Source organism: Parafrankia sp. BMG5.11, from assembly GCF_004337455.1.
The window spans coordinates 1-56,556 of the sequence record NZ_SJXI01000016.1 but is presented as its reverse complement, the minus strand read 5'-3'; the positions used below and the strand labels follow the sequence as shown (position 1 = coordinate 56,556).

The window sequence follows — 56,556 nt, the reverse complement described above, 5'->3', positions numbered from 1 at the left end:
CGAGATCATCCGCCGGACATCCTGCGGGGCCGGCGCCGGTTCGTGCGAGGGCCGCCAGGTGAGCGAGAACGGGACGGACTGCCCGGCCGAGACGCTGAACTCCGCGTAGGTGGCCATGTCGTGCCCCTCCATCGGGGCGGTGGTCCACAGCGTCACCGAGTCGGGGCCGGCGATCGCGGCGACCGAGTGCTCGTCGAGCCGGCGCACCCACGGCACGATCGAGCCGTAGTCGAACCGGAAGCGGGTCTCCGACCGGAGCCGGACGGTGCCCTGCAGGCACTCCACCAGCCGCAGGACGACGTGCGCCCCCGCTCGGGGGAACATCGCGTCCACGATCCGGACGGTGCCCGACGCGGTGGTCATGTCGGTCTCGAGCACCAGGGTGTCGCCGCGGTAGCGGCGGCTCACCCCGATCACCGGCTCGACCGGCGCGATCTTCCAGTGGCCGGACTCGTTGTCCCCGAGCAGCGCGGCGAAGCAGGCCGGGGAGTCGAACCGAGGCAGGCACAGCCAGTCGATCGAGCCGTCGCGGGAGACCAGCGCCGCCGAGTGAGTGTCTCCTATCAGCGCGTAATCCTCGATCAGGGATGGCACGTTCTCTCCTAGTTACCAGGGCCGGCTACCGTGCTGTGCCGCACAAGGTCGTTCACCTTACGGACCCGTCCGACGGAATACGTTGAGGGTCCCGGTGTACGCCGCTCCGTGGCGCCCGCCGGACCAGATTTCGTGCCCCGCTGTGACAGGAATCGCCTGATGACGACGTCCGCCCCCCCGCACTGGATCCGCCAGACGATCGGGTACCTGACCGATCCGCGGCGCCGAGCGGCGGTGGTCCTGGGCGGGCTGGCGACGGTCGGGCTGATCGTGTTCGGCGTGTACGCGGTGATCGACGGCCCGCCGCCCAAGGTCGAGGCGGTGGTGTACTTCGACCCCGCCGCGACGGCCGCGGAGAAGGACGCGGTCCGCGCCGCCTGTCCCACCGTCGGGGGAGCGCGCCAGGAGCCGCCCGACACGAACAACCTCGCGACCAGCCGGGCCTACCCGCTGCGCTACGACATCTCGCAGGCCTCCTCGGCTGACAGGGCGGCGATTTACAAGTGCGTGCAGGGCCAGCCGAAGGTGATCGGCATCAGCGAGTTCACGCAGGGCCAGTAGCCCGCTGCCGGCTCGGCTCGGCGGGCGCGGAGTTCACGCCGTGCTCGGGCTTCCCGCCGTGCTGGAACTCCCCGTCCTGCTCGAGCTTCTTGGCGTGCTCGCGCTGCTCGATCAGCTCGGCCGGTGTCGGCAGCCCGGCCTCGCGGGCCTGCCGGGCCTGCCAGAGGCTCACGAACATCGTCGAGAGCACCACCAGCCCGGAGAAGATCAGGCTGCCGCCCGACCACGGCGACGACGCGGGCAGCGTGTCGACGACGATCCAGACGATGCCGGCGGCGATCATCCCGATGCCGAACACGACGGTGAACGCCGTCGACCACGCGTTGGCGGCGGCCTGGTCGGCCAGGTCGGCGGCCTTCTGCCGGGCCTGCTCGAAGCGGTGCCGGGCCCACTCGTACTCCAGGCTCAGGATGAAGAACCCGAGCGCGACCACCAGGAAACCGGGGCCGGGCAGCGCGAGCATCGCCACGCCGAGGCCGAGCACCGCCAGCCCCAGGATCGTGAGGGCGACTCGCCGGGCCAGCCGTGCGCTTCGATTGAGCACGATGCCGTCTTCCCGGCCCGCAACCGGGCCTGCGTCGTGGGCCCGCGGAGCGGGGCCTGTCTCGGAGCCTGTCCGGGCGCCTGCTCCTGCGCGTGGCACGGTGCCGCCGGCGGCCCACGTCCTCCGCACGTGCAACGGCCCGCTGTGTGAACGGCGTTCCCGCTGACTGCCGCGCGAACCCGCCGCCCGTTTTCGGACGGCCCGTCCGGGCGGTGCCGGGGCACGCTGTCGGGGCGCGCCGCCTGGGCACGCCGCCGGACGGCGGGACACCGGGTTCCGACCACATCCACCCGCAGCTTGCGTCCACCTGCAGTTTGCGCCACCTTGTGGCCCCACGGGTGGCACAAAGGCTGTCGACATCACGTCACCGGTCCGGCCGGGGCGGACCGGGGCGGACCGGGGCGGGGCGGGCCGTGCCGTGCCGGTTCTGCGGGTATGCCGGGTGCCCGGATCGGACGGACCGGGGCCGATCGGTCCCCGGCGGGTTACTGTGACGATCGGAAGCGGGACCGGCGGCGGGCCCGGCGGGCGGCGGGGGCGCGTCAGCGCCCGACCGGGTGTCCCGGGCCCGGTCGGCGTCCTCCCGGAACGACGCGTCAGTGCTGACGGAGGCTCAGGAAGAAGTGGACGTCGAGGAGACCCCGCTGCCCGGGATCGGGCTGCGGCACGACTTCAGTACCCGCTCGGGCCGCCGGCTCGGCGTGGTGAGCCGCCACGACGGACGTCGTGACCTGGTCATCTACGATGCGGAGGATCCGGACGCATCCCGCGAGTCGATAACACTCACCCCGGAGGAGGGGGACGTGCTCTCCGAGCTGCTCGGCGCTCCGCACATCGTGGAGAAGCTCGCCGACCTCTCGCGCGCGTTCGCCGGGCTGGTCGGCGAGCAACTCGAGATAACCGCGGGTTCCCCGTACGCGGACCGCACGCTCGGTGACACCCAGGCCCGCACCCGCACGGGCGCGTCCATCGTCGCCGTCGTCCGCGACCACGAGGTCCTCGCCTCGCCGCGGCCGGACTTCCAGTTCCACCCCGGGGACATCGTGGTCGTCGTCGGCACCCCGGAGAACACCGCGGCCGTCGCCCAGCTCCTGCGCACGGGCTGACGGAGAACGGGCGACCGACGACACGTGCACGACACGGCGACGACCTTCCTCGAGCTGGGTGCCGTCCTGTTCGTCCTGGGGGTGCTAGGCCACTTTGCGTTGCGGGTCGGTATCTCACCGATCCCGCTGTACCTCATCGGTGGTCTCGCCTTCGGGCACGGCGGTGTCCTGCCACTGGGCGCCAGCGAGGACTTCATCGAGATCGGCGCCGAGATCGGTGTCATCCTCCTGCTGCTGACACTCGGCCTGGAGTACACCGCCGAGGAGCTCCTGCACGGCCTGCGAAGACAGGCCCCAGCCGGGGTGCTCGACCTGACGCTCAACGCCGCCCCCGGCGTGGCGGCCGCGTTCCTGCTCGGCTGGGGGCCGCTGGCGGCGGTGGTCATGGGCGGCGTCACCGCGATCTCCTCGTCCGGGATCATCGCCAAGGTCCTGGGGGATCTGGGCCGCATCGGTAACCGGGAGACCCCGGTCGTGCTGTCGGTGCTCGTGCTCGAGGACCTCGCGATGGCCGTCTACCTGCCGGTGGTCACCGCGTTGCTGGCCCATCACACCGTCGCCCGGGGCTCGCTGACAGTCGGGGTGGCGCTGGGTGCGCTCGTCGCCGTCCTGTACGTCGCGCTGCGGCACAGCGACAAGGTCACCCTGCTCGTCTTCAGCCCGACCGCGGACCGCAACGACGAGGTCCTGCTGCTGCGGTCGCTGGGGCTGACCCTGCTCGTCGCCGGCGTCGCCCAGCGCATGCAGGTCTCCGCCGCGGTCGGCGCGTTCCTGGTCGGCATCGCGCTGTCCGGGCCGGTCGCGGAGAGCGCGCACGAGGTGCTGACGCCGCTGCGCGACCTGTTCGCCGCCGTGTTCTTCGTGTTCTTCGGCCTGCAGACCGATCCGGTCGAGATCCCGCCCGTGTTGCTCGCCGCGTCCCTGCTCGCGCTCGCCGGCGTGGCGACGAAGATCGTGACCGGATGGTGGGCCGCGCGGCGCGCGGGCATCGCGACGATGGGCCGCTACCGCGCCGGCGCCGCGCTGGTCGCCCGCGGCGAGTTCTCGATCGTCATCGCCGGGCTGGCGGTCGCCGCCGGAGTGAACCCGCAGCTCGGGCCGCTGGCCGCGTGCTACGTCCTGCTGATGGCGGTACTCGGCCCGCTGGCGGCGCGGTTCGTCGAACCGGTCGTGCGAACGATCCGCCGCTGGTCACAGGCCCGCAGGCCACCGGATCCCGCCACCGCGCGCGGCGCGTGACCGCCTTGCCGCGGGCCGTGTGACCCGCGGCTGGGCGCCGGCGCGCGAATCTCGGCCGGGCTGGCGGGATTCACCCGACGATGTTTGGCAGGATGACGCTCCATGAGTGGACTTCTCGAAGGCAAGCGCGTTCTCGTCACCGGCGTCCTGACCGAGGCGTCCATCGCGTTCAGTGTTGCTCGCATCGCCCAGGAGCAGGGTGCCTCCGTGGTGCTCACCGGGTTTGGCCGCGGCCTGTCCCTCACCCGCCGGATCGCGCGCCGCCTACCCACCGAGCCGCCGGTCGTCGAGCTCGACGTGACTGACGAGGAGCATCTCGCCGAGCTCTCCGCGAAGGTCCTCGAGCACGTCGACGGCCTCGACGGGGTGATGCACGCGATCGGGTTCGCGCCGGAATCGGTGCTGGGCGGCAAGCCGTTCGTCGAGGCGGCCTGGTCGGAGGTCGGTACCGCGCTTCAGGTCTCCACCTGGTCGCTCGCGTCCCTGACCCGCGCGACCATGCCGCTGTTCGGCGAGCGCGCCAGCATCGTCGGCCTGGACTTCGACGCCTCGGTCGCCTGGCCGTCCTACGACTGGATGGGGGTCGCCAAGGCCGGGCTCGCCTCCGCCGCCCGCTACCTGGCCCGGGACCTCGGCCCCAGCGGAGTGCGGGTGAACCTGGTCGCCGCCGGCCCGCTGCGCACGATGGCGGCCAAGAGCATCCCCGGGTTCAGCAAGTTCGAGGAGGTCTGGGGCACCCGGGCACCGCTCGGCTGGGACATCGCGGACACCACGCCCGCGGCGCGCGCCTGCGTCGCCCTCCTCTCGGACTGGTTCCCCGCGACGACGGGCGAGATCGTGCATGTCGACGGCGGCTTCCACGCGGTCGGCGCCTGACCTCCGGGACGGCGCCCCACGCAGCCCTGGCCGGCCCCTGAAACCACAGCCCGGCCGCGGGGCCGTGAAACCGCGGCCCGGCGGTGGGGCATCGGAATTCCATCAGTTCAGTTATCTCTTCACTGCCTCGCCTCCTCGCCCTTTTGTGGCGGTCTCGCCGTTTCCGGAGCGGATTCGGGGTCTGGGGCTCCGGAAAGGACGAGGAGCCGAGGAAAGGGCGAGGAGGGGCGAGGGTCAGCGGGCGGCGTGGCGGGTGGCGGCGGAGGCGGTGCCCAGCCAGGTGTGCGGGTTGCCCTCCCAGCACCAGCCCAGCTTCGGTGCCCGGCCCGAGATCCACATCGCCGGCACGCGGCGGTCGCCCCGGCGTGATCCGGACAGCATGAAACAGTTGTTCTTCTCCAGCGCCTCGGGGAAGTGGGTGACCACCGCGATCCCCTCGTGGATCGTCAGCGGCGAGCGCCCGCGCTCGAGGATCGGTGGCAGCGCGTCCGCGGGCCGGATGCCGCGGAACTCCTCCCCGCGCTCGACGTCGGTGAGCAGGTACACACCCGCGTGGGGCACGTTCAGCTCCGGCAGCGGCCGGTAGGGCGCGAGGCCCTCCTCTCCGTGGTTGCGGTCGACGGTCCCGGTGTCGGCGCGCCCGGCGAGCGTGAGCAGCGGCACGATCTCCTCCGCCCGGACGAGCTCCCCCGACACAACCAGGACGAAGGGCATCCACGACCGGGTCGCGGGCCGGAACGGGCCGGGCACGGCGGCGTGGGCGACCGTCCGCAGCGGCTCGCAGAGCGCCTCGAAGTCGGCCGGAGACATCCCCGCCAGCTCGGGGTACCCCAACCGCACCAGGCCGGCTACCTGCCTGTTGAACGCCTGGTCGAGTGGATCGGGCCAGCCACCGGTTCCTTCCGTGATCGGGTCGACCTCGTCGGTTCGCACGGCGGTGCTCAACGTCGCGGTGCGGCTCGGCATGCGGCATCCCCTCGGCTTTCGGTGGGTTGGGTGGCGTCGTACGACCCCGTTTCCCGGCACCGGTCCCGGTGCCGGATCTCGGACGTCCCACCCTCAACGCCGAGCGTTCCCAACGGGTTCCGAGCGCTGTCGGGACGGGCTGGCCGGGTCGAGCCAGTCGATCCGGGTGTCTCACCCGACGGCTGACGCGTCCCGGCCCGGCAGGCGGCGGCTCAGTACGCGGCGGCCTCGTCGATCAGGTCGAGCGCGGCTCCGACGATGGTCGCGGTGTCCACCGGGGCACCCGCGCCGCCGGCGGCGGGACCACCGGGGGAGCGGGGATCGGCCGGCGCGCTCGGGACCTGCGCGGTCTGGCCCGGGGCGGTCGGGATCGGGGCGGCCGAGCCGAGTGTCGTGACGTGCTCGCCGTGCACACCGGCGAGGAAACCCAGCGTCCGCGCGTCGCCGTCGACCACGGTCAGCAGCGGGCCGCGGCGGTTGGGTGGGAAGAGCTCACCGAGGACGGCGTCGTCGCCGTCGGCGAGTCCGCGCCGGGCCTGTAGCGCGTCGAAGAGCAGGTCCGGGGACGTCACGCAGACCACGCCGATCTCCCGGCGCAGCCCGGAGCTCAGCTCGTCGGCGGCCCGCAGCACCTCCGGCATGACGGCGCCCATCCCGACCAGGGTGAGCGGCGCGGACGGCTCGCCCGGGCGCAGCCGGTACCCGCCGGCCAGCACCGCCGCGCGACGCCGCCACCAGCCGGCGGCGTCGCCGGGCAGCCCGGCGAGCCGCTGGTCGACGGGCCGCGCGCTCAGCCGGATCAGGCTGGACGCGCCGTCGACGCGCCCGAGCCGGCGCAGCGCCTCGAGCAGGCACCAGACCAGGTCCTGCGCGAAGGCCGGCTCCCAGCAGGCGATACCCGGGACGCCGATCGCGCCGTGGCGCCACCCGCCCGGGCGCACCGGGTCGACACCGGTGTCCGCGACGGTCAGCAGGGAGCGTCCGTCGGCCGCCCCGCCGGCGGCCCATCCGGGCAGTACCCGGGTGACCGACATCTCGTCGCTCACCCCGATGGGCAGCAGCGGAAGACCCAGCCGGCTCCACGCCACGCCGAGCGAGGCCAGCACCCCACCGAACGCGCCGGCGGACAGGCCGCCGGCCACATGCCGCCCGCCGCCGGAACGAGCCCCCTCCGGCCCCGGCCCCGCAGGGCCTGGTTGTCCCGCCGGCCCTGCGGGGCCCGCCGACCCTGGGAGCCCCGCCGGTTCGGGTGAGCGGGCGGGGCCAGCCGGTTCGGCGGGGCGGGCACCCGCCGGGCGGCCGAGGACGGGGGCGCCCCGGACGGGTTCCGCACCGCCGCGGGCCGCACCGCCGCGGGCGGCCTCGATCCACCCGGTGAGCACCCGGTCGGCGTCGCGGGTCGAGATCGTCACGACGGCCGCCGCGGCCTCCGGGGCGAGCGAGGGCAGGTCCCGCAGGGTGGCACCGAAGGCCTCCTGCGTCGACCACCAGCCGGTCGGCAGGCGGCCGGCGTCGACCGGCACCGCAGGTGCCGCGCCGAGCGACTGCGGGGCGCGGTCGAGGTAGGCCGCCACGTGCCGGGCGAGCCGGCCCGCCGGCAGTGCCACGGGCAGTGCCGCGGACGGCCGCCCCGGCGCCCCGGCCCCAGGCCTCGGCCCCGCCGGCACCAGCGCGGCCGAGGGTGCCCCAGGTAGCAATGCCCCGGGTAGCGGTGCCGTGGTGGGCGGTGGTGCGGTGGGCGGTGGTGCCGGGGCGGTGGGCGGCGCGGCCGGGCGGGCGGGCGCGGGCAGTGGGCCGGTGTAGGCGAACAGGACGGTCGGTCGCCCGGCCTCGACCTCGTCGAACGCGTCGATGATCAGCGCGAGGTCGTGGCCGCCCAGATCGCGCAGCGCATCGTGGATCTGCTCGTCGCTCAGTCCGTCGAGCAGCCGGTCGACACCGGCCCCGGAGGCTCCCGGACCGGCGAGCCGGCGCCGCAGCTCGGTCCCGTCCAGTTGGAGCAGAGCGAGGTACTCGGCGGGCGACATCGCGTCCAGCCGGGCCCGCAGCGCCGCGCCGCCGGGGGCCCGGAACAGGGCGGCGAGCCGGCGGCCGTAGCGCAGGGTCAGCACCTGCCAGCCGGCGGCCTCGAACATCCGCGCCGCCCGGGCCGGCCCGCCGACGCCACCGGGCGGCCCGCCCGGGCCGGGGCCGGCTGGCGTCCCCGGCGCCCCGGAGTCGGTCGGCGCGCCGCCGGTCACCAGGACCACCCAGAACAGCTCGCCCAGGTGGGAGACCCGCTCGTCGGTCACGGCCTCCCAGACCGCGGAGTCGCGCAGCTCCGCGAAATCGATCAGGCAGATCTGGCGGCCGCTCGGGGCACGGTCGAAGCGCTCACCCGCGAAGCGGCTGGCCAGCGCCGACCAGATGGTCCCGTTCGGCCCGACGTTGCCGGCCCCGGTCGCGCGCGGCGGCCGCCGGGTGGACGGCCCCGCCGCCGCGGCGCCGTCCACCCGGTCGAGGGACGGCAAGCGGTCGGGTGGCCGCGGACCGGCGGCGACCGGAAGGCCGGCGGCGACCGGAAACGCGGCGGCGAGCGGAGGGCCGCCGGGCATCGGCGGCTCGTCACCGTCGAGCGCGGACCGCAGGACCTGGTGGACGGCTCCCAGCAGCGGCCCCGCGTGCGGGGTGGCGGAGACCCGGTCGGCGACCCGCAGCGTGTCGAACCACAGCGCCGCGGCGATCGTGGACGCGGCCTCGCACATGGCCCGGTCGGCGGCCGCCCCTCGTGGGCCGCGGGCGCCGGTCGAGACGGCGTGGTCGATGCCTGCCGCCGCGAGCTCGCGCAGCCGGGCTTCCACGGCGGCCAGCGCCGCGAGGTCGAGCACGCCGCCGGGCGGCCCGGGAACGATCTCGCCGAGTCGCGCCGCCTCCTCCGAACCGCCACCGGCGTCTTCCCCGGCGGCACCCGTCGCGCCGCCAGGCCCGCCCATGGCATCGGGCCCGCTCCGGTTACCGTGCCCGGCCGAGTCACCGAGGCTCGTAGCGGCACCGGCCGCGTCGCCGGGACCTGACCCGCCGGGGCGTACCTCGCCGGGGCCGGTGTCGGCGCGGCCGGCGTCGCCGCGGTTGTCACGGCCGTCACGGCCCGACGCGGCGTCGTCGGCGGGCGACTCGGCCGGCATCGCGGGATCGATCGTCAGGTCGTCCCGGCGGCCGTGGCCGTGCGTGTACTCGCCGGCTCGGATGTCCGTCCTGCGCAACCCCCGCCTCCGTCCCATCGCCTCGACGACCTACCTGGAGTCCAGACGTGCGGCCGGGTCGGAATGTTGCGCCAGTTCCTCGACTCGCCGCGTGATGACGTCGTCCGGAGCGTCCACCTCGATGAACTTGACCCTGCCGATCGAGCGGATCAGGGCCACGTCGGACCGGCGGACACCCAGTGCCTGCGCGAGGGCGCGCAGCGCCGCCTCGTTCGCCCGGCCCTCGACCGCCGGTTCCCGTACGCGCACGACCAGCAGCCGGCCGTGGGTCGGGTCGGACGTCGCCGGCCCCACGGCCGTCCGGTCGGCGGCGGGACGCACCCGGATCGCTACGCGCACCCGCCCATCGTCCCCGACGGGCCGGCGGCACGGGGCGGGGAGTGTCCCGGGTGGCATGGGCTCGCGCGACCCGGCGGGCCGCTACGATCCCGGCCATGGTCGAGAACGAAGGTCGAGTCGCACTGGTGACCGGTGGCAACCGTGGGATCGGCGCCGCGTGCGCGGCGGCGCTCGCGGCCTCGGGTGACCGGGTGGCCGTGGCCAGCCGCGGTGGCGAGGCACCCGACGGGATGCTCGGGGTGCGGATGGACGTCACCAGCGCGGACAGCGTCGACAAGGCGTTCAGCGAGGTCGAGGCCGCGCTCGGCCCGGTCGAGATCGTCGTGTCCAACGCCGGCATCGTGCGCGACACGCTGATGCTCATGATGTCGGAGGACTCCTTCCGCGACGTCGTCGACACCAACCTGCTCGGGGCCTACCGGGTGGCGAAGCGCGCGTCGCGCTCGATGATCCGGCGCCGCAACGGTCGGTTGATCTTCATCTCGTCGGTGGTGGGACTCTCCGGCGGTCCGGGGCAGTCGAACTACGCCGCCTCCAAGGCGGGCCTGGTGGGTTTCGCCCGGTCGCTGGCACGCGAGCTCGGCGGCCGTGGGATCACCTCGAACGTGATCGCCCCGGGTCCGATCCGCACGGACATGACGGACGCGCTCACCGACACCCAGCGCGAGTTCCTCGTCGCCGCCACCCCCGCCGGACGGATGGGCGACCCCGCGGAGGTCGCCGCGGCGGTGGTCTTCCTCGCGTCGCAGGGCGCCGCGTATGTGAACGGCGCGGTCATCCCGGTCGACGGTGGCGCCGGCATGGGCCACTGACGGCCCACACCGGCAACCGGCGCGCGTCGGCGGCGCGGCCAGCGGAATGACGCGCCCGGCGCGTGGCGTTGCAGCCCTGAGATGACAGCAGCCGTGAGATGACAGTGACGGACGGTGCCGCCCGCCCGTCGCCGGCCACGGCCCGTGGCGACGCCCCCGGCGGGGAGCGTGCCGCCCGCCCGGGCGGCCCACGGGTCGACGCGGCGGGTGCTGATGGGCCACGGTGGGAGTGGACGGATCGCCGGGCGGGCGGGCGGCCGTCCCCCAGCGCGGCGCGCCGGAGCGCCGCGAGGGCCGGGTGCGCGAGGGCCGGTGGAGGTGGCGCCGTGAGCATGATCAGGGTCGAGTCGCGGGGAGGCCGCGGCTACGCGGTCGAGGTCGCCGAGGAGACCGCGCCCGGGGCGCACGGGCTGGCGTTCTCCTACGCCGTCCGGGTGGACGACGAGGTCGTCGACGCGCTGGGGCTGGATCCGGACGACGACGCGGCGCTGACCGCCCTCGTCCGGGAGTCCTTCGCGTTCCTGCTGGCCCGCGAGCCTGCGGGCGACATCCTGCGCTCGTTCGACCTGTCGACGATCTCGCGGTACTTCCCGACGTACCTCGACGAGATCCGGGGCCGGGTGCCGCGCTGACGGCGCGGACCCGGCTGGCGGACGGGCGCGACGTACGACGTACGACGGGGGCGACGTACACGGAAAGGGGACATGACGGTGCCGACGGACGCCGCCGGCCACGGCCGCGGGATCGACGTGGACGCGCTGCTGCTCGTCTCCTTCGGCGGTCCGGAGGGGCCGGAGGACGTCCTGCCGTTCCTGCGCAACGTGACCCGCGGCCGCGGCGTGCCCGAGGCGCGGCTGGCCGAGGTCGCGGCGCACTACGACCGCTTCGGTGGGCGCAGCCCGATCAACGACCAGAACCGGGCGCTGCTCGCCTCGCTGCGGGAGCGGCTGGCCCCGATGCCCGTGTACTGGGGCAACCGGAACTGGCAGCCGTACCTCGCCGACGCCGTGGCGCGCATGCGGGCCGACGGCGTGCGCCGGGCGGCCTGCTTCGTGACGTCCGCGTTCGCGTCCTACTCGGGGTGCCGGCAGTACCGGGAGGATCTGGCGGCGGCCCTGGAGCAGGTCGGCCCGGGCGCCCCCGACCTGGTGAAGCTGCGGCTGTTCTTCGACCACCCGGGATTCGTCGAGCCGATGGTCGACCACTGCGTGCGGGCGCTCGCGACGCTGCCGGTGGCGGTGCGCGACGAGGCCCGGCTGGTGTTCACCGCCCACGCGCTGCCCCGCTCGCAGGCGGCCGCGAGCGGGCCGGACGGCGGAGCCTACGAGCGCCAGCTCCGCGCGGCCGCCGGTGTGATCGCGCAGCGCGTCGCCGCGTGCGTCGGTACCCGGCACGAGTGGCAGGTCGCCTACTGCAGCCGCAGCGGCCCACCGAGCGTGCCCTGGCTCGAACCGGACGTCAACGACGCCCTGGCGGCGCTCGCGGACGGCGGCGCGCGCGCCGCGGTGATCGTGCCGGTCGGTTTCGTCAGCGACCACATGGAGGTCGTCTACGATCTCGACGTCGAGGCGGTGCGCACCGCCTCGGAACGCGGCCTGGCGGTCGCCCGGGCGGGTACCGTCGGCACGGATCCCCGCTTCGTCGCGATGGTGGCCGATCTGGTCGCCGAGCGCCGTTCCCCCGAGTGGGAGCGGCCCGCGCTGAGCGGCGAGGGGCCGTCGCACGACGTCTGCCCGCTGCACTGCTGTGACCCGGGCGCTCGGCGCCCGGCGGCCGCCGGTGTCCCGGCGGATCTGTGCGCGCACGGCCCGGCACGTTCCGGCGTGACGGCGTCACAGCCGGGCAGGCCGGCGAACGCGGAGCGCTCCCGGCATGGTGAACCGCGCAACGAAGCGACGATACTGGTGGATGAGCGGGCAGGTACGTCGCGGTCCGACTCTCACCCCGCAGGCGAATAAGACGGAGCGATCCGAGACATGCAGCGATTTGTGTTCGACCCGCCGGAGCGGTTCGTGGTCGGGACCGTCGGGCAGCCCGGTGACCGCGTGTTCTTCCTCCAGGCGGCGGCTCGTGGGCAACTCGTCACGGTGGGTCTGGAGAAGACCGAGGTGACGGCGCTCGCCGAAGGGCTGACGGCCCTGCTCGGCCAGGTGGGTCAGACCCAGGGGATCGCGCTGCCGGCCGCCTCCGACGTCGAGGTCGACCTCGCCCCCCTCGACGCCCCGTTCGAGGAGGACTTCCACCTCGGCCAGCTGACGGTGTCGTGGGACGGGCACCGGGTGTTCGTCGAGGCCGCCGGACTCGCCTCGAGCGAGCCGCGGATCACCGACACCGAGAGCGACGTCGACTCGCTGCGCGTCGGCCTCTCGATCGAGCAGACCAAGGCCTTCATCGAACGGGCCCGCAGCATCGTGGCCGCCGGCCGCCCGCCGTGCGTGCTCTGCGGCCGCCCCGACGGCCCGTCCGGCCACTTCTGCCCGCGCCTGAACTGAGCCCGCGCAGGGGCAAGGCCGCCGGGCCCCGTCGGGTACCGGCGATCCCCACCGCCGATGGCCACCTCGGTCTTCGCCCATCACGGCCCGCTCGCCCTTTAGCTTCCTGCTCGCCCTTTCGGGCCGGAATCCGCCGCCATCGACCCCCGAAACGGCGAGGAAGAAACCAAGCGGATCAGTGGCTGGCGTAGGCCGGGTCGAAGGCGTCGTAGGCCGCCTCGTAGGCCCGCCGGACGGCGCCGGACAGGCCCCGCAGGGCCGCGGAGCGGCGGCTGACCTCGGTCGCGGTGACCGCGGCGCCGTCGTCGCGGGCGGCGAGCTCCAGCAGTTCGGCGAGCCGCTCGGCGCGGGCGAGCAGGGCGTGCGCGTTCGGCGGGTAGCCCGGCCCCAGCCCGGGGCCGGGCTCGGGCTCGCCGCGGTCGCGCAGCAGGGCCAGCACCTCCGGCCGGGCGCTGGCGATGTCGAGGTCCACCAGCGCCGCCGTGGTCTGCCTGATCGCGACCGACAGCTCGTGGTCGGCGGCGCGCAGCCCGGCGGGTGGCGGTGGAACCCGGCCGGCCCGCAGCACCCGCCAGTGCACGGACTCCAGGCCGCCCTCGACGGCCGGGCCGTGCACGATCACGGACGGCACGAGGACGAGCGGGGGCGTGGGCCCGATCACCACCAGCGCCTCGCCGGCGGTGAGCGCGTCCCTGTTCACGTCGGGCGGACCCGGCAGGCCGCTCACGTCACCGGGCACCGGGAGCACCAGGCGCATCCGTTCGGCTCCGGCGCGGCGCAGCGCCCCGAGGCCGAGGACCAGAGGTTCGTCACCGACGGTGTGCGGCGCACTGCCGCCCAGCGCCTCGTGAACCTGGGTGATGACGTCGTCGAGGCCGACGAGTCCGGCCAGCCAGGCGTTGCCCCAGCCGGCGAGGACGCCGGAGCGCGGGGAAGCGGGCAGGTCGGCAAGCACATGCCTACCGTAGGGAATTCACCGGCCAAACGCGGTACCGAGTCGCCGGAAACCGTGGTTTCGCGGACGCAAATCACGCCGCGGGGCGTGCGCGCGGCCCAGCAGCCAGGGAATCCCGATCGTGGCGACCCAGCGCAGGTGGTCCGCGGTTCCCGGCGGCGGGGGCACGTGCCGGGGGTCCGGCAGCTCGCCGACAGCCATCCCGGTCTCCCGCAGCTTCTCGGCGAAGGCCCCTGCGATAAGGCGATGTCCGTGCGGTCCCGGGTGCACCAGGTCGACGTCGAAGGTGGAGCGCCGGCGGACGGCCGGGTGCCGGCCGAGGTCCACGACGAGCACCCCGTCGTCGCGCGCGGCGGCGGCGTCGACCGCCGCGTTGAGATGTCCGACCCGCTCGGCGAGCAGCCGCTCGATCGGGCCGGGCAGCGGCAGCAGACCACCCGGATCGGGCAGCCGCGCGGTCAGCACGACAATGCCGTCGGTGCGCAGCCGGCCGATGCTCCACACCATGTCCTGGCGCAGCCGCAGCGGGTCGAAGGTCGGCTTGAAGACGTCGTTCATGCCGGCGACCACGCAGGCCAGCGCGGGCCGCAGCGCCAGGGCCACGGGGAGCTGGCGGACGCGGACGTCCCGGGCGGTCGCGCCCGTGCGGGCCAGGTTCTCGTAGTGGACGAGCCCGGGCGGGGCCAGCGCCGCCGCGAGCAGCGCCGCGAAGCCGCGGCCGGCCAGCGCCCCCGGCCCGCGGTCGCGGCCCATGCTGACTCCGTCGCCCAGGCCGGCGGTGAGGCTGTCGCCGAGCGCGACGAAGCCGAGGGCGCCGTCCGGGCGGACCAGGCGGAGCGGGCGCGTCGGCACGGTGCGCGGGTCGTCGTTCACGGCGGTGTCGTCCACGGCGGCGTCGTGGCGTCAGGCCGCGAGGGGGCCCGAGACCGGACCGGCCGCGGGAGTCGCGTCCACCGCGGGGGACGCGGCGGGCAGGTCGTGGCAGCGCAGGAACCCGTCGATGGTGGCGCTCCACGGGAACCGCTCGGCGCGGGCCCGGGCGGCGTCCCGTCGGCGGTCGGGGTCGATCGACAGCAGGTCGAGAGCGGCGTCGGCGAACGTGAACCCGGTTCCCGCGGCGCTCGTCCCGGCGGCCCCGTCGCCGGCGGGGTCGGCGACGAGCTCCGCGAGCGCGCTCGCGTGGTGGACGACCGGCGCCGTCCCGCTGGCCATCGCCTCCAGTGCGGCCAGGCCGAACGTCTCGATCGGGCCCGGGGCGAAGGCCAGATCGGCGGTCGCGAGCAGGCCGGCGAGGCGCCGCGGGTCGGCGACGAACCCGAGGAAGGCCACCGGCAGGCCCGCGGCGAGGCGTTCCAGGCGGGCGCGGCTGGCTCCGTCACCGGCGATGACGAGGCGTACCGGCACCCGGCGGCGCACCAGCTCGGCCACCGCGGCGAGCGCGATGTCGACCCGCTTCTCCGGGGAGAGCCGGGTCGCCGCGACGATCAGGATCTCCCGGTCCCGGGCGAACGCGCGGCGCAGCGTGCGGTCGTGGTTGGCCGGTTGGAAGCGGTCCAGCTCGACGCCGAGCGGGACCTGGCTCAGGTTCGGCGCGCCGATCCGGACGAACTCGGTGGCCGCCCACCCCGTCGTCGCGACCACGGTGTCGAAGCCCGCGGCGAGCGCCCGGTTCGACCGGTCGGCCGCGGCCCGGACCGGCAGCACCCCGCGCAGCGGAGCGGGCGTCCACAGGCCCAGCAGGCGGTCGAGCCGCTCGTGGCTGACCACGAGCGAGCGGACGCCCTGCCGGCGGGCCCACCGGCCGAGCGGGCGCAGCGTCGCGCGGTCGTGGATCTCGATCCGGTCGGCGCGCTCCCGCTCCATCACCGCGGCCACCCGCCACGGCTCGGCCAGCACCCGGTAGCCGGTGCCGGGCAGCAGCGGCGCGCGCAGGGTGATGATCCGCGCGTGTGCGGTGCGCTCCTCTCCGTCCGCGGCGCCCGGGACGATCTGCACCACCTCGTGGCCGGCCCCCGCGTACCCCGCGGCGAGGTGCCGCAGCGTCGTCCGGATGCCGCCCGACGCCGGCGCGACGAAACTCGCCGCCTGCACGATCCTCATCCTGGCCACCCGTCGGTCGTCGCGGTCGTCGCAGTCGCGGTCGTCGCGGTCGTCACGGCGAGCGCCGGCACCGCGGTCATCGGTGTCATCGCCGTCCACGCGGGGCGCGCGGCCTCCGCCGGTCCGGCGATCCGCGTGCCGCCGGGCCCGCGGCGGGCCCGGGTGAGCCGGGTGGGCAGGCGGTGGCGCCGCCCGGCCGCGGGCTGCGCGGTGCCCAGCACGTCCCGGTAGTGCCCGAGCAGCTCGTCGCCGATGGCGTACCAGTCGCAGCCGGCCACCGAGGCGCGCGCCGCGCTCGCCAGCCGGGCCCGCAGCTCGCCGTCCTCGACCAGCCGGGTGACCTCGCGGCGCAGTGCGTGCGGGTCGCCGGGCGTGTAGTGCAGGCCGGTCCGCTCGTGCTCGATGACGTCGAGCAGCCCCCCGGCCGCCGGCCCCACGACCGCGACCCCGCTGGCCTTCGCCTCCTGCGCCGCCTGGCAGAACGTCTCATGCGTGCCGGTGTGGACGAAGACGTCCAGGCTGGCGACGGCGGCCGACAGGTCGGCGCCGGTGCGGAAGCCCAGGAACGCCGCCCCGGGCAGCGCCCTCGTCAGCGCCGGCCGGCAGGGCCCGTCGCCGACGACGACGAGTCGCGCCCCCGGCAGGTCGGCGATGCCGGCGAGCAGCTCGACGCGCTTCTCCCGGGCGAGCCGTCCCACATACCCGACGAGGACCTCGCCGCGCGGCGCCAGGGCGGCCCGCAGCCGCTCGTCGCGGTGATCGGGGTGGAAGCGCTCGAGGTCGACGCCCCGGCTCCAGCGGGCGACCCGCTGCACGCCCTCGGCGAGCAGGGTGTCCACCGCGTCCCAGGACGGCGCCAGCGTGCGGGCGGCGAGGCGGTGCACGCTGGCCAGCCAGCGCCAGATCGTCCGCTCGGCCGCGGAGAGCCCGTAGCGGGTCGCGAACGCCGCGATGTCGGTCTGGTAGACGGCGATGCTCGGTACGCCCAGCCGGCGCGCGGCGTAGGCGGCCTGGGCGCCCAGGCCGGCCGGGGCGGCAAGGTGGACGATGTCCGGGCGGAACTCGCGCAGCGCCGCGGCCAGCCCCGGCCACGGGGTCGCGAAGCGGAACTCGGGGTAGCCGGGCATCGGCGCTGACGGGCTCCACAGCACCGGGGCCCCGGCGTAGCTGCGCGGGGCGGTCCGGCGGGCGGCCGGAGCCGGCGCCGGGGCGACGACGAGCGCCTCGTGACCGGTGTCGCGCAGATGCTCCAGCACCCGGCACACCGAGTTCGTCACGCCGTCGACCTGGGGTAGAAACGACTCACTGACCACGGCGACTCGCACACGAGCACGGTGGCAGCGACCAGCGCCCAGGCGAGGACCATCATCCGTCCACCGCGTAAACATTCGGACACAGATTGGTGGGGTGGGAACTCTTCCAGGTGTCGGATCTCGCGACGGGGATCGTTGTTCCGTCCGCGCCCGCGTGGGCAGGATGTCGCCAGGAGGGGACGACCGTCCCGCTCCGGATCCTCGGCGATGGGCGTTGAGCGGGCCATGGACGTCGTGAGCGGGCAGTGGGCACTGTGAGCGGGCGATCGGTGTGAGGTGGCGGCGGGCCGAGCCCGTGCTGATCACCTCGGCGGAGGAGGCCCGGCCGGCGGAGATCCGGCGCCGGGAGCAGCGCTACATCCTGACGATGCTGGTCCGGGTGGTCTGCTTCGTGCTGGCCGTCGTCGTGTTCACCGGGTGGCTGCGGCTCGTCGCCGTGGGCCTCGCCATCATCCTTCCGTGGATCGCGGTCGTCATCGCCAACGGCGGCCCGGCGCGCTCGGACCGCCGGCAGGCCGGCTTCGCCCCGAAGACCACCGCGGGCGACGAGCCCCGCGCCCTCGCCGCGGGCGGCCACCGGATCGTCGACGCCGATGTGCTGGACGGTGACCTCGTCGACGGCGGCTTCCAGGACGGCAAGGCCGCCGACGCCGAGGTCGTGGACGCCGAGGTCGTGGACGCCGAGGTTGTCGACGCCGAGGTTGTCGACGGCGAGGTCGTGGACGGCGAGGTTGTCAACGGCCGGATCGTCGACGGTGAGGCCCGGCCGGGCCGCTAGCCTGGCCGGTGTGCTTCCGCTCGCGGGTGTGACCGTCGTCAGCCTGGAGCATGCCGTGGCGCTGCCGTTCGCGACCCGGCACCTGGCCGAGCTGGGCGCCCGGGTGATCAAGGTGGAGCGCCCGGGGCAGGGGGACTTCGCGCGCGACTACGACCGCGCGGTGCGCGGCGGGATGTCGGCCCACTTCTCCTGGCTGAACCGTTCCAAGGAGTCGCTGACCCTCGACCTGAAGGTGCCCCGCGCCCGGGCCGTGCTCGATCGTCTCATCGAGCGCGCCGACGTCGTCGCGCAGAATCTCGGGCCGGGAGCCGCGGCGCGGCTGGGCCTCGACGCGGCCACGCTCGTCGCCCGCCGTCCCGAGCTCGTCGCGGTGGACCTGTCCGGCTACGGCCCGAGTGGCCCCTACCGCGGGCGGAAGGCCTACGACATGCTTGTCCAGGCCGAGGCGGGCCTGATCGCCGTCACCGGCACCCCGGACCATCCCGCCAAGGCCGGGTTCGCCGCCGGTGACGTCGCCGCGGGCAGCTACGTGATCCAGGGTGTGCTCTCCGCGCTGCTGCGCCGGGAGCGGTCGGGCGCCGGCGCCGTGCTGGAGATCGCCATGCTCGACGCCCTCACCGAATGGATGGGCTACCCGGTGCAGACCGTCGAGCACACCGGGGTCGAGCTGGCCCGGTCCGGGATCGGCCACCAGTCGATCGCGCCGTACGAGGCCTTCCGGACGGCGGACGGCGACGACGTGCTCATCGGCGTCCAGAACGACGGAGAGTGGGCGCGGCTCGCCCGGGGCCCGCTGAGCCGCCCCGAACTGGCGGACGACCCCGACTTCGCGACGAACCAGGCCCGGGTGCGGAACCGGGAGCGCACCGACGCCGTGGTCGCCGCTGTCGTCGCCACCCTGGGCACGGCCGAGCTGGAGGCGGGCCTTGCCGCGGCCGGGGTGGCGTACGCCCGGGTGAGCACCGTCGCCGGCGTGCTCGCCCACCCCCAGCTCGCCGCCCGCGGGCGCTGGGTCGAGGTCGGCTCGCCGGTCGGCCCGGTGCGCCAGACCCGGCCGGTGGTCGAGTTCCCCGGGGAGGACGCCCGTCTTGGCCCGGTGCCCGCGCTCGGCGAGCACACCGACCGCATCCTCGGCGAACTCGGCCTCGACCCGACCGAGATCGCCGACCTGCGCGCCGTCGGCGCGATCTGACGCCGGACCCCGGAGCGCGATCTGACGCCGGACCCCGGAGACAGACCCGGGGTGGACGAGAAGCGTGCCCCGCCTCCCGCCGGCGCGCCTTCTGGCACGCTCGGGCGGCATGAGCTGCGTCAGCCTGACGACCGACTACGGCCTGCTGGACGGTTTCGTCGCCGCGTGCCACGGCGTCCTGCTCCGGCTGGCCCCGGGGGTGCCGATCGTGGACGTGACCCACCTCGTGCCGCGCGGGGACGTCCGGCGCGGGGCCGCGGTCCTCGCTTCCACGGTGCGGCATCTGCCGCGTGGGGTCCACGTCGCCGTGGTCGATCCGGGGGTCGGCACCTCCCGGCGGGCGCTCGCCGCGCGCACGCCCGGTGGGTTCGTGGTCGGCCCCGACAACGGGCTGCTCGTGCCCGCCGCAGAGGCCCTGGGCGGGCTGCTGGCGGCGGTGGACCTCACCATGCCCGAGGGCATCCCGGCGACCTTCCACGGCCGGGACGTCTTCGCGCCGGCGGCGGCCGCGCTGGCCACCGGCCGCCCCCTGGACGCGCTGGGCGAGCGGATCGATCCCGCGTCCGTGGTGCGGCTGCCCGAGCCGTTCGCCCGCGTGCTGCGCGGGCCCGCCGGGTCCCGGCTGGAGGCGGATGTCCTGACCGTGGACGGCTTCGGCAACGTGGCACTGGCCGCGGCGGCGGAGCTGCTCACCCAGGCCGGCCTGCGGCCCGGCGACCGGGTCCGGCTGACCGCCGAGCGGGCCCGGCCGTCCGGCGACCGGGTTCCGCCGACCGGCGGGCAGATCCGGCCGTCCGGCGAGCGGCGAGCCGTGGGGGAGCCCGAGCTCGTGCCCGGGCCGGCGGGGCCGGTGGAGCTCGCCGTCGGCGTCACCTTCGGCTCCGTCGAGCCCGGGGAGCTGGTGCTCTACCTGGATTCGGGCGGTCTGGTCGCGGTGGCCCGCCGGGACGGCGACGCGGCGCGCAGCCTGCGGCTGGTACCCGGGGACAGGGTGATCATCACCCCGGCCTGAGCCCGCCGGCTTGACGGCGGAAGCGGAGGCCGGCCGGCTCAGGCGAAGCCGGCCGGCTCAGCGGGAACAGGGCGGCTCAGCAGAAGCCGGGCGTGCCGTACCAGGCGGCGGGGGCCTCCGGGACGTCGTCGCGCCGCACCGTGCCCTCGATCCGCCCGTAGGGACGGTCCGCGGCCAGGTAGACGGTGTTCGGGTTGTCCAGGCCGAACGGTTCCAGGTCGACCAGGAAATGGTGCTTGTTCGGCATCGACATGCGAATCTCGGCGACTTCCGGGAAAGCGGTGAGGACGGCCTCGCCCATCTGGTGCAGGGTCTGCTGCAGCGCGAGGCTGTGCTCGGCCGCGAAGGTCTCGACGAGCGCGCGCGGTATCCCGGCGGCGAGACGCGCGAAGTCGGCGCCGGACATGCCGTCCGCGTCCAGGTAACGCCACCGCGCTGTGACCTCGGTGGCGAGGATTCGATCGGACGTCTCGGCCAGGGTGGTGTACCGGTCGCGCGGGAATCCGTGGAACTCCGAGCCGGTTGACCTGAGAACGACCAGCCCGGCGAGTCCGGACACGGCGTGGACGGCGTCCGCCTCCACCGTGACCACGGTCGTTCGTGTTCCGCGTCCCGACCGGACGAAGGAGTGGTCGTGTTCCCGCCCGTCGACCGTGATCCGTTCCCACTCGTGCTGCTCGATCTCGATCCGCGCCCCGGTGATCCAGTCGGCGGTGGTCGTGAAATGCCGTCCCAGCCGGCTCGCGAACTGTTCGATCTCGCCTACGCCGCCTTCCCGGGCGAAGGCGTACACGACGTTCTTCTGGGTGTCGGTGGTGAGAACGTGGCTGTTGTCGCCGCGGGTGTGGGCGGCGGTGAAGTCGCCGCGCAGCGCGGTGGAGACCGTCAGGTCGGTGATCCGGTGCGCCGGTGTGGACCGGTCCACGTGGACGAGCCGTACCTCGGCCTTGCCGTACTGGTTCGGTCCGAGAACGATGGCCATGAGCACCTTCCGTGATCGAGCGGGGCGGGCCGGGCGGGGCCGTGGCGCACCGGTCGTGGCGCACCGGCCGTGGCGGTGCCACGGCCCGGCCCCGACCGCCGGACGCCCCATTCTGGTGCGACCGCGGGTGCGGTTCGGTTGGGGGACCGTTTCGGCGCCGTTTCCCGATCGGGCGCGGCTGATCTCTCCCGGGTGGGCCCGCCGTCCCGGCGGATGGCAGCCGTGGAGCGCGCGTTCGGGCGCCGGCCGGTGGGCCGGTGCCGGCGTATCCGTCGCATGGCACGAAAGGCTGGCTTCGTTCCGTGATTTTTGTGGCACTTATCGTTGCCATCGCTGTCTGATTACCGACAATGTGGCGGTGAGGGGCTTCCGTGTCGGGCCCGGTGCAGCCTTGGCGCGCAACGTCGGATAAGAGTCGTGCGTCGGATCAACCGGCGTGGGAGGGGTTTATGGCAGCTAGCCGGAGAGTGTCGCTCTCCGCAGTCGAAGTATTGACGAAAAGTAGTTGTCCGGCGAGTGTGGTGGGGTTTTCCCGTGATCGACGGGACGTGGTTCTGGGCTGTGGGTACGGTCCGCTCGTGAGTGGTCGAGCGAGCGCACATTCTGCTTCCAAGGCGTCGCTTTCCGTGGTGACATCGCGTTTCGTCATCCCCGCACTCCGCGCGGTGTCCGCAGGTCACGGCGGCCCGCTGTCCGGCAAGCCACGAACCGGCGCGATGCGTTGCCCCGCCTCACCGGTTCGGTCTTCGGAAGTAGGCCACGCATGTCCCGCTCGATGATGAGCTTGATACGCGCGCCCCGAGGCGCCGTTCCGTCCGGTTCCGGTTCTGATCAGGATCGGGCCTCCGACCGGAGGTGCTCGCCCGCCACCCGCCGTCCGCTGGTCCGGCGCCGGTCGGAGGCCGTGCGGCCCGCCGGGATCATCCGGTCGCGGCTCGCCGCGGCCTCCGGCGTGCTCGCCGCGGCCGTGGTCCTGGCTTCCTGCTCCTCCGGGGGCGGCGGGGGCGCCGGCCCGGCCCAGAACGAGCCACCGCGCCCGGCCGTGCCGACCGTGACGGTGACCCCGGCCGACGGCGCTGCCGGCATCGCGCTCACCGAGTCGATCGTGGTGAAGAGCAACGCGCCGCTGGCGTCGGTGACCGTGGCCCGCGGCGCGAGCCCGACGGAGAAGACCGACCCCGGCACGCTGGAGGGGACCTTCTCCGCCGACCGCCGGACCTGGACGTCCGCGGGTGGGTTGTTCTCCGACACCCGCTACGACATCCAGGCGGCCACCGCGCCGGTCCAGGGGCTGGACGGCACCAGGAACATCACGTCGAGCTTCACCACCGGCGTCCCGGACAAGGCGTTCAAGGTGTCGTGGGAGCCGGTCGCCGGTCAGACCGTCGGGGTCGGCGCCCCGATCAGCCTGACCTTCAGCGCTCCGGTCAAGGACCGCGCGGCGGTGCAGAGCCGCCTGGCGGTGAACGCCGACCCGCCGGTCCTCGGCGCCTGGAACTGGATGTCGGACCGGATGGCCGTGTGGCGCCCGCAGCAGTACTGGGCGCCCGGGACGAAGGTGCACGTGGAGGCCAACCTCGCGGGCTTCGACTCCGGCACCGGCTGGATCGGGGTCAAGGACCGCTCGATGGACTTCGCGATCGGGGCCGCCCAGATCAGCAAGGTCGACGCGGCCACCCACGTGATGCAGGTGTTCCAGAACGACCAGCTCGTGCGGACCATGCCGATCAGCGGTGGCAAGCCCGGGTTCCTGACCATGGAGGGCCCGCACAACGTGCTGGGCAAGGCCCCGATGGTGATCATGGACTCGGCGACGGTCGGCGTGCCGAAGGGCCACCCGGAGTACTACTACGAAGAGGTGCAGTGGGCCGTCCACTACACCAGCGGTGGGCAGTACGTGCACTCCGCTCCGTGGTCAGTGGCGTCGCAGGGCCGGGCGAACGTCTCGCACGGGTGCGTGAACGCCTCCCCGGCGGACGCGCAGTGGTTCTACAACTTCAGTCAGTTCGGCGACATCATCGACATCAGCAACACCGGTCGCCCGGCGGATACCCGGCAGCTCGGCAATGAGTGGTCCGTCCCGTGGGACATCTGGAAGGCGGGCAGCGCGTTGCCCGTTGACCAGCCCGCGGCCAGCGGTGCGCTGGCGGGCGCTGCGCCCGGCGCGGGGCTGCCCGCCGGTCGGACCTGACCGGCAGCCGCTCCCGCACCGAGGGCGGGTGGCCACGGAGGAACGTCTCCGTGGCCACCCGCCCTCGTCGTTCGAGATCTGCCGTCCGTGATTGGCTGGACGGCGCAAGCTGGACGGGGTGACGATGGCGGACGGACCGGAAGTCGAGGCGTGGTGGATCGGACGAACCGGGACAGTCGTGCGGAACGGGAAGCTCCAACGGACCCGGACAGTCACGCGGCCCGCGTGGATGAAGCGGACCGTGCCGGTCTGCCGGAGGAGAACGATCTGACGATTCCGAGCGACGGGGCGGCTCGGAGTGGCGGGGCCGCTACCGCCGGCGGGGTGGCGCGGAGCGACGGGACGGATCGGATGGACCGGGGGGAGCGGGTGGACCGGGAACGTCGCGCGGAGGCGCCGGCGGGCCTGCCGACGCCTCCGGGGACAGGCCGGTTCCGCAACCCGGCGACCGGCCTGCCCAGGCTGTGGGTCGAGGCCGTCGTCCTGGTGGGGCTCTACTACGTCTACACGGCCACCCGTGGCGTGGCGGGCTCGTCGGTCGGCGCCGCGACCGACATGGGCTGGGACATCCTCCGCCTGCAGCAGCACCTGCACCTCGACATCGAGCTCAGCCTCAACCGGTGGCTGCAGAGCATCCCGCCGCTGGCGGTCGCCTCCTGCTACTACTACTCGACCCTGCACTTCGTCGTCACGCCGGCGCTGCTGGTCTGGATGTACCGTCGCCACCCCGGCCGCTACATCCGGGCCCGGTGGGCCCTGGTCTTCACCACCCTGATCTCGCTGTGCGGCTTCTTCCTGTTCCCCACCGCCCCGCCCCGGCTCCTGCCCGGCACCTCGTATGTCGACACGATGTCGCACTTCGAGGGATGGGGATGGTGGAGCGGCGGCGCCAGCGCCGCTCCGAACGGCCTCGAGGGGCTGGCCAACCAGTACGCGGCCATGCCCTCGCTGCACTGCGCGTGGGCGCTGTGGTGCGGCTTCATGCTGGCCCGTTTCGCCCGCACACCCCTCGTTCGAGTGATCGGCTGTCTCTATCCCGCTGCGACCGTGTTCGTCGTGATGGCAACCTCGAACCACTACATCCTGGACGCCGTCGCCGGCTGGGCGGTGCTCGGCGTGAGCACGCTGCTCTCGCTGGCCATCACCGCCCGCGGCCGACGCCGGCCGGCTGAGGCTCCGCCGACTCCCGCTCCGGCCACCGCCGCGGTGCACCGGCCTGCCGTGGCGAAGACGGCGACGGCCGACGTGGCGAAGACGGCGACGGCCGACGTGGCGACCGCCGACAGGGCCGCCGCCGACAGGGCCGCCGGGACCAAGGTGGCCGGGCGCCCGGGCCTGGAGCCTGACGTGGGCCAGGCCTCGGGCTGACCGGGAGCCTGGCTCAAGGCTGGTGGCTGGGGGTCGGTGGCCCGCCGGGCCGCCGGTAGGCCCTGCGGGCGGGTGGCGTTCCGTGGCCGTCCGATCGGTAGTTTTTTCGCCACCTTCCCCCGGTGCGTTCCCGATGTCGGGGATGTGCGAAAGTTGCTTTGCGCTGCGATGATCCGCGTCGCCGGCCGGGTTGCCGGGCGTCTGGCCGGGTCGGCGCCGCGCCCCGGGCGGGCTCCTCGTGATCCTGCTCGGCACGGCTACAGATCATCCCGCACGACAGTCCCGTCCGACAGGCCTGTTCCACCGTCCCGTTCGACATCGAGCACGGAGCATCCATGTCCTCGCCCGCGGTGGCGTTCCCGCGGCGCCCCCGTCTGGTGGCGTTCGCCGTCTCGTTGATCATCGCCTGGCTGCTGCTCGGGCTGGGGGCGCTCTGGCTGCGGCGCGGGCCGATCGAGAATGACCTGACCGGCCGGGCGGCGGACGCCGTCCGCTCCGCGGGCGCCACCCAGGTGCGGGTCAGCGCCGAGGGCCGGGAGATCGTGCTGCACGGCCGCTTCGACAGCGCCGAGGACGCCCGCCGGGCGGCGGCGGCGGCCGCCGTCTCGGGCAGCAGCTCCGTCCGGCTGGCCGCGGACGCCGTCATCGCCTCGGAGCCGGCGCAGCCCCTCGTGGTCGGGGTGGAGCAGCGCGCCGGCCGGGCGCCGGCCGGGGTGGTGCTGAGTGCGACCGTGCCGGACAGTGCGACCCGGGCCGCCCTGCTGGGCGCGGCGGCGGACGCCGCCGGCGGCGTCGTCTCCGCGACGGTCACGGTCGACCCGCGGGTCGCGACGCCGGCCGTGGAGGCGTTCGGTGACGTGGCGAGGGCGTTGGGCACCGGGCCGGGCGTCCGCTCGGTGACGATCGACGGCTCGTCGGTCGTGCTGTGGGGGAGCGCCCCCGACGACGCGGCACGGGCGTCGATCGGGGCGGCGGTCCTGGCCGCGGCCCGGCAGTCGATCCCTGGCGCGTCCCTGGAGAACCGGCTTGCCGTCGGCTCGGGCGCCACCGTGGCCCTCGACCCGGCGACGGGCGAGATCCTCCGGCCGGCCGCGCCGGCCCCGGCCACCGCGCCACGGTCGGCGCCGACCCCGACCCCGACCCCGGCCCCGGCGACCGCGCCGGCGCCCGGCACGACCGGCGGCGCCGGGCGGGCCGCCGCTGGCAGCGCGGACAGCACCCGGGCGGCGCTGCGGGCGGCGCTCGACGGCACTGCCCTCACCTTCCCGGTGGGTGACACCGTCCTCGGCGCCTCGACGCGCTCCGGTCTGGACAAGGTGGCCCGCGCGTTGCTGCCCGGTGACCTGACGGTGATCGTCGGCGGGCACACCGACAGCACCGGTCCGCGGGCCCTCAACCAGGCGCTCTCGATCGACCGGGCCCGCGTCGCGCGCGAGTACCTGGTGATGCGGGGGGTTCCCGCGGAGCGGATCCGTGCGGCCGGCTTCGGCCCGGATCAGCCGATCGCGGACAACGCGAGCACGTCCGGCCGCGCGGCGAACCGCCGGGTCGACGTGACACCGGTCGCCGACTGATTCCTCCGAGCACCGAGCACCGAACACCGAGGACGTCCGAGCCCGCGTCTGGCGAACGTCCGCAACCGCTGTCCACCGGAGGTCCGGTAGGTGTCCAGCGGAGGTCCTGCGAGCGTCCGCCGGGGCTCCGGCGAGCGCCCGGTGACGAACAAAGTTGGACGTATCGCCTCATACCGGGACGTCGACTGTTCGTGAACCGATGCCGTCCCGGCGGGTTGGTGGGCCCGGGCGTGGTAGGTAGTGCCGTATGGGCGACTCAAGTATGGGGCTACACGAGCCGGCGGACGCGCTCACGCCCGGCGTCGTCGATCGCCACCGGGCGATCACGTCGCTGATGGAAGAGCTGGAAGCGGTCGACTGGTACGACCAACGGGTGCAGGCGGCCACGGATCCGGAGCTGGCCGCGGTGCTGGCGCACAACCGGGACGAGGAGAAGGAACACGCGGCGATGACGCTGGAGTGGCTGCGTCGCCGCGACCCCGTCCTCGATTCGCAGCTGCGCACGTATCTGTTCACCTCGGTCCCGGTCACGGAGGTCGAGGAAGAGGCGATGAGCGACGAGGGACCCGACGGCGACGCGGCCGCGCGCGCCACGGAGCCGGCGGACGGCTCGCTGGGGATCGGTAGCCTGAAAGGTGTGAGCGAGTGAACCATCTTCTGCGTGGGCATGCGCCCCTGAGCGAGGAAGCCTGGAAGGCCGTCGACGAGGAGGCCCGTTCCCGCCTCACGACCAACCTCGCCGCCCGCAAGCTCATCGACTTCGCCGGACCGCACGGGTGGGCGTACTCGGCCACGCCGATCGGCCGGGTGACGGCGCTGCAGGCGCCGCCGGGGGAGGGCGTGCGTGCCCGGCTGCGCCGGGTCCTGCCCGTGATGGAGCTGCGGGCGGCGTTCTCCATCGACCGCGGCGAGCTGGACGCGATCGACCGCGGCGCGGACGACATCGACCTGTCGGCGCTGGAGGAGGCGGCCCGCCGGGTCGCCACGACCGAGAACTCCGTCGTCTTCCACGGCTACGCCGAGGCGGGGATCATCGGCATCACCGAGGCGTCGTCCCACCCGGTGCTTGAGCTGGGGGCCGACACCGACAGCTACCCGCGCACGGTCGCCAAGGCGGTCGCCCTGCTGCGCCGGGCGGGTATCGGTGGGCCGTACGGGCTGGCCATCGACCCGGACGGCTACACCGCGATCCTGGAGGCCACCGAGCACGGCGGCTATCTGCTGCTCAACCATCTCAAGCAGATCCTCGACGGCCCTGTGGTGCGGGCTCCGGGGGTGCGCGGCGCGGTGGTGCTGAGCCAGCGGGGCGGTGACTTCATCCTCGAGTCGGGCCAGGACCTCTCCGTCGGCTACTCCTCGCACACCGCCGAGGAGGTCGAGCTGTACCTGGAGCAGAGCTTCAGCTTCCGGGTCACCGAGCCCGACGCGGCGGTCGCGCTGGTGTCGAGCACGGACCGTCCGGCCAGCCAGGCCTGAGTCGCCAGGCCTCGACGGTGGCCGCTGGTTGTGCGCAGCGTTCGCGTGATGGCGAATCGCGTGCCCGGCGGTCACTGTCGGTCCCGGTTGCTAGCGGTAGGTGTGTGAAGTAGGTAAGGCTCTCTTGCGTCCGGTGCCCGTTCCGTGGCACTCTATCGATAAGGGAAGCCTTAGCTAAGCCTGATCCTTGGCGCGACGGAGTTTCCCGGAACGGCGAAGAAACGTTTGCCGGCGGCTCCGACGCCGGCCAGTCCGGGCGTGGTGAGGTGCGGTGCTGGTCTGCTCATGCTTTGCTGTCTCCGACCGGACGCTACGGAGCGTCATCGCGGCGGGCGCCTATGACGCTGACGAGATCGGTGCGAGGTGCGACGCCGGCACGGGATGCGGCGGATGTCTCGAGGAGATCGACGAGCTGCTCGACGAGGCGATGCCGCGTCGGCGGTGTCCGGTTGCCAGATCAGCCTAGTGACCCACCGGGGCCTCCTGGGATGTGATCTCGGTGGCCCGGAGTGGATCTCCGCCGCCGGCCGCAGGGCCTCCCGCACCACTCGCGAGCTTGCGTCGCGGAGTGGTCGGGTTCGTCTGCCGCGCCGGTGACGACATCGCTGCCGGACGTCGGCCGAGTCGTCCCGGGGGCGGCTCCGGGCGACCCTCGCGGAGGTAACCGGCGGTGCGTGGCGACGAACAGATCGTCGAGAGCCTGAACGCTGTTCTGACGAACGAGCTGACCGCGATCAACCAGTACTTTCTGCATTCGAGAATGCAGCGTAACTGGGGATATCGGTATATATCAGAGCATTACTACCACGAGTCGATCGATGAGATGAAGCATGCGGACAAGCTCATCCACCGCGTGCTCTACCTGGGCGGACTGCCCAATCTCCAGCGGCTGCACACGCTGCGTATTGGTGAGACCGTGCCCGAGCAGCTGGGGCTCGACCGCACCCACGAGACGAACGCGGTCGACACGCTGCGCGAGGCGATCGTGCTGAGCCGCACGAAGAACGACATCGGCTCGGCCGTGCTCCTGGAAGAGATCCTCACCTCCGAAGAGGAGCACATCGACTGGCTCGACTCCCAGCTTGAGCTCATTTCCCAGCTCGGCGCGACCGAGTACCTCTCCCAGCAGATCCGCGAGGACTGAGCCGGGCCGGACGGTGACGGACAGGAGGCGGGGCGCGGCGTACGGCCGATGAACGGTACGCCACAATGCCCCGGACCACACCTGTGTGCGTCCGTGGGGGCGGCCGCGCGGGTAGGCCACCTGCATCGAGGACGGCGAGATGAGCGACAAGGGTGGAGCCCAGCCGACGGAGACCGACGAGTCTCACGCCGTGCCCGGCCCCCGGGACGACGACCACTCGGGTGGCACGGCGGCCTCCGGGCCGGCCGCGCCCGCCGAGGGGTCGGCCGACAAGGCCGCGGCCGACACCGCGGCACCCGACAGCACGGCGCCCGATGCGGCCGGTCCCGCCGCGGTGAGCGCGGCGGACAAGCCCACGCCGCCCGAACCCACGCCGGCCACCCCTGCGCCGGCCACCCCTGCGGCGTCCACGCCCGTGCCGGCGTCGGATCTGCCGGCCGGGGTCGTCGCGGCGGTGGCCACCGTCGACGGAACCGGCGGTGGCGGTGGCCGCGCGCGGCGGCCGCGGATTCTCTACCTGTTCGCGGGCCTGGCGGTGCTCTGGCTGCTGCTGGGCATGTTCGGCGGCCAGTACCAGGCCAAGCTCGCCGAGGTGCAGAAGAACGACAACGCCGCGTTCCTGCCCGGGTCGGCCGAGTCGACCCGGGTGGCGGACGAGTCGGAGAAGTTCCGGTCCGTCCAGACGCTGCCGGGATTCATCGTCTACCAGCGCGAGAGCGGCCTGACCGCCGCCGACAAGGCCAAGATCGCCGCGGACGCCGAGGCGTTCCGCGCCGTCCCGGGCGTCGACCCGGACCAGTCCGCCGATCCCCAGTTCTCCACCGACGGTACCGCCGCCAACGTCTCCGTCCCGCTCGTCGGCAAGAAGGGCGACGTCGAGGTCACCGGCGACGAGCTGGTCGACGTCGAGAACGCGGTCGTCGACATCGCGAAGAAGGACCTCCCCGACGGCCTGACCGTGCACAGCGCGGGGCCTGGTGGCCTGCTGGTGGCGTTCATCGAGGCGTTCGAGGGCATCGACGGCGTGTTGCTGCTCGCCGCCGGCCTGGTCGTGATCGTGATCCTGCTTGTGGTCTACCGGAGCCCGGTGCTGTGGTTCTTCCCGCTCTTCAGCTCGGTGCTGGCCCTCGGGGTCTCGGTCCTGATCATCTACCCGCTGGCCAAGCATGACGTGCTCACGCTCAACGGGCAGAGCCAGGGCATCCTGTTCGTCCTGGTGATCGGCGCCGGCACCGACTACGCGCTGCTGCTGGTCAGCCGGTACCGAGAAGAGCTGCACACCCACGCCAGCCGAGTGGAGGCGATGATCACCGCGTGGCGCGGTGCGGCGCCGGCCATCGCGGCGTCGGCCGTCACGGTCGTGCTCGGCCTGCTGTGCCTGTACCTGGGCGAGCTGAACTCGAACAAGAGCCTCGGGCCGGTCACCGCGATCGGCATCGCCTGCACCGCGCTGGTGATGTTGACCTTCCTGCCGGTGTTCCTGGTGCTGTGCGGCCGGTGGGTGTTCTGGCCGCGCATCCCCCACTTCGACCAGCAGGCCGACCTGGCCAGCCACGGCGTGTGGGCGCGCTTCGCCGGCGGGCTGGTGCGCCGGCCGCGGATGGCCTGGGTCTCCACCGCGATCGTCCTGCTGGCCTGCGCCGGCGCGATGACGACGCTCAAGGTCGACGGCCTGTCGACGACCGACAGCTTCACCAACGACCCCGACGCGATCCTCGGCCAGGAGATCTTCGACGCGCACTTCAGTCAGGGCTCCGGCGCGCCGGCGGTGATCACCGCCGGCGTCGACCGCAAGGACGAGGTCATCGCCGCCGCCGAGAAGGTCCCGGGGGTGTCCACCGACCCCGGGGCGGTGTGCGTCCAGATCGACTACGCCAAGGTGGCCCGCGCGATCGCCACGGGCAGCCCGCAGCTGCGGCCCGGGGCGGACGGCTGCCTGCCCGCCAGCCTCCAGGTCTCCGAGGTCGACGGGCGGATCGCCGTCGAGGCGACGATCACCCACCGTTACGACACGCCCGAGGCCTACGACACGGTCAAGGCGCTACGGGCCGCGCTGCACCCGATCGCGGGCGCCGACGCCCTGGTCGGCGGGCAGTCGGCGATCAACTACGACACCCAGCAGGCGTCCGCGCACGACCGGAACCTGATCATCCCGATCGTGCTGGTCGTCATCCTGATCGTGCTCGGGGTGCTGCTGCGGGCGCTCGTCGCGCCGCTGCTGCTGATCGCCACCGTGGTGCTGTCGTTCGCTGCCACGCTCGGCGTGAGCGCGCTGGTGTTCAACCACGTCTTCGGCTTCGCCAACGCCGACCCGGGCTTCCCGCTGTTCGCCTTCGTGTTCCTGGTCGCCCTCGGCATCGACTACAACATCTTCCTGATGACCCGGGTGCGGGAGGAGACCCTCGAGCATGGAACACGGTCCGGCATCGTCCGCGGGCTGTCCGTCACCGGCGGCGTGATCACCTCGGCGGGGGTCGTGCTGGCGGCGACCTTCGCCGTCCTCGGGGTGCTGCCGCTGGTCTTCCTCGCCGAGGTCGGGTTCGCGGTGGCCTTCGGCGTCCTCATGGACACGATCGTCGTCCGCTCCATCCTGGTGCCGGCGCTCAGCTACGACATCGGGAAGAAGATCTGGTGGCCGTCGAAGCTGGCGAAGTCGGCCGACTGACCCTCGCCGGCCGCCAGGGACGCTGGGTCGTCGCGGCGGCGGTGCTGGGCTCCGCACTGGCGTCGATCGACGCGACCGTCGTCGGCATCGCCCTGCCGGCACTCGGGCGCGCGTTCGACGCCGACCTTGCCGCCCTGCAGTGGGTGGTCAACGGCTACGCGCTGGCGCTCGCCGGGCTGCTGCTCGTCGGCGGCTCGCTCGGCGACCGCTACGGGCGGCGGCGGGTCTTCGCGGTCGGCGTGGTCTGGTTCGCGCTGATGTCCCTGGTGTGTGGGCTGGCACCGAACGTGGAGATCCTCGTCGCCGCCCGGGCGCTGCAGGGCGTCGGCGCGGCCCTGCTCACCCCGGCCAGCCTGGCGATCCTGCAGGCGTCGTTCGACGAGGCCGACCGAGGCCGGGCGATCGGCGCGTGGACGGGGCTCGGCGGGGTGGCCACGGCCGCCGGACCCTTCCTCGGCGGCTGGCTCATCGAGGCGTTCTCCTGGCGGCTGATCTTCCTGATCAACCTGCCGCTGGCCGCGGTCGTGGTCGTGGTCGCGGTGCGCCACGTCCCCGAGAGCCACAACCCCGACGTCCGCGGGCGGCCCGACCTGTTCGGCGGCGCCCTGGTGACCGCCGGTCTGGTCGGCGTCGTGTTCGCGCTCATCGACGGCCCGGCCAGCGGCTGGACGTCCGCCCCGGTGCTGGTCGGGCTGGTCGGCGGGGTCGCGCTGCTGGCCGGGTTCGTCGCCCGCGAACACCGGGCGGCCGACCCGGTGGTCCCGCTGGAGATGTTCGCCTCCCGGCAGTTCACGGCCGCGAACGCCGTCACCTTCCTGCAGTACGCGGCGCTGGGCGGGGCGCTGTTCCTGCTGCCGATTCAGCTCCAGCAGGTCAGCGGCTTCAGCCCGCTCGCCGCCGGGACGGCGCTGCTGCCCGTCACCGTGATGATGCTGCTGTTCTCCGCGCGGGCCGGCGCGCTGGCCACCCGGATCGGGCCGCGGCTGCCGATGACGGTCGGCCCCGTCGTCGCCGGCGCCGGTCTGCTGCTGGTCACCCGGGCCGGCCCGGACGCCTTCTACCTCACGGACGTCCTGCCCGGCGCCGTCGTGCTGGGCCTCGGGCTCGCCACCTGCGTGGCCCCGTTGACGTCCACCACGCTCGCCGCGGTGCCGGCGCATCATGCCGGGGCGGCGTCGGCGGTGAACAACGACGTCGCGCGCACCGGCGGCCTGGTCGCCGTCGCCGTGCTGCCCGCCCTCGCCGGGCTGGGTGGCACCGCCTACCTCGACCCGGCCCTGTTCGACCGCGGGTTCCGCCGGGCGATGGTCATCTCGGCGCTGGTGTGCGCGGCCGGCGGCCTGGTCGCCGCGCTCGGCATCCGCAACCCGCGCCGGCCGGCCACCGAGCTGCCGGCGGCGGAGCGGGCGTCCGCGCGGATCGGGCGGCAGGCGGGGGAGCGGGTCTGCTGCCCACTGGACGCACCCGGCCTGCGTGCCACACCGGGCCCGGGGTCCCCCGCGGGCCCGCCCGCCGTCCCGGGCGGGCCCGCCGGCTGACCTCGGAGCTGACCTCGGAGTGGAATGCCGGCCGGCCCCGTGGTTGGCTCAGACCAATGGACGACACGAAGATCTTCGAGCGCATCGACTCCCTGGTGGCGGAGGAGCACGAGCTGCGCCAGCGGCGCACCCAGGGCCAGATCGACGCGGACGCCGAGTCCGACCGCCTGGCCGAGCTGGAGCAGACCCTCGACCAGTGCTGGGACCTGCTGCGCCGGCGCCGGGCGGCCCGCGCGGCCGGCGAGGATCCGGAGGAGGCCCGCGCCGGCTCGGGCAACCAGGTGGAGGGCTACCTCCAGTAGGCGGCCCGGCGGTCAGCCGTCCCTTCCGGAACGCCCGCCCCGGTCGTCTCCGGGCTGGTCGTCGGTCCCGTGACCGTGGCCGTCTCTGGACCGGCCCCCGCTGTGGTCGTCTCCGGAGCGGCTGCCGCCGGGGTTGTCGTCGGCGGGCCGGTCGAGAGTCGTTCGGTCGTCGGCGCCCTGTCCACCGCGGGAGTCGGCGCGCCCGCCGGTCTCGGCGCGGCGCACCTGGCCGGTCCGCGCATCCACCTCGAACCGGTAGCAGGTGCCGTCCCGGAGGACGCCGACCTTCCAGACCACGGCGCCGTGCTCGATCTCCCGCTCGACGCCGGCGACGCTCCCGCCGCCGGCCTCCCGCAGCGCGATCCCACCGGCCCGCTCGGCGCTCACCTGCTCGGTCCCGGCACCGCCGGTGGACGGCTGACCGGCGGTGCCGGGGGCCGACGGGGCCGAGGTCCCGCCACCCGCCGAGTCGTCCGGAGCGGCGGAAACCGACGCGGTCGCCTGCGGGGTGGTGGTGGCCGAGGACGTCGCGAACGCGGTGATCCCCGCCGGAACGGCCGGGCCCGGGTCGTCCGCGCCCGCGGCGAGCGCCGTGCCGGTCGCCGCGGCCGCGGCCAGCACACCGACGCTGACCAGCACCGCCGCGCGGCGGGTCCGCAGGCGCTCCCGCACCTGCCGGGCGGACGAGCGGGGGTTGATCCTGCTGGCCATGTGAACCTCCTGTGTGCCGCACCGGACAGGCAGCCCGCCTGGTTACGGTGCCGTCCGTCGCGTTCGCCTGGCACTGAGGTTCGCGCCGATCACGCTAGGGCCGCGCTTTCCGGACGCTAAGGGGCCGTTAAGGCACCCGGCTCCCCGCCGCACCGTTCGGGCGGAGGAAGGCGACGGCGAGGAGCAGTCCGGCGACCATCAGGATGGCGCCGCCGATCCAGGTGAGGTGGTAGCCGGCGGTGAGGGCCTCCGCCGGCCCGGCGCCGCCGTCCGCCGCGTTCCCGGTGCGCCACGCCGCCAGCGTGGTCAGAACCGCCAGCCCCAGCGCCCCGCCGACCTGCAACGTGGTGTTGGCCAGGCCGGAGGCGAGCCCGGCGTCGTTCGGCGGCACCCCGGTCATGCTGAGCTGGGTGAGCGCCGGCAGCGTCAGGCCGCCCCCGCACCCCAGGACGACCGCGACCGGCAGCACGTCCGTCGCGTAGGCCGCGTCCGGGGCCAGGCGGGACAGCAGCCACAGGCCGAGGCCGAGCAGGACGAGACCGGGCAGCAGCACCAGGCCCGCGCCGAAGCGGTGGGCGAGCCGTCCCGAGAGCCCGAGCGAGAACGCGCCGATCGTCGCCGCGATGGGCAGGAACGCCAGGCCCGTCTCGGCCGGCCCGTAGCCGAGGACACGCTGCAGGAACAGCGCGAGCACGAACTGGAAGGCGAACAGCCCGCCGGCCATCAGCGTCTGGACGATGTTCGCGACGGTCAGCGGCCGGGAGGAGAACAGCCGTGGCGGCAGCAACGGGTGAGCCGCCGTCGCCTGGCGGGCGGCGAAGGCGGCCAGCAGGGCGAGGGCGAGTGCGCCGAGGCCGATGGTCCGGGCGGAGGCCCAGCCCGCGTCGGCGGTGCCGACGATCGTGTAGACGCCGAGCATGAGACCCGCGGTGACCAGCGCCGCCCCGGGAGCGTCCGCGCCGGCGCGCAGGCCGAGACCGCGCTCGGCGGGCAGCACCCGCAGCGACAGCACGACCGCGACCGCGCCGATCGGCACGTTCACGAAGAAGATCCAGTGCCAGGTCAGCGTCTCGACGAGCAGGCCGCCGGCGAGCAGGCCGATCGACGCCCCGGCGGCGCCAACGAAGCTGAACACCCCGATCGCCCGCGCCTGCTCCCGAGGCTCGGGGAAGGCCACCACGATCATCCCGAGCACCACCGACGAGGACAGCGCCCCGCCCACGCCCTGCACGAACCGTGCGGCGATCAGCATGCCCGCGCCGGTCGCCAGCCCGCAGAGCAGCGAGGCCACGGTGAACAGCACCAGCCCGGCGACGAAGACCCGCCGGCGGCCGACGAGATCCCCCACCCGGCCGGCGAGCAGCAGCAGACCACCGAAGGCGACCAGATAGGCGTTGACGACCCAGGCCAGACCGGACGTGGAGAAGCCCAGGTCGTCCTGGATGGTGGGCAGCGCCACGGTGACGATGGTGCCGTCCAGGATGACCATGAGCATCGACGCGCACAGCACGATCAGCGCGAGCAACCGGGAGCCGGCGGCAGGCGGGGCTCCCACGTCGGGATGCGGCGATGTCCGGCCGGCTGTGGCCGGACTCGCGTCCGCCCGGTCGGGAGCGTCTGACAGGTCCGGCACGGTCGGGTTCGTCGTCGTGCCCGCCGGTGAGGACAGGGACTGGGACATGGACTCTCCTTGGGGCATTGTTTGTAACTGACGCCACGGGATGTTCCGGGGATCATGTTCTGTGACCATGCTGCGGGAGCGGCCGGACCAGCGGAAGAAGGCACTTTCATGTCCCAGCGGCACACGGATGTGACCGTGGAACGGCCACCGGCGGCCCACCCCCTGTCAGCGCGGCCCCTGCCAGCGCGGCCCCTGCCAGCGCGGCCACTGCCAGCGCAGCCGCCGTCGGCGCAGCCGTCGCCGGCCGAGACCTGCGGCGAGCTCGCCCCGGCGCTTGTCGAGGCGTGCCCGATCATGGAGGTCCTCGACCAGGTCAGTGGCAAGTGGAGCATCGGCATCCTGGTCGCGGCCGCCCACGGTCCGGTTCGCTTCACCGAGCTGGAACGCACCGTCAACGGCATCAGCCGGCGGATGCTGACCCTCACCCTGCGTCGGCTCGAACGCGACGGCCTGCTCGTCCGGAAGGTCTACCCGACCGTCCCGCCGAAGGTGGAGTACACGGCGACGAGCGCCGCCCGCGAGCTGTTCGGCCCGCTGACCGCGCTCACCGAGTGGGCGGAACGTCACCGGACGACCATCGCCCAGGCCCGCCATGTCTACGACCTGGAGAACGCAGAGAAGGGGTCGGCCGCAGGCTGAGACGGCATCTTCCCTGGTAGATGGCCCCGACCGCACTCCGAGTCCCGCTTTCCGACCTGCGGCAGGCCACCTTCGTCCGGGTCCGCAGCTCTCGGTTCAGTTCCCGGAGCGACACGCGCCTCGTCATCGAGCGCGATCAGGCCCCACCGCTGACCATGCAAACGATGAGCTGGGACGAGAAAGCCCTGGAAGGTTGCTGCGGTCGGCCAGGTGGTTGAGCGCGTGCGCGACCTCGCGCAGCTCGGGCGGCCCGGCCGCCCCGTCGCCGCCGCGGCGCAGCACGGCGCGTACCCGCGCGTCGAGCTGTCCGGCCGTGAACGGTTTCACCAGGTAGTCGTCGGCGCCGGCGTCCAGGCCCCGGACGATCTCCGCCTCGTCGTCGCGGGCGGTGGAGATGATCACTGGGACGCGGCTGACGGCCCGCAGCATCCGCAGCAGCTCCAGCCCGTCGAGGTCGGGAAGGCCCAGATCGAGGACGACGAGATCCGGCCGGTCGTCGAGCGCGCCCCGCAGGCCGGCCATGGCCGTCCCGGCCACCGCGACCGTGTGACCGGAGTCCCGGAGCGCGCGCAGCAGCAGGCGGGAGATCGCCGGATCATCCTCGATCAGCAGAAGCCGGGCCACAGCGGCGCGGGTCGGTGGCAGGAGGCGGCGCACCACACTCGCCGTCGTGGGCTGGTTGGTCGCGGCCGTCGCGGCGACGCTGACCGGCCTCGCCGCGATCAGCGTGATCGGCGACGGCATCACCGACCCGTCCGGCGAGGTGATCAGCGAGGCGCGGCTCGCCCGGGACCTCGCCACCGCGGCCCCCTTGTCCTCGTCGCCCGCCACGTGGGTCGCCGGCGGCGGGGGTGCGCCCCGCGCGCTCGGCACACCTGGTGGCACGGTTGTCGCCCGATGCGAAGGTCGAATGCGGGGGCGGCCAGCCTGCCGCGACCTGGAAGCGGGACGACCACCACAGCGACTGAAATCATCGTCCGGCGGTGTCGTGCGCCCGGGGCAGAGATCTGAACGTCGCCCCGGATCTTCGGGCCGCGTTGTTCTCCTGCAACCCATCAGATGCGATCTCCCGCCACGGCCACACCGCTGGCGCCCACCGGCCCCGGCTGTTCGGGAATCTGGGCCCGGACCTCGTCGACCAAGGCCTCGATGGCCGGGGCCGTGGAGACTCCCCGGCGTACCACGATCGCGATGTGCCGGTGCAGCTGCTGGTCGGCGAGGGGGAGTCGGGCGACCGGGAACTCGGGCCTGGACGGTACGAGGTCCGGCAGCAGGCTCACCGCCCACCCCGGAGCGACCAGGCCCAGGGCCGCCTGCAGGTCGTCGATCTGCGCGGCCGCGTCCGGTTCGAAGCCGGCGACGTGGCAGGCGTGCAGGGTCAGCTGGCCGAATGCCGAGGCCGGCTGAAGGACCCAGCGCTCCCCGGCGAACTCGGCGAGATGCCGAGGGCCTGTACCGGCCAGCGGGTGGTCGGCCGCGACGGCGACCCGGATCGGATCGGATCCGAGCGGGATCTCCAGCAGGCCGGGGAGCCGGGGCTCGGGCACCTGGTCGTACCGGAACGCCAGGACCAGATCGAGTCGCCCGAGGCGGACGGCCCGCCGGCCTTCCCCGGCCGCCACGCCCTGCAACGTGATCCGCAGGCTCGGGTACCGCCGCTGCACCCGGACGAGTGCCCGAGCGAGCAACGGCGGGCCGTGGTTCAGCGAGACTCCGATGCGCAGGGCACCGCTGGGCGTGCCCGCCGTCTTCCCGATCTCCGTCTCGGCCGCTTCCAGCTCGGCGAGGACGGTCTCCGTGCGGGCGACCAGCACCCGGGCGGCCTGGGTGAGCGCGACGCTGCGGTTGGTCCGCTCCAGCAGCGGGGTCCCGACCTCACGTTCCAGCGCGGTGATCTGCTGGGAGACCGCGGACCGACTGTAGGACAGGTTCCGCGCGGCGGCGGCGATGGAGCCGTGAGCGTCGATCTCGCGCAGGAGCATCAGTTTGCGCAGGTCGAGCATGCGTCACTCCCACTGACGGCCAGCGTCATCAATCGTCACGGCAGATTACGCCTGGGAACGGTTCGGGCATGGGTTTGATGGGACGGCGGGCCGGCACGCAGGAAGGCCGCTCCGTGTGCCGCTTCGTGTATGGACCGACACCGGGCATCCCGCCGCCGATCGGCATTCCACTCCCTGGAGAACTTCGTGTCCCTGGAGAACTTCGTGAGTCATCTACTCCACCTCGACGCCAGCGCGCGACCGGAATCGGTCTCCCGTCGGCTCTCCGCCGCCTTCGCCGAGGTCTGGCAGGAGAACAACCCCACGGGCCGACGCACCTACCGCGATCTCGCGGCACAACCGCTCGCGCACGTGGACTCCGCCCAGATCGAGATCATGACCCGCATGGAGGCGACCGGCGTACGTGAGCTGGTCGCCGCGCGGACCGCGGCGACCACGGAGGCCGAGCGGGCGAGCTGGGCTGTCACCTGGCCTCTGGTCGAGGAACTGACCGCCGCGGACACTGTGTTGATCGGTCTGCCGATGTACAACTTCTCGGTGCCGTCGAGCTTCAAGGCGTGGTTCGACCGGGTGGCGATCCCGCCGCTCATCGTCGACCACGCGACCAACCAGGGACCGTTGAGTGGCACCCGGGTCGTGGTCGTCACCGCGCGTGGCGGTGCGTACGGACCGGGTACGCCCCGCGCCGGCTCCGACTTCCAGGAGCCGTACCTGAGGGAGGCGTTCGGCATGCTCGGTCTCGCCGACGACCTCACCTTCGTCCACGCCGAGTTGACCAAGTCGGAGCACGTCCCACGGCTGGCCGGTTTTCGACAGAAGGCCGCCGACTCCCTCGCCGTGGCGCTGGACACGGTCGCCAAGGCCGCCACGGCCCAGCCGAGGTGATGGGCGAGGAGGATTCTTGACTGCTGTCAAGAATCCTGTTCAGACACGGTGGGTACGGACTGCGGAACTACGTACTGAAGGTCGAGCGCTACCTGTGACCCGCTAAGCCGGATCGGTGTCGGCCGGGACCGCGGGCTCCTCGTGGGGCGCGGCCTCGGCGGGCATCAGCAAGTCGGGATGCATCGGCAGGGTCACCCGGAACCTGGTGTCGCCGGGCTCCGACGTCACGGTCAGGTCACCGTGGTGGCGGCCGACGACGATGCGCCAGGAGATGTCCAGCCCGAGGCCGGTGCCCTCGCCGACCGGCTTCGTGGTGAAGAACGGCTCGAAGATGCGGTCGCGGATCTCCGGCGGCACGCCGGGCCCGGAGTCCCGAACCTCGACGACCAGGTTGTCGTGGTCCGCCGAGGTGGCGACGGTCAGTGTCCCGGAGCCGGCCATCGCGGCGACCGCGTTGTCGATGAGGTTCGTCCAGACCTGGTTGAGCTCGCCGGCGTAGACCGCGATCTCGGGCAGCGCCCGGTCGTACTCGCGCACCACCCGCACCCCCGACAGCTTCCCGCCGAGCATGGCCAGCGTGCTGTCCAGCAGCTCGTGGACGTCGACACTGCGGTACGGCGCCCGGTCGAGCTGGGAGTACTGCTTGGCCGCCCCGAGCAGGGTGGAGATCCGGGTGGTGGAGTCCTCGATCTCCTTCATCAGCAGTTCGCTCTCGACCGTGTAGTACAGCCAGCGGATCGCGCCCTCCAGCACCTCGGGCGCCACCGTCGCCGCGACCCGCTCCAGCCAGTCGACGTCGAACCCCGCCTGGACGAACGTCGGCGCGATCTCCCACCCCTGGTCGCAGCCGTGGTCCTCGAGCCAGTCGGTCAGGGTGTCCTCGCGGTCGCTGGTCTCCATCGGGGTCAGCGTCGGAGCCTTCGCCACCCGCTCGGCGGCCTCCTCCTGCAGGCCGATCAGGGTCTCCAGCGCCTTGCGGTCGTACGGCCCGGCGGCGATCAGGCCGAGCTTGTGCCGCATGCCGGCGACCCGCTCCCGCAGCGACGCCGTGGCCCGCACCGCGGCGGCCGCCGGGTTGTTGAGCTCGTGGGTCAGCCCGGCGGACAGCGAGCCGAGCGCGAGCAGCCGCTCCCGCTGGCCGGTGAGCGCCTGGGTGCTCTGCAGGCCGAAGAACAGCCCCTCCAGCATGTGGACGGCCATCGGGAACCACTCGCGCATCAGCCGCGCCAGCGCCGCGCCGTCCAGCACGACGAAGCGGGACGGGATCGTGACCCGCATCGAGTTGGTGTAGAGCTGGGGGACGCGGTCGCCGAGGTAGGAGTGCCACGCCCCGGAGTACACGCCGCGCTGGGTCGTCCGGCTGACCTCGACGTCGTCGTCGCCGACCCGCCGGGTCAGCACCAGGCCGCCCTCGACCAGCACGTAGAAGCAGGTGGCCGGTTCGCCCTCGCGGAACACGACGCCCGGCTCGATCAGCTCGACGTGGCCGTTGCGGCAGATCCAGTCCAGCTGGTCGTCGGTGAGCTTCTCGAACAGGAACAGTGTGCGCAGCTCGTCGAGATCGCAGGGCATCGCCTGGCCCTGGGCGCAGGCCTGGGTGGCGCCAACCGCGTCGTCCGCCATGGTGCTCACTCCGCCTTCCGTGGTCAGCGCTGCTCGGGTCAGCGCTTCGCGAGGTATCAGCGCTTCGCGAGGTAACGGTGCACGAGCGCGACGGCCATGGCCCCCTCGCCGACGGCCGAGGCCACCCGTTTCACCGACTCGGCGCGCGCGTCGCCGGCCACGAACACGCCTGGCACGCTGCTCTCCAGGTGGTACGGGTCGCGGTCGAGATCCCAGCCGGACGGACGCTGCCCGTCGACGACGAGATCCGGCCCGGCGACGACGAACCCGTGCTCGTCGCGCACGACGACGCCGTCCAGCCAGTCGGTGCGCGGGGCGGCACCGATGAAGACGAACAGCCACTGGGAGTCGACCTGCTCGGTCTGACCGGTGCTGTTGTCCCGCAGGACGAGGCTCTCCAGGTGGTCGGTGCCCTGCGCGGAGACGACCTCGGTGCACACCCGGACCGTGATCGTCGGCACGGCCGTGATCTGTTGGATGAGGTAGTGCGACATGGACGCCTCGAGCGACTTGCCGCGCACCAGCATCGTCACCGAGCGGGCGTGCCGGGAGAAGTACATCGCGGCCTGGCCGGCGGAGTTCGCCCCGCCGACGACGTAGACGTCCTGGCCGGAGCAGCTCGGCGCCTCCGTCAGCGCGGAGCCGTAGAAGACGCCCCGGCCGGTCAGCTCGGTCAGGCCGGGGGCGGCGAGCTGACGGTAGGAGACGCCGGTGGCGAGGATCACCGTGTGCGCGTCGATCTGGCCGCCGTCGGCGAGGAGCAGCCGGCGGGCCGGACCGGCGGCCTCCAGTGTCACGACGTCGGCGGCGGTGAGCAGCTCGGCGCCGAACTTCACGGCCTGGCGGCGGGCCCGGTCGGTGAGCTGGGAGCCGGAGACGCCGTCCGGGAAGCCCAGGTAGTTCTCGATCCGCGAGCTCTGGCCGGCCTGGCCGCCGGTCGCGTGCCGCTCGAGGAGCACCGTCCGCAGGCCCTCGGAGGCGCCGTACACCGCCGCGCCGAGGCCGGCCGGGCCGCCGCCGACCACGACGAGGTCGTAGAAGTCGCCGGTGGGGGCGGTCGCGAGACCGACCTGGGCGGCGAGCTCGGTGTCGGTCGGGTCGGTCAGCGCCGAGCCGTCGGTCGTGATGACGCAGGGCAGCGACTCCGGGTCCGCGCCGGCGGCCGTGAGCAGCCGCGCGCCCTCCGGCTCGTCGGCCAGATACCAGCGGTAGGGGACCTGGTTGCGGGCCAGGAAGTCGCGCACCTCGTACGAGCGGGCCGACCAGCGGTGCCCGACCACCCTGGTCTCGGCGACCGGCCGGTGGTCGGTGGCGCGCCACGCGTCGAGCAGCGCGTCGAGCACCGGGTAGAGCTTCTCCTCCGGCGGGTCCCACGGCTTGAGCAGGTAGTGGTCGAGGTCGACGACGTTGATGGCGTCGATCGCGGCCTCGGTGTCGGCGTAGGCGGTCAGCAGCACGCGCCGCGCGGCCGGGAACAGGTCCATCGCCTGCTCGAGGAACTCGATGCCGTTCATCCCGGGCATGCGGTAGTCGGCGAGCAGGACGGCGACCGCGTCGCCGCGCAGTTTGATCTCGCGCAGCGCCTCCAGCGCCTGCGCCCCCGACTCGGCACGCACGATCCGGTACGTCCCGCCGTACCGGCGGCGCAGGTCGCGGGCGACGGCGCGGGAGACGCTCACGTCGTCGTCGACGGTCAGCAGCACGGCCCGGGGGGCACCGCGCCCGCCGCCGGGGTTGCCGCGCTCACCCTGGCCGTCGCCGGAGCCTGGATGTGCCTGGCCGGCCGGGTTCTCGCCCGCCGCCATCAACGCGCCGGGTGGGTTGCCGGGAGTGTTTCGATGCGTCGCCTGCGTCCGGTCACGCGGTCAGTCTAGTTCCGGTGCAGCGGTCGCCCCGGGTGCTCCGTGATGTTTGCGCCGGAAGCGAAGTTCGTGGCGGAAACGTCGTTCGCGCGGGAATCGCCGCGCAACGCCGGAGGGCGTGACTCGCGGACGTCCGGGCGGGTCGCGTCATCGATCACGAAGTCGCCGAGGTCGAGGTCGCGCTCGCGGGTCAGGAACAGGCGGATCTGGTCGCGGTCGGACGGCGCGGCGGCGCGGACCCGGCGCACCGCGCCGGCCGCCCGCCGCCGGGGGCCGGCCGGGTCCGGCCCGCCCGGCGGCACCCCGCCGGGCAGCGGGCCCACCGCCACGCCGTCCACCGGGACGAACGGGACCACGCCGTCCAGGATGAGCTGGCCGGGCGCGCGGTCGCCCTCCCACGCCCCGCCGTCGCGCTGCACGAAGAGCTCCTGGCCGTGCACGGCGAACCGCAGCTGGGACGGCTCCGCCCGACCGGCGTGCACCGCGGCCCCGCCGTAGGCGGCCGCCATCCCGTGGCGGGCGGGATCCCAGCCGGCGGCCGGTTCGGCGCCGGGCAGGAGGCGCAGCCGCTCGGCGGCCCCCCGGATGTGACGCAGACTGAGCCCGGCCCGGCGCAGTGCCGCGATCGCCCGTGCCTGCGTCAGCTCGCCGCGGCCGGGGCGAAGCAGGCCGGAACGCCGCCAGTAGGCGAGCTGGCCGGGTGTCACATGGCCCGCGGGAACAGGGCTCGCGGGAACAGGGCTCGCGGGGACAGAGCCGGCCGGAACAGAGCCCGCGGGAATCGGTTGGCCCGCCGCCGGAATCGGCTCGGGCACGTCGTCGTCCGGGCGGACAGGCTGTTCCGGAATCGGCGCGGGCATTGCGCCCGGCGGCCCCGTCACCTGGTCCGTCACCCGGCGAATGTAGCTCTCCGACGGGCGGCCGGCTCGTCCGAGGTTGCCTTTGTTGTCAGCTTCGTGTCCTCGCCGGGGGGATCATTCCCCGGGGGATGGGACGTAATGTCCGGACGTGGCCGGAAAATCGGGTGACAGGTGGATCAGCCGAATCCTGTGCGCGACGGCCGCCCTGGCGTGTCTGACCGCGTGTGGCGCGGGCGGCGGCCGGCCCGCCGAGCCCGGTTCCGCGGGAGCGGTCACGCCTGCATCGTCCGCCCAGTCCCCGCCTGCCCGGTCCGCCCCGGGACGGGCTGCCGCGCCGGCCGGGGCGGCGGTGGCGAGCACGGCCGGCTGCGCGGCGGACCCCGCCACCGCGCCTGCCGTGGGCCCGCGGCACCTGTCGCACGACGCCGCCGAGCGCACCTATCTCCTCGCCCTGCCGACCGGCTACGACGGACGGACCCCGGCGCCGGTCGTCGTCGACTTCCACGGTTTCAAGGCGAGCAAGGAGACCCAGGAGGCCCGGAGCGGAATGGGCCGGCTCGGTGCCGATCGCGGCTTCGTCGTCGTGACACCGGACGCGCTCGGCGAACCGCGCCGCTGGAACACCCCGGCCGCGCCGGAGGCGGCCGACGACTTCGGCTTCGTCGCCGCGCTGCTCGACGACCTTGGTGCCCACCTGTGTCTCGACCCCGGCCGGGTCTACGCCGCGGGGCATTCGAACGGCGCCGAGTTCGCCGCCGCGCTGGTGTGCCGCCAGGCGCCACGGTTCGCCGGCGTCGCGATGGTCTCCTCGACCAGCCTCGCGACCTGCCCGCCCGGCGCCGCTCCCGCGACCATGGCGGTCCACGGGACGGCCGACCCGTCCGTGCCGTATGCCGGGGGCGTGATCAGCGGTTCCACCACCCGGGTCCCGGCCGCGACCCAGGTGATCGACGAGTACGCACGCCGATACGCCTGCGCGCCCGCCGTGCTGCGCACCGTGGCCGGGATGGGAGTGGAGCGGATGCGCCACACCGGCTGCGCGGGCGGCGCCGAGGTCGTCCTCGACACCGTCGTCGGCGGGACGCACGCGTGGCCGAGCAGCCCCGACGCGCTCGCCGACCGCGTCGACTCCCCGGCCGGCCGCTCCTACCAGGCGACGGCCGCCATCCTGGATTTCTTCGCCGGGCACTGACGCGTCCACCGGTCGGTGCGCCGCCTGACCGTGGTCCGCGGCCCCTGGTCACAGCGCGCTGAGACCCGGACGCAGCCCGGTCCGTCCGGTGAGCAGGAGAAGCAGGTCGGCGGGGTGCGGGCCGGCGGCGGCCAGCTCGGCCGCCAGCCCCAGGCCCGACGCGATTGCCGGTCCCAGCGCCGGGACGGGCGTCGCGCCGTGGTGGTCGGGCAGCACCCGGGCCAGGTCGAGGCAGTGCACCGTCAGCTCGAAGGTCCTCGTCGGCAGGTACTGGATGAACGGCATCGTGCCGACCGGGCTGCCGACCGGGCTGTCGTCGGGGGTCGCCGCCACCAGTGCCAGGACCCGGTCGGCCAGTTCCCGCACGGCGCCGGCCGGGTCGGCTCCGAGCGCGCGGCCGGCGGCCCGGCCGCGTTCGGTCACCGCGGCCGGGCCGGCGAGTACCGCGCGGGCCGACACGTAGTAGTCCGCCGGGCTGGTCAGGTCGAAGCCGCCCGGGGGCGGGCCGGTCGAAACGGCCGTCGACGGTACGTACGCCTCGATCGTCGACAGTGCCCGGCTGGCGTGGCCGAGCAGGTCCCGCACCGTCCACACGCCGAGCGCGGGCAGGGCCAGGTCGCTCGTGGACGCCCGACCGGCCAGGTCCGTGAACGCGCGCGCGGCCTGGTCGAACTCGACGCGCCGGGCCCGCGAGGCGCGCGCGTCCACGATCCCGGCCCTGTTCGTACTCTCCATGTAACGACTTATAGTCGTTATGTGGAGACGACGGCAACCAACACGGACGGGATGGTCGTCGACGGTCTGCCCGCCTGGGAGATGAACTTCCATTTCCTGTCCGGCCGGCTGTGCCTGTCGTTCACGGCGACGGTCGGGGAGCGGTGGCGCCGCAACTTCGAGCGGCTGCCCCAGCCCGCCGACCTCGGGCGCTGGTTCGTCGCCGCCGGCCTGCTGGACGTCCCGCCGGCCGTCACCGAAGAGGGTCTGCGCTCCGCGCGCCGGCTGCGGGAGGCGATCTACCGCACCGCGCTGGCCGGTACGCGCGACGAGCCGGGCGTGGACGGCGACCGTCGGGTCATCAACGCCCACGCCCGCCGGGGCGGACTCGCCCCCCAGCTCACCGCGCGGCGATCCGTCGAGCTGCGACCGGGGCGCAGTCCCGCCGCCGACGCCCTCGCGACCGTCGCCCGCGACGCCGTCGACCTGCTGGGCGGGCCGGACATCACCCGGGTACGCGAGTGCGCCAGCCACGACTGCGCACTGCTGTTCCTGGACACGTCCCGGCCGGGACGCCGCCGGTGGTGCTCGGACCGGGCCTGCGGGAACCGTGCCCGCGCCGCCGCCCACCGCGCCCGCCACTCCTGACGGGCCGGGCACTCGGGCGGATCACCGGGCGGGCGCGCACCCGCGGGGGCGGAGACAGAGCTTGCCTTCACACGGACGTCAACGTCTAGCGTCGGTGCGGAGGAGGTCGGGATGCGCATCGGTGAGCTGGCACGACGGGCGGGGACGAGTCCCCGGGCGCTGCGGCACTACGAGGACCAGGGGTTGCTCGCCGCCCGGCGGCTGGCCAACGGCTACCGGGACTACAGCGACGCGGACCTGCGAGCTGTCGAGGAGATCAGGGCGCTGCTCGCGGACGGGTTCGCGCTGGAGGAGACCCGTCCGTTCGTCGAGTGCCTGCGGGCCGGGAACGAGACGGCGGCCTCCTGCCCGGACTCGATCGAGGGCTACCGGCGCAAGATCGCCCAGATCGACGACTACGTCGCCCGGCTCCTGCGCTCCCGCGAACGGCTCGCCGCCCAGCTCGCGATGGCGCGGGACACGGCCGAGCCGCCCGGAGCCGAACCGGCTGACGGCCCGCCCCGGCCGGCAGTGCCGCCGCAGGGTGTCCCGGGGTGCTCGCTCTACCCACCGCAGACCCGATGACCACGAAGGAGCTGATCATGATCACGTCCGATGTCCAGGACCGGTCGGCGCCGGCCGCGTCCGCCGGAACCGTGTGGCACGCCGACGACACCACGTTCGACGAGATCGTCCTGCGGTCGCCGCTACCCGTCCTCGTCGACTTCTCCGCAGAGTGGTGCCCGCCGTGCCGGATGATGCGGCCGGTCCTCGCCCAGATCGCGGCCGACCTCGCCGACCGGCTGCGGGTCGTCGAGGTGGACGCCGACGCCAGCCCGCAGACGGCGATCGCCTACGGTGTGCTGGCCATGCCGACCCTGGTGGTCGTCCGGGGCGGCGAGACGGTCACGAAGCTGGTCGGCGCGCGCAGCCGGCGGCGCCTGCTGGCGGACATCGCAGATCAGCTGTGACGGGGCGGTCAGCTGTGACGGGGCGGCGGCGCGGCCGGGTCGTCCGCGGTTCTCCGGGACTCGATCACCGCGCCGCAACCGATCACGACCCGGTTGCGGCCCGCCGCCTTCGCGGCGTACAGGTTGCGGTCGGCGGCGATCAGCAGGTCCGTCTGGTCGTGCGCGTGCACCGGGTAGACGGCGGCGCCGACGGAGACGGCGGCCCGTAGCCGGGCCCCGCTGTCGAGCTCGATCAGGTCGTGGGCCACGTTGCGCCGCAGCCGTTCGGCGAGCTCGCCGACGGTCTCCGGCCCCACGGTGGGGCCGAGCAGGGCAAACTCCTCACCGCCGAAGCGGGCCAGCAGCTCGCCGGGCCGGCTGGCCGCGGCCAGCCGGGAGCCGATCTCCGCGAGGGCGGTGTCCCCGCACGGGTGGCCGTACCGGTCGTTGATCGACTTGAAGTTGTCGACGTCCACGAGGAGCAGCGCGAAGGGCTGCCCGGACCGGTCCGCGCGGCTGACCGCGGCTGGGAGCTGGTTCTGCAGGAACCGCCGGGTGCGCAGCCCGGTGAGCACGTCGGTGGTGGCGAGCCGGCGCTGCTCGGCGACCAGCGCGGCCAGTCGCGCCACGATGAGCAGGGCGAGCGCGGCCGAGGCGACCGCGATGATCCTGATCTGGGTGGGTGACCGGTCCGCCTCGACCAGCAGGAGCACCGGAGCGATCAGCGCGGCCGCCAGCAGTGCGGCGAGCCTGCCGGGAGCGAGCCGTCGGTCGTCGGCCTGCGGGGAGCACGACAGGTCCGCCATCGACGGGTGCAGCGCGGCGGCGGCGACCAGCACGTCCCCGAGGGCCCAGAGGGACTCGGTGACGTCCGCGACGACGTACCTGCCGCCCAGCGCCGAGATGGTGTACAGGATGTCGGAGGCCAGGGTGACCACCAGGCTGGCGACCAGCAGGACGAACGAGGCCGGCCGGCGGCCGGGCGCGAGCACCAGTATCAGCGACATGACGAGCAGGCCGAGGTCCATCACGGGGAAGGCGACCGAGGCCAGCTGGGCGAGCTGCCCTGAGGCCGCCCGCTCGTAGGGTGTGATCACATAGAGCCAGTACAACAGTGACACGGCGACGGCGATGGACGTCGTGTCCAGCACCGCCGAGAGATTGCGGCCGGGTGCCCGCTGCCGGAACAGAAGTGCCAGCGCCGCGATCGCGAACGGGTAGCGGCCGATGTAGAACAGATCGGCCAGCGATGGAAATGTTGAATTGTGAAATACGATGAGATTTGTATAGAAGATGGCGTCGGCGACGGTGTAAAGGCCCTGGGTGACGGCAAGGAGCACCCACGGCGCGCGGGGCTCGGGGCGCCACCTCCGCACGCCGAGGGCGATCGCTCCGACGGTCGACGCGGTCAGCAGGCACCGCAGGGCCACCTGCGTCTCCGGGCCGACGGGAACGTCCACGCCCGCGCGGGTGAGGATCGTGCCCGCTCCGATCTCGTGTGCCACGAAAAGCGTGTACAGGACGAAGTATCCGACACCGCCGACGAGATAGGCCACCCAGGGCGTCACGCGCGGGCGACGCCGAACGGAACGTGCCGAGGTCCCCGTCGGTCCACCTCCGCAGGCCGGAGACGAATGACCTCATCGTAGGTTCGGCGTGATTTCAATACATCTTTTGTTGAGTGAGTTTATTTTTGTTTGGTGTCGGTTCGACCGGCGTGCGGGGCTCACCAGCCTCGGCCCACACCGCCCCGCCCCGCGATGGCACGTGGTGGGTGACGGTCCGCCCGCTCCACCGGTTCTGGAGTGCGGGCCCGGCGCTCCGTAGGCTCGCGGTGTGAGCGATCGCCTGTACTTCCGCCAGTTGCTGTCCGGCCGTGACTTCGCGGTGGGTGATCCCGCCGCGACCCAGATGGTCAACTTCGTCTACCTCATCGGTGACCGGGAGACGGGCGAGGCCGTCGTGGTCGACCCCGCCTACCGGGTGGGCGACCTGCTCGACGTGCTGGCCGCCGACGACATGCGGCTGACCGGGGCGCTGGTCACCCACCACCACGCCGACCACGTCGGCGGCACGGCCTTCGGCATCGAGCTGGAGGGGATCCGCGAGCTGCTGGAGCGCACGTCCGTCCCGATCCACCTGCAGCGGGACGAGGCCGAGTGGGTGCGGCGCGGGACGGGCGTGGGGGCCGCCGAGCTCGTCGAGCACGGCGACGACGACGTGGTCACCGTCGGCGCGGTGGACATCCGCCTGCTGCACACCCCCGGTCACACCCCGGGCAGCCAGTGCTTCCTCGTGGACGGGCGGCTCGTCGCCGGGGACACTCTGTTCCTCGAGGGTTGCGGGCGGATGGACTTCCCGGGCGGGGACGCCGCGGCGATGTACGACAGCCTGCGCCGCCTGGGCGCCCTGCCCGACGACGTCACCGTCTACCCGGGTCACCGGTACTCGGCGGAGTCCGCCGCGGAGCTCGGCGTGGTGCGCAAGATGAACTACGTCTTCCGGCCGACCAGCTCCCGGCAGTGGCTGGCGATGCTCGGCGCCTGACCGCCCGCGTGGCGGGTATGGACCACAGCGGGGGTGAGCGCCGTGGAGACTGACGGCTCGGCCGGCACACGGCCCCGGGTCGAGATCGAGTACTGCACCCGGTGCAGATGGCTCCCGCGGGCGGCCTGGCTCGCCCAGGAGCTGCTGACCACGTTCGAGGCGGATCTCGGCGCGGTCGCCCTCGTGCCCGGCACCGGTGGGGTGTTCACCGTCCGGCTGGGCGGTGAGGTGATCTGGGACCGCGGCGAGCAGGGCTTCCCCGAGCCGTCCGCCGTCAAACGCGCGCTGCGGGACAGGATCGCCCCCGGCCGGCCGCTGGGCCACGTCGAACACTGAGCACGGGCCGCGTCGAGCGCCAGCGGGCCGCGTCGTGCGCCAGCGGGGCGCATCGTGCGCCAGCGGGGCGCATCGTGCGCCAGCGGGCGCAGCGCACGCAGTCAGCGGTGGACGCCGTCACCGGTGGACGCCGTCACCGGTGGACGAGGCTGATCTCCCTGGACGCGCGCACGCCGGCCACGCAGGCCAGGCCCAGCACCGTGACGACGACCGGCGCGCCCACGGCGAACGGGAACCGCCAGTCGGGGATGAACGGCAGAACGAAGGCGCCGACACCGCCGAGCACGAGCCCCTCGGCGAGCACCGCCGGCACCAGCGCCGGGACGAGCAGGATCGCGAACGCCGACTCGCGCACGTGCCGGGCCAGCCCGGCCAGCCAGCCGGAGACGAACCAGGCCGAGAGACCGAGGCCGTAGGCCGCGCCGAGCCGGCACACCGCCGCGGCGCTGTCGAACGAGACCCCGTTCGACAGCGCCCGCGGCCACCCGAACCCGGCGAAGACCACGCTCTCGACGGCGAACCCGGCCCCGAGGAAGAGCCCGCCCAGCAGGCCGACCGCCACCGCGCACACGACCACCGAACGGGCCAGCCGAGCCCGGATGACGCCGTTGGTGATGAGCATCGGCGCGAACGTCGTGGTCATGGTCGTGCCGGCGGCCAGCATCAGCCAGCGCTGCCAGGTGGCGACGGCCACCTGCCACAGCGAGGTGTCCCGCTCGCCGACGAACGATATGACGGCGACCGCGGCGCCGTAGCCGAGCGCCGCCAGCAGCCACACCCAGCCCACCCAGGCCAGCGTGCCACCGGTCGTCACCGCCGCGGTGTGCACCAGCGGGGCCGGCCCGCCGCCGCGCCGCGCCGCCGGTGGTGCGACCGGTCCCGGGACCATGAGATCGTTCATCGTCGCGTCGTCTCCCCGCCGGTGAGGTGGCTGACCAGATCCTGCAGGGAGACCGGGCCGATCTCGACCTCCCGTGGCGCCTCCGCCAGCCGCGGGATCGGGCCGAGCACGGTCGTGGACCTGGTCGACCCGAGCTGGCGCCGGGCGAGGACCCGCGCGTCGCCGACCAGCGCCCCGACCGCGTCCACCGGCCCGGTGATCTCGTGGCCCAGCGCGCGGGCCTCGTCCGCGGTGGTGTGCAGGAGTAGCCGTCCCCGGTCGAGGATCACGACCTCCTCGAGCAGCGGGGCGATCTCGTCGATCAGGTCGGTGCAGAGCACGACCGTGCGGGGATGGCGCCGGTGGTCGGCGCGCAGCTCCTCGTGGAACGCGGCCCGCGACGGGGCGTCCAGGCCCAGATGCGGCTCGTCGAAGATCGTGAGCGGCGCCCGGGCGGCCAGCCCGATGACCAGCGACAGGGCGGTGCGACCGCCCCGGGAGAGATCGCGGACCTTGGCCCGCCGGTCCAGGCCGAACCGCGCCGCGAGGTGGGCGGCGAGGGCGGCGTCCCAACGCGGGCGCAGGTCACCGGCGATCGAGAGCGCCTCGCCGACCGGCAGCGAACGCTCGACGTCCGCCTGCTCGCGGACCAGGCAGATCTCGCTCATCAGGCGCGGGTCCTCGAACGGGTCGGCGCCGTCGACGCGCACCGTGCCAGCGCTCGGCCGCCCGTAGGCCGCCAGGATCGCCAGGATCGTGGACCTCCCCGCGCCGCCGCGGCCCAGCAGTCCGGCGACCACCCCCGGACGCAGTGCGAACGAGACCCCGTCGACGAGACGGGACCCGCCGCGCCGCACGGTGAGGTCGGTGACCTCGACAGCGAACCCGGCCCGCTCGTCGGTCATCCCGCGGGCTCCTCGGCGTCGTGGACGAGCAGGGCGAGCTGCACCCGGTTGCTCAGGTCGAGCTTGGTCAGCAGCCGGGAGACATACGACTTCGCCGTCGCCACGCTCATGAACAGCTCGCCGGCGATCTCCGCGTTCGACAGGCCCCGGCCCACCGCCAGCGCCACCTCCCGCTCCCGCGCGCTGAGCTGGGCGACGGCCCGGCGGGCAGCCGTGCGGCGGGCCGCCGAGCGTTCCGCTGCCACGGCCTGTGCCGCGACGGGCGGTGGCGGGGTGGCCGGTGGCGGGGCGGCCTCCACCACCGCGATCCGGGCGATGAGCTGGCGGGTGACGGTGGGGGAGAGCATCGGCTCCCCGGCCGCCACCCGCAGCACCGCCCGCACGATCTCGGCCGGCGCAGTGTCCTTGAGCAGGAAGCCGCTCGCGCCGGCCCGCAGCGCGCGCAGCACCTGGTCGTCCGCGTCGAAGGTGGTCAGCACGACGACCTGGGGCGGCTGGTCGCGGGCGAGCAGCAGCTCGGTGGCCCGCAGCCCGTCCATCCGCGCCATCCGGATGTCCATCAGGACGACGTCCGGGCGCAGCGCGTCGACGGCCGCGGCGACCTCGTCACCGTCGGTCGCCTCGCCGACGATGCACGCGCCGTCGGCGCCGTCGAACATCATCGCCAGCGCGGAGCGGACGAGCGCGTCGTCGTCGACGACCAGGACCCGGACGGGCGCGTCGCCGTCGGACGGACCGGTGGTCAAGATCCCTCCCAGGGCAGCCACGCGTAGAGCCGGAACTCGCCCTCGGGGGTCGGGCCGTGCTCGAGCCGCCCGCCGACCAGCGCGGCCCGCTCGGCGAGACCGAGCAGCCCCGTCCCGGCCGGCCGGGCCCAGGACGGCAGCCCGGTCCGGGACGGCGGCTCGGAGCCGGGCTGGCGGGCGTTGCGGATCTCGAGGTGCAGTCCGTCGGCGGGTGACCCGTCGATGATCAGCCGGGCCGGTGCGCCGGGGGCATGCCGCCGGGCGTTGGTCAGCCCCTCCTGCGCGATGCGGAAGGCGCTGCCGGCCATCATCGCGGGGGCGCTCGCCGCCTCGACCAGGTGAATGTAGGTCCGGATCTCCATGCCGGCCCGGCGGCACTCGTCCACCAGCTCGGGCAGGTCGCCCAGGGCCGGTTGGGGCCGGGCCGCCGGGTCCTCGGGGCCCTCGCGCAGCACCCCGATCGCCGCCCGCAGATCCCGCAGGGCCTCGTGGGCGCTCTCCCGGATCACCCCGGCGGCACCGGCGATCTGCTCCGGTGGCGCGCCCGGGTGGAACTCCAGCGCCCCGGCGTGCATCGTGAGCAGCGAGAGCCGATGCCCCAGGACGTCGTGCATCTCGCGGGCGATCCGGGTGCGCTCGAGCTGCCTGGCCGCGGCCACCCCGCGCCGCTGCTCGGCCTCGGCCAGCCGGGCCCGCTCGCGCAGCGACAGCAGCAGCTGGCGCCGGGAGCGGACGAACACCCCCCAGCCGACCGTCAGCGCCAGCATGACGATCAGGAAGACGACCGCCCCGGCGTAGGGCAGGTCGGGATCCGGCCAGATCGCGAAGTACACCAGGCCGGGCGTCCAGTAGACGGCCGCCAGCAGGAAGGTCGTGCGCAGCCGGCAGTGCACGGCCACGGTGAACAACAGAACCACCGACGCGGCCGACGCTGTGGTGGAGAACAGCCCGGTGGGCCAGCTCAGCAGGAGCAGCGTCACCGGCCGGCGCCGCCGCCACCACAGCAGGCCGCACAGCGCCAGGCCCACGACAAGATCGACCAGCACCAGCGGATCCGGGACGTCGGCCCGCCGCGAGGCCTGCTCGACCAGTAGCAGCCCGCAGACCACCGAGAACGCGAACAGGACGGCGTCGACCACCCAGTCGCGCGCCGTGCGGCCAGGCGACCGGGCGGAGCCGTTCGCAGGCTCGTTCGCAGGCCCGTCCGCGGGCTCGATCAGCGCGCCGGGCAGCAGCCCAGCGGAACCGGGGATCGTCGACCAGGCCGACATCCGGCGGGCCGGGCTCGTCCAGGGAGCGGACGGCGCGCAGCAGCCGCCGCAGGCCCAGCGCGTCCACCGGGCTGCGCCCGGGTAACCCGCGCGGCCGGCCGCGCCGCCGCCCGGCCCGGTCGTCGACCGTGCCGTGCTCGTCCGCCGTCGTGCCGATCACGAGGCGAAGAGCACGCAGCCATCCGGCGCCGCCGCATCCCTCCGAGGTCTACGACCTCGGCCGCCCGGCGGGCCACCGCATCGACTTTCGGCCACCCCGGCCGGCGTCGATCGGCCACCGTCGACGCCCGCAGCCCAGGGACCGCCGGGGCCTTGGCGCTCCGGCGGTCCCTGGGCTCCGGCGGTCCCTGGACGGAGACCGGGGTCAGAGCTTCCCGAAGTCCTGCGTCCAGTAGTAGCGGTACGAGCCGCCCTGGGCGTAGCCGACGCCGATGTGGGTGTAGCCGCAGTTGAGGATGTTCGCGCGGTGCCCCGAGCTGTTCATCCACATCTGGAGGGTCGCGGCCGGCGTGGTCGACCCGGCGGCGATGTTCTCGCCGACGAAGCCCGACGGGAAGCCGGCCGCCCTGGTCCGGTCGCCCGGCGAGCTGCCGTCCTGGCCGTCGTGGCTGAAGTAGTCGTTCGCCGCCATGTCCGCGGTGTGCGCCTGCGCCGCGGCGGTGAGACGGGTGTCGACGGCGAGCGGTCCGCAGCCGGCCTTCTCGCGTTCGACGTTGGTGAGCCGGACGACCTCGTCGGCCTGAGGGCTCGTCCCCGGCGGGGCCGGCGGAGCGGACGTGACCGGCGGGTTCGTGGGAACCGGCGGATCGGTCGGCCCGGGCGGATCGGTCGGCCGGGGCGGCCGGGTGGACGGCGGTGCCGTGGTCGGCGCCGGCGGTGTGGGCGCCGTGGTGGTGGGCGCCGCCGTCGGTGTCGACGGGGGCGGTGTCACCGTGGGCGGCGCCGACGACGTCGGCGTGGCCGTGGGCGACGTGCTCGTGCTTGCTGTCGGCACCGGGAACCCACCACCTGGTGGACCGCCCGGGGCCGGCCGGCAGGACGCGACGGCCGCCAGCAGGGCGACCGTGGCAGCTGCGCTGGCGACGGTCTTACGGACCGGGGCCATGGAGACTCCTCTGGGTGATCTCCCCCCTCGCAACGTCTGGAACTGTAGCGAACCGGACAACCAGCCGCCACGACGGCCGGAGCCGTGGTCGGTACGTCGTGCCGGGGGTGTCCGGTGGTCGTCCACCGAGGCCGCGCGTGGTCATGATGGCGGATCATGTAGATGTCGTTCGCCGCGGCGGTGGAACGGCAGGAAGGTGTGCCGAACCCGCCGTGTTGGGCCTGGCATGAGCCTGACTCTCGGATCCGGCCCGTTCGCCAGCCACCGAGCCGGCACCTTCAACTTCGACCTGGAGACCGCCGCGCCCGCGCACGTCCTCTACCTCGAGGACGTGGCGCAGCGTGTCCGGGCGGAGCTCGCCGGCCAGACCGTGCTCGACACCCGTCGCGCCAGGATCCTGTACGAGACCAACCATCTGGGCGTCTGGTACGTCCCGCTCGAGGACATCCGGCAGGACCTGCTGGAGCCGACCGATCACCACACCTACTGCCCGTTCAAGGGCACCGCCTCGTACTGGACGCTGCGGGTCGGCGACCGGGTCGAGGAGAACGTGCTGTGGTCCTACCCCGAGCCGGTGCCGGGCGCCCCGCCCATAGCGGGGCTGGCGGCGTTCTACTTCGACCGCCTGGACGCCTGGTACGAGGAGGACGAGCAGGTCTTCGGCCACCCCAGGGACCCCTACCACCGGGTGGACACCCGCCGCGCCTCCGACCAGGTCGAGGTGCTGGTGGGTGGTGAGGCGGTGGCCCGGACCACGCGCGCGGTGAAGCTCTTCGAGACGTCCCTGCCGCCCCGCTGGTACATCCCGCTCGAGGACGTCCGGGCCGAGGCCCTGGAGGGTTCCGGGACGCACACGGTGTGCGCCTACAAGGGCCAGGCGTCGTACTACACGGTGCGTGGTGGCGGCGAGGTGATCACGGACGGCGCCTGGTACTACCCGTCACCGCTGCCGGAGTCGGCCGGGATCGCCGGGCTGGTGTCGTTCCTCGGCAAGGGAATCACGGTTCTGGTCAACGGCGAGCCCGCCCCCGGAACCTGAGGCGCAATGCCACAGGACGACTGGCCAGACACGTGTGTCGTCGCAGTCCGGCTGCCGCGGGTCGCGGCGATCCGGCGCCGGACCGCCTACGACGTCGAAGAACTCACCCGCGCCCGCCGCGTCACCGACCTGCAGACCGCCGCGGTCGGCGAGGACCCCCGTGCCGAACGCCGCCGGCGGATGGCCGAACCAGATCTGACCTTCGCCGCGTTCCGCGAGCGCACCGGCACCCCGTGGTACTCCACCGATCAGGGGGAACGGGCCTAGACCGCCTACCAGGCCGAACGCCGACGTCGCGGAGAGACCGACACCGACCCCTCCAGGGGAGTGTCAGGCGGCGTTTGAACTGGCCTGCTGGGGCGGGGTGAGCTGGGGGTCTGCCGCCCGTGTTGTCGGGGCCGGGGTGGGAGGCCGTCATTGGATCTGGCTTTTTCTGGGTGGTAGCCCCAGCGGAGCTTCGGGGTGGTGGCTGGAGCGTTTGGGTGAACTCGCCGATCGAGTCGCCGGACTTGGCGAGCTTGGTCGGGTGGTCGGGTTCGTCAGTGGCCTGGCCGGGCGGCGGCAAGTCCGAGCAGTTCCGGGACCGGCTGGTCGCCATCGTCTTCCGCGGTCTTTTCGA

The 56,556-nt window shown here is 73.9% G+C and carries 54 protein-coding genes and 1 pseudogene (1 of these 55 only partly in view); 31 read left to right on the top strand and 24 right to left on the bottom strand.

Features of this window, described 5'->3' with window-relative positions; all coding sequences use genetic code 11:
- A protein-coding gene (locus E0504_RS12900) for a glycoside hydrolase family 15 protein (protein WP_112104868.1) crosses the window boundary here: on the bottom strand, positions 1-594 show its 5' portion. Its footprint begins 1,296 nt before the window's first position; only the first 594 of its 1,890 coding nucleotides appear in the window; its start codon is at positions 592-594; its stop codon lies beyond the left edge, outside the window.
- Between the two features lie 159 nt (positions 595-753).
- Between E0504_RS12900 and E0504_RS12895 the strand changes: the two genes are divergently transcribed.
- Positions 754-1,155: a hypothetical protein gene (locus E0504_RS12895; protein WP_071062549.1), complete on the top strand. Its 402-nt coding sequence runs from the start codon at positions 754-756 to the stop codon at positions 1,153-1,155.
- Here the strand turns inward: E0504_RS12895 and E0504_RS12890 are convergent.
- Entirely contained in the window at positions 1,139-1,699 is a 561-nt protein-coding gene (locus E0504_RS12890) for a PGPGW domain-containing protein (RefSeq protein ID WP_131624602.1), read from the bottom strand. The genes E0504_RS12895 and E0504_RS12890 overlap by 17 nt on opposite strands.
- 623 nt (positions 1,700-2,322) lie before the next feature.
- Between E0504_RS12890 and E0504_RS12885 the strand changes: the two genes are divergently transcribed.
- The 3 genes from E0504_RS12885 to fabI all read left to right on the top strand — a co-directional run bounded on the left by E0504_RS12885 (position 2,323) and on the right by fabI (position 4,920).
- A complete protein-coding gene (locus tag E0504_RS12885) occupies positions 2,323-2,805 on the top strand; it encodes a cation:proton antiporter regulatory subunit (protein ID WP_200835494.1) in 483 nt (160 codons plus the stop codon).
- A 24-nt stretch (positions 2,806-2,829) separates the two neighbouring features.
- A complete protein-coding gene (locus E0504_RS12880) occupies positions 2,830-4,044 on the top strand; it encodes a cation:proton antiporter (RefSeq protein WP_112109028.1) in 1,215 nt (404 codons plus the stop codon).
- A gap of 102 nt (positions 4,045-4,146) precedes the next feature.
- Positions 4,147-4,920, top strand: a complete 774-nt coding sequence (gene fabI / locus E0504_RS12875; RefSeq protein WP_020459827.1) for an enoyl-ACP reductase FabI — start codon at positions 4,147-4,149, stop codon at positions 4,918-4,920.
- A 234-nt stretch (positions 4,921-5,154) separates the two neighbouring features.
- Here the strand turns inward: fabI and E0504_RS12870 are convergent, their stop codons facing one another.
- From E0504_RS12870 to E0504_RS12860, 3 genes are all read right to left on the bottom strand, one after another.
- The gene (locus tag E0504_RS12870; protein ID WP_083390925.1) at positions 5,155-5,886 is read right to left on the bottom strand and encodes a DUF5701 family protein; all 732 of its coding nucleotides are present in this window, start codon (positions 5,884-5,886) and stop codon (positions 5,155-5,157) included.
- Positions 5,887-6,098: 212 nt separating this feature from the next.
- Positions 6,099-9,128, bottom strand: a complete 3,030-nt coding sequence (locus E0504_RS12865; RefSeq protein WP_373693897.1) for a pyruvate dehydrogenase — start codon at positions 9,126-9,128, stop codon at positions 6,099-6,101.
- Between the two features lie 30 nt (positions 9,129-9,158).
- The gene (locus tag E0504_RS12860; protein WP_071062536.1) at positions 9,159-9,467 is read right to left on the bottom strand and encodes a DUF167 domain-containing protein; all 309 of its coding nucleotides are present in this window, start codon (positions 9,465-9,467) and stop codon (positions 9,159-9,161) included.
- Between the two features lie 95 nt (positions 9,468-9,562).
- Between E0504_RS12860 and fabG the strand changes: the two genes are divergently transcribed.
- The 4 genes from fabG to E0504_RS12840 all read left to right on the top strand — a co-directional run bounded on the left by fabG (position 9,563) and on the right by E0504_RS12840 (position 12,771).
- Positions 9,563-10,279: a 3-oxoacyl-ACP reductase FabG gene (fabG, locus tag E0504_RS12855; protein ID WP_071062534.1), complete on the top strand. Its 717-nt coding sequence runs from the start codon at positions 9,563-9,565 to the stop codon at positions 10,277-10,279.
- Between the two features lie 326 nt (positions 10,280-10,605).
- Positions 10,606-10,911 carry a hypothetical protein gene (locus E0504_RS12850; RefSeq protein ID WP_165938502.1) on the top strand — a complete coding sequence of 102 codons (306 nt, stop codon included), beginning with the start codon at positions 10,606-10,608 and terminating at the stop codon, positions 10,909-10,911.
- A gap of 72 nt (positions 10,912-10,983) precedes the next feature.
- A complete protein-coding gene (locus E0504_RS12845; RefSeq protein WP_131624599.1) occupies positions 10,984-12,237 on the top strand; it encodes a ferrochelatase in 1,254 nt (417 codons plus the stop codon).
- A gap of 18 nt (positions 12,238-12,255) precedes the next feature.
- Positions 12,256-12,771, top strand: a complete 516-nt coding sequence (locus E0504_RS12840; protein ID WP_112104572.1) for a DUF3090 family protein — start codon at positions 12,256-12,258, stop codon at positions 12,769-12,771.
- A 175-nt stretch (positions 12,772-12,946) separates the two neighbouring features.
- Here the strand turns inward: E0504_RS12840 and E0504_RS12835 are convergent, their stop codons facing one another.
- From E0504_RS12835 to E0504_RS12820, 4 genes are read right to left on the bottom strand one after another with little or no spacing between them, the layout of a single operon-like run.
- A complete protein-coding gene (locus E0504_RS12835) occupies positions 12,947-13,726 on the bottom strand; it encodes a hypothetical protein (RefSeq protein ID WP_198541270.1) in 780 nt (259 codons plus the stop codon).
- A gap of 18 nt (positions 13,727-13,744) precedes the next feature.
- A complete protein-coding gene (locus tag E0504_RS12830) occupies positions 13,745-14,599 on the bottom strand; it encodes an SGNH/GDSL hydrolase family protein (protein WP_112104578.1) in 855 nt (284 codons plus the stop codon).
- Between the two features lie 30 nt (positions 14,600-14,629).
- A complete protein-coding gene (locus tag E0504_RS12825; protein ID WP_112104579.1) occupies positions 14,630-15,826 on the bottom strand; it encodes a glycosyltransferase in 1,197 nt (398 codons plus the stop codon).
- The gene (locus E0504_RS12820) at positions 15,823-17,139 is read right to left on the bottom strand and encodes a glycosyltransferase family 1 protein (protein ID WP_112104573.1); all 1,317 of its coding nucleotides are present in this window, start codon (positions 17,137-17,139) and stop codon (positions 15,823-15,825) included. Before E0504_RS12820 ends, E0504_RS12825 begins: the two co-directional genes overlap by 4 nt.
- Positions 17,140-17,410: 271 nt before the next feature.
- Here E0504_RS12820 and E0504_RS12815 point away from each other — a divergent pair, with 271 nt between their 5' ends.
- The 3 genes from E0504_RS12815 (at position 17,411) to E0504_RS12805 (ending at position 20,121) form a co-directional block, all read left to right on the top strand.
- Positions 17,411-17,917, top strand: coding sequence for a DUF3099 domain-containing protein (locus tag E0504_RS12815; protein WP_112104574.1), 507 nt, complete (start codon positions 17,411-17,413; stop codon positions 17,915-17,917).
- Between the two features lie 10 nt (positions 17,918-17,927).
- On the top strand, positions 17,928-19,109 hold the full coding sequence (locus E0504_RS12810; RefSeq protein ID WP_112104580.1) for a CaiB/BaiF CoA-transferase family protein: 1,182 nt from the start codon (positions 17,928-17,930) through the stop codon (positions 19,107-19,109).
- A 109-nt stretch (positions 19,110-19,218) separates the two neighbouring features.
- Positions 19,219-20,121 (top strand): S-adenosyl-l-methionine hydroxide adenosyltransferase family protein, encoded by a 903-nt coding sequence (locus tag E0504_RS12805; RefSeq protein WP_112104575.1) that lies wholly within the window; start codon positions 19,219-19,221, stop codon positions 20,119-20,121.
- Positions 20,122-20,197: 76 nt separating this feature from the next.
- Here the strand turns inward: E0504_RS12805 and pucL are convergent, their stop codons facing one another.
- On the bottom strand, positions 20,198-21,103 hold the full coding sequence (pucL, locus tag E0504_RS12800; RefSeq protein WP_020459844.1) for a factor-independent urate hydroxylase: 906 nt from the start codon (positions 21,101-21,103) through the stop codon (positions 20,198-20,200).
- Positions 21,104-21,866: 763 nt separating this feature from the next.
- On the opposite strand from pucL, the gene E0504_RS12795 reads away from it, so the two are divergent.
- The 10 genes from E0504_RS12795 to E0504_RS12745 all read left to right on the top strand — a co-directional run bounded on the left by E0504_RS12795 (position 21,867) and on the right by E0504_RS12745 (position 33,361).
- Entirely contained in the window at positions 21,867-23,294 is a 1,428-nt protein-coding gene (locus tag E0504_RS12795) for an Ig-like domain-containing protein (protein ID WP_112104576.1), read from the top strand.
- A 225-nt stretch (positions 23,295-23,519) separates the two neighbouring features.
- Entirely contained in the window at positions 23,520-24,662 is a 1,143-nt protein-coding gene (locus tag E0504_RS12790; protein ID WP_373693896.1) for a phosphatase PAP2 family protein, read from the top strand.
- A gap of 335 nt (positions 24,663-24,997) precedes the next feature.
- Positions 24,998-26,236 (top strand): OmpA family protein, encoded by a 1,239-nt coding sequence (locus E0504_RS12785; RefSeq protein ID WP_131624597.1) that lies wholly within the window; start codon positions 24,998-25,000, stop codon positions 26,234-26,236.
- Positions 26,237-26,483: 247 nt separating this feature from the next.
- Positions 26,484-26,885 carry an encapsulin-associated ferritin-like protein gene (locus tag E0504_RS12780; protein ID WP_071062513.1) on the top strand — a complete coding sequence of 134 codons (402 nt, stop codon included), beginning with the start codon at positions 26,484-26,486 and terminating at the stop codon, positions 26,883-26,885.
- Positions 26,882-27,712: a family 1 encapsulin nanocompartment shell protein gene (locus E0504_RS12775; protein WP_020459849.1), complete on the top strand. Its 831-nt coding sequence runs from the start codon at positions 26,882-26,884 to the stop codon at positions 27,710-27,712. Before E0504_RS12780 ends, E0504_RS12775 begins: the two co-directional genes overlap by 4 nt.
- Positions 27,713-27,983: 271 nt before the next feature.
- Entirely contained in the window at positions 27,984-28,178 is a 195-nt protein-coding gene (locus E0504_RS12770) for a bacterioferritin-associated ferredoxin (protein ID WP_112107986.1), read from the top strand.
- A gap of 204 nt (positions 28,179-28,382) precedes the next feature.
- Positions 28,383-28,856, top strand: coding sequence for a bacterioferritin (gene bfr, locus E0504_RS12765; RefSeq protein WP_020459851.1), 474 nt, complete (start codon positions 28,383-28,385; stop codon positions 28,854-28,856).
- Between the two features lie 556 nt (positions 28,857-29,412).
- Positions 29,413-31,521, top strand: a complete 2,109-nt coding sequence (locus tag E0504_RS12755) for an MMPL family transporter (protein WP_368672103.1) — start codon at positions 29,413-29,415, stop codon at positions 31,519-31,521.
- On the top strand, positions 31,488-33,059 hold the full coding sequence (locus E0504_RS12750; RefSeq protein ID WP_112107987.1) for a DHA2 family efflux MFS transporter permease subunit: 1,572 nt from the start codon (positions 31,488-31,490) through the stop codon (positions 33,057-33,059). Before E0504_RS12755 ends, E0504_RS12750 begins: the two co-directional genes overlap by 34 nt.
- A 56-nt stretch (positions 33,060-33,115) precedes the next feature.
- Complete coding sequence (locus tag E0504_RS12745; RefSeq protein ID WP_071062507.1) at positions 33,116-33,361, top strand: DUF2630 family protein; 246 nt, start codon at positions 33,116-33,118, stop codon at positions 33,359-33,361.
- A 12-nt stretch (positions 33,362-33,373) separates the two neighbouring features.
- Here the strand turns inward: E0504_RS12745 and E0504_RS12740 are convergent, their stop codons facing one another.
- A complete protein-coding gene (locus E0504_RS12740) occupies positions 33,374-34,072 on the bottom strand; it encodes a PepSY domain-containing protein (RefSeq protein ID WP_131624595.1) in 699 nt (232 codons plus the stop codon).
- Between the two features lie 127 nt (positions 34,073-34,199).
- Positions 34,200-35,753: an MFS transporter gene (locus tag E0504_RS12735; RefSeq protein ID WP_235014420.1), complete on the bottom strand. Its 1,554-nt coding sequence runs from the start codon at positions 35,751-35,753 to the stop codon at positions 34,200-34,202.
- Positions 35,754-36,047: 294 nt separating this feature from the next.
- Between E0504_RS12735 and E0504_RS54205 the strand changes: the two genes are divergently transcribed.
- A complete protein-coding gene (locus E0504_RS54205) occupies positions 36,048-36,392 on the top strand; it encodes a helix-turn-helix domain-containing protein (RefSeq protein WP_071062617.1) in 345 nt (114 codons plus the stop codon).
- A 249-nt stretch (positions 36,393-36,641) separates the two neighbouring features.
- Here E0504_RS54205 and E0504_RS54200 read toward each other — a convergent pair.
- A pseudogene (locus tag E0504_RS54200) lies at positions 36,642-37,016 on the bottom strand (response regulator transcription factor); the annotation flags it as partial.
- A gap of 431 nt (positions 37,017-37,447) precedes the next feature.
- A complete protein-coding gene (locus tag E0504_RS12720; protein WP_112107990.1) occupies positions 37,448-38,395 on the bottom strand; it encodes a LysR family transcriptional regulator in 948 nt (315 codons plus the stop codon).
- Between the two features lie 204 nt (positions 38,396-38,599).
- Between E0504_RS12720 and E0504_RS12715 the strand changes: the two genes are divergently transcribed.
- A complete protein-coding gene (locus E0504_RS12715) occupies positions 38,600-39,280 on the top strand; it encodes an FMN-dependent NADH-azoreductase (protein WP_112108001.1) in 681 nt (226 codons plus the stop codon).
- Between the two features lie 102 nt (positions 39,281-39,382).
- On the opposite strand, the gene E0504_RS12710 is transcribed toward E0504_RS12715, so the two are convergent.
- From E0504_RS12710 to E0504_RS12700, 3 genes are all read right to left on the bottom strand, one after another.
- The gene (locus tag E0504_RS12710; protein WP_200835407.1) at positions 39,383-40,903 is read right to left on the bottom strand and encodes an ATP-binding protein; all 1,521 of its coding nucleotides are present in this window, start codon (positions 40,901-40,903) and stop codon (positions 39,383-39,385) included.
- Positions 40,904-40,959: 56 nt separating this feature from the next.
- Positions 40,960-42,708, bottom strand: coding sequence for an FAD-dependent oxidoreductase (locus tag E0504_RS12705; RefSeq protein ID WP_200835404.1), 1,749 nt, complete (start codon positions 42,706-42,708; stop codon positions 40,960-40,962).
- A gap of 65 nt (positions 42,709-42,773) precedes the next feature.
- Positions 42,774-43,472 carry a hypothetical protein gene (locus E0504_RS12700; RefSeq protein ID WP_071062497.1) on the bottom strand — a complete coding sequence of 233 codons (699 nt, stop codon included), beginning with the start codon at positions 43,470-43,472 and terminating at the stop codon, positions 42,774-42,776.
- Positions 43,473-43,974: 502 nt separating this feature from the next.
- Between E0504_RS12700 and E0504_RS12695 the strand changes: the two genes are divergently transcribed.
- Positions 43,975-44,817, top strand: a complete 843-nt coding sequence (locus E0504_RS12695; protein WP_235014426.1) for a PHB depolymerase family esterase — start codon at positions 43,975-43,977, stop codon at positions 44,815-44,817.
- A gap of 48 nt (positions 44,818-44,865) precedes the next feature.
- Here the strand turns inward: E0504_RS12695 and E0504_RS12690 are convergent, their stop codons facing one another.
- Positions 44,866-45,552, bottom strand: a complete 687-nt coding sequence (locus E0504_RS12690; protein WP_160144317.1) for a maleylpyruvate isomerase N-terminal domain-containing protein — start codon at positions 45,550-45,552, stop codon at positions 44,866-44,868.
- 21 nt (positions 45,553-45,573) lie between these two features.
- On the opposite strand from E0504_RS12690, the gene E0504_RS12685 reads away from it, so the two are divergent.
- The 3 genes from E0504_RS12685 to E0504_RS12675 all read left to right on the top strand — a co-directional run bounded on the left by E0504_RS12685 (position 45,574) and on the right by E0504_RS12675 (position 47,129).
- A complete protein-coding gene (locus E0504_RS12685; RefSeq protein WP_200835405.1) occupies positions 45,574-46,179 on the top strand; it encodes an ABATE domain-containing protein in 606 nt (201 codons plus the stop codon).
- A gap of 111 nt (positions 46,180-46,290) precedes the next feature.
- The gene (locus tag E0504_RS12680) at positions 46,291-46,743 is read left to right on the top strand and encodes a MerR family transcriptional regulator (RefSeq protein WP_112107993.1); all 453 of its coding nucleotides are present in this window, start codon (positions 46,291-46,293) and stop codon (positions 46,741-46,743) included.
- A 17-nt stretch (positions 46,744-46,760) separates the two neighbouring features.
- The gene (locus E0504_RS12675) at positions 46,761-47,129 is read left to right on the top strand and encodes a co-chaperone YbbN (RefSeq protein WP_112108005.1); all 369 of its coding nucleotides are present in this window, start codon (positions 46,761-46,763) and stop codon (positions 47,127-47,129) included.
- Between the two features lie 8 nt (positions 47,130-47,137).
- Here E0504_RS12675 and E0504_RS12670 read toward each other — a convergent pair whose 3' ends face one another.
- Entirely contained in the window at positions 47,138-48,676 is a 1,539-nt protein-coding gene (locus tag E0504_RS12670; RefSeq protein ID WP_131624593.1) for a diguanylate cyclase, read from the bottom strand.
- Positions 48,677-48,944: 268 nt separating this feature from the next.
- On the opposite strand from E0504_RS12670, the gene E0504_RS12665 reads away from it, so the two are divergent.
- On the top strand, positions 48,945-49,655 hold the full coding sequence (locus E0504_RS12665) for an MBL fold metallo-hydrolase (protein ID WP_071062485.1): 711 nt from the start codon (positions 48,945-48,947) through the stop codon (positions 49,653-49,655).
- Between the two features lie 33 nt (positions 49,656-49,688).
- Positions 49,689-49,991 (top strand): SelT/SelW/SelH family protein, encoded by a 303-nt coding sequence (locus E0504_RS12660; protein ID WP_083390919.1) that lies wholly within the window; start codon positions 49,689-49,691, stop codon positions 49,989-49,991.
- Positions 49,992-50,124: 133 nt separating this feature from the next.
- On the opposite strand, the gene E0504_RS12655 is transcribed toward E0504_RS12660, so the two are convergent.
- The 5 genes from E0504_RS12655 to E0504_RS12635 form a co-directional block, all read right to left on the bottom strand.
- Positions 50,125-50,892 (bottom strand): hypothetical protein, encoded by a 768-nt coding sequence (locus E0504_RS12655; protein ID WP_131624591.1) that lies wholly within the window; start codon positions 50,890-50,892, stop codon positions 50,125-50,127.
- Entirely contained in the window at positions 50,889-51,776 is an 888-nt protein-coding gene (locus E0504_RS12650; RefSeq protein ID WP_112107996.1) for an ATP-binding cassette domain-containing protein, read from the bottom strand. The genes E0504_RS12655 and E0504_RS12650 overlap by 4 nt, the downstream gene beginning before the upstream one ends.
- Complete coding sequence (locus E0504_RS12645) at positions 51,773-52,522, bottom strand: response regulator transcription factor (protein ID WP_112108006.1); 750 nt, start codon at positions 52,520-52,522, stop codon at positions 51,773-51,775. Before E0504_RS12645 ends, E0504_RS12650 begins: the two co-directional genes overlap by 4 nt.
- Positions 52,519-53,793 (bottom strand): sensor histidine kinase, encoded by a 1,275-nt coding sequence (locus E0504_RS12640; protein WP_235014428.1) that lies wholly within the window; start codon positions 53,791-53,793, stop codon positions 52,519-52,521. The genes E0504_RS12645 and E0504_RS12640 overlap by 4 nt, the downstream gene beginning before the upstream one ends.
- Positions 53,794-54,157: 364 nt before the next feature.
- Positions 54,158-54,898 (bottom strand): CAP domain-containing protein, encoded by a 741-nt coding sequence (locus tag E0504_RS12635; RefSeq protein WP_243657492.1) that lies wholly within the window; start codon positions 54,896-54,898, stop codon positions 54,158-54,160.
- 226 nt (positions 54,899-55,124) lie between these two features.
- Here E0504_RS12635 and E0504_RS12630 point away from each other — a divergent pair, with 226 nt between their 5' ends.
- Complete coding sequence (locus E0504_RS12630) at positions 55,125-55,937, top strand: DUF427 domain-containing protein (RefSeq protein ID WP_112107997.1); 813 nt, start codon at positions 55,125-55,127, stop codon at positions 55,935-55,937.
- A 6-nt stretch (positions 55,938-55,943) separates the two neighbouring features.
- Positions 55,944-56,204 (top strand): hypothetical protein, encoded by a 261-nt coding sequence (locus E0504_RS12625; RefSeq protein WP_112107998.1) that lies wholly within the window; start codon positions 55,944-55,946, stop codon positions 56,202-56,204.
- Positions 56,205-56,556: the final 352 nt, after the last annotated feature.

What these genes read in the sequence shown, in the direction of transcription:
- E0504_RS12655 (WP_131624591.1), bottom strand. Translation starts at nt 50,892, where the DNA reads ATGAACGATCTCATGGTCCCGGGACCGGTCGCACCACCGGCGGCGCGG.
- E0504_RS12735 (WP_235014420.1), bottom strand. Translation starts at nt 35,753, where the DNA reads ATGTCCCAGTCCCTGTCCTCACCGGCGGGCACGACGACGAACCCGACC.
- E0504_RS12825 (WP_112104579.1), bottom strand. Translation starts at nt 15,826, where the DNA reads ATGAGGATCGTGCAGGCGGCGAGTTTCGTCGCGCCGGCGTCGGGCGGC.
- E0504_RS12845 (WP_131624599.1), top strand. Translation starts at nt 10,984, where the DNA reads ATGACGGTGCCGACGGACGCCGCCGGCCACGGCCGCGGGATCGACGTG.
- E0504_RS12705 (WP_200835404.1), bottom strand. Translation starts at nt 42,708, where the DNA reads ATGGCGGCGGGCGAGAACCCGGCCGGCCAGGCACATCCAGGCTCCGGC.
- E0504_RS12720 (WP_112107990.1), bottom strand. Translation starts at nt 38,395, where the DNA reads ATGCTCGACCTGCGCAAACTGATGCTCCTGCGCGAGATCGACGCTCAC.
- E0504_RS12755 (WP_368672103.1), top strand. Translation starts at nt 29,413, where the DNA reads ATGTTCGGCGGCCAGTACCAGGCCAAGCTCGCCGAGGTGCAGAAGAAC.
- E0504_RS54205 (WP_071062617.1), top strand. Translation starts at nt 36,048, where the DNA reads ATGGAGGTCCTCGACCAGGTCAGTGGCAAGTGGAGCATCGGCATCCTG.
- E0504_RS12780 (WP_071062513.1), top strand. Translation starts at nt 26,484, where the DNA reads ATGGGCGACTCAAGTATGGGGCTACACGAGCCGGCGGACGCGCTCACG.
- E0504_RS12625 (WP_112107998.1), top strand. Translation starts at nt 55,944, where the DNA reads ATGCCACAGGACGACTGGCCAGACACGTGTGTCGTCGCAGTCCGGCTG.
- E0504_RS12635 (WP_243657492.1), bottom strand. Translation starts at nt 54,898, where the DNA reads ATGGCCCCGGTCCGTAAGACCGTCGCCAGCGCAGCTGCCACGGTCGCC.
- E0504_RS12690 (WP_160144317.1), bottom strand. Translation starts at nt 45,552, where the DNA reads ATGGAGAGTACGAACAGGGCCGGGATCGTGGACGCGCGCGCCTCGCGG.
- fabI (WP_020459827.1), top strand. Translation starts at nt 4,147, where the DNA reads ATGAGTGGACTTCTCGAAGGCAAGCGCGTTCTCGTCACCGGCGTCCTG.
- fabG (WP_071062534.1), top strand. Translation starts at nt 9,563, where the DNA reads ATGGTCGAGAACGAAGGTCGAGTCGCACTGGTGACCGGTGGCAACCGT.
- E0504_RS12710 (WP_200835407.1), bottom strand. Translation starts at nt 40,903, where the DNA reads ATGGCGGACGACGCGGTTGGCGCCACCCAGGCCTGCGCCCAGGGCCAG.
- E0504_RS12870 (WP_083390925.1), bottom strand. Translation starts at nt 5,886, where the DNA reads ATGCCGAGCCGCACCGCGACGTTGAGCACCGCCGTGCGAACCGACGAG.
- E0504_RS12650 (WP_112107996.1), bottom strand. Translation starts at nt 51,776, where the DNA reads ATGACCGACGAGCGGGCCGGGTTCGCTGTCGAGGTCACCGACCTCACC.
- E0504_RS12630 (WP_112107997.1), top strand. Translation starts at nt 55,125, where the DNA reads ATGAGCCTGACTCTCGGATCCGGCCCGTTCGCCAGCCACCGAGCCGGC.
- E0504_RS12680 (WP_112107993.1), top strand. Translation starts at nt 46,291, where the DNA reads ATGCGCATCGGTGAGCTGGCACGACGGGCGGGGACGAGTCCCCGGGCG.
- E0504_RS12675 (WP_112108005.1), top strand. Translation starts at nt 46,761, where the DNA reads ATGATCACGTCCGATGTCCAGGACCGGTCGGCGCCGGCCGCGTCCGCC.
- E0504_RS12640 (WP_235014428.1), bottom strand. Translation starts at nt 53,793, where the DNA reads ATGTCGGCCTGGTCGACGATCCCCGGTTCCGCTGGGCTGCTGCCCGGC.
- E0504_RS12745 (WP_071062507.1), top strand. Translation starts at nt 33,116, where the DNA reads ATGGACGACACGAAGATCTTCGAGCGCATCGACTCCCTGGTGGCGGAG.
- E0504_RS12805 (WP_112104575.1), top strand. Translation starts at nt 19,219, where the DNA reads ATGAGCTGCGTCAGCCTGACGACCGACTACGGCCTGCTGGACGGTTTC.
- E0504_RS12785 (WP_131624597.1), top strand. Translation starts at nt 24,998, where the DNA reads ATGTCCTCGCCCGCGGTGGCGTTCCCGCGGCGCCCCCGTCTGGTGGCG.
- pucL (WP_020459844.1), bottom strand. Translation starts at nt 21,103, where the DNA reads ATGGCCATCGTTCTCGGACCGAACCAGTACGGCAAGGCCGAGGTACGG.
- E0504_RS12895 (WP_071062549.1), top strand. Translation starts at nt 754, where the DNA reads ATGACGACGTCCGCCCCCCCGCACTGGATCCGCCAGACGATCGGGTAC.
- E0504_RS12740 (WP_131624595.1), bottom strand. Translation starts at nt 34,072, where the DNA reads ATGGCCAGCAGGATCAACCCCCGCTCGTCCGCCCGGCAGGTGCGGGAG.
- E0504_RS12840 (WP_112104572.1), top strand. Translation starts at nt 12,256, where the DNA reads ATGCAGCGATTTGTGTTCGACCCGCCGGAGCGGTTCGTGGTCGGGACC.
- E0504_RS12795 (WP_112104576.1), top strand. Translation starts at nt 21,867, where the DNA reads ATGTCCCGCTCGATGATGAGCTTGATACGCGCGCCCCGAGGCGCCGTT.